This window comes from Vibrio sp. J502, assembly GCF_025397955.1.
Lineage (GTDB): Bacteria > Pseudomonadota > Gammaproteobacteria > Enterobacterales > Vibrionaceae > Vibrio > Vibrio anguillarum.
The window spans coordinates 922,747-980,417 of sequence record NZ_CP104555.1; the positions used below are offsets into that span (position 1 = coordinate 922,747).

Annotated in this window: 52 protein-coding genes and 2 pseudogenes (2 of these 54 only partly in view); 23 read left to right on the forward strand and 31 right to left on the reverse strand. The window is 44.6% G+C overall.

What is annotated here, in order from left to right:
* A protein-coding gene (dcuC, locus tag N5E84_RS20155; protein ID WP_019281627.1) for an anaerobic C4-dicarboxylate transporter DcuC crosses the window boundary here: on the forward strand, window positions 1-451 show its final stretch. Its footprint begins 917 nt before the window's first position; only the last 451 of its 1,368 coding nucleotides appear in the window; the start codon falls outside the window, past its left edge; it ends in the stop codon at window positions 449-451.
* 66 nt (window positions 452-517) lie between these two features.
* On the opposite strand, the gene N5E84_RS20160 is transcribed toward dcuC, so the two are convergent.
* Window positions 518-1,150, reverse strand: a complete 633-nt coding sequence (locus N5E84_RS20160; RefSeq protein ID WP_013868534.1) for a response regulator — start codon at window positions 1,148-1,150, stop codon at window positions 518-520.
* Window positions 1,137-2,861: a nitrate/nitrite two-component system sensor histidine kinase NarQ gene (narQ, locus tag N5E84_RS20165; RefSeq protein ID WP_019281628.1), complete on the reverse strand. Its 1,725-nt coding sequence runs from the start codon at window positions 2,859-2,861 to the stop codon at window positions 1,137-1,139. The genes N5E84_RS20160 and narQ overlap by 14 nt, the downstream gene beginning before the upstream one ends.
* Window positions 2,862-3,076: 215 nt before the next feature.
* On the opposite strand from narQ, the gene napF reads away from it, so the two are divergent.
* The 6 genes from napF (at window position 3,077) to N5E84_RS20195 (ending at window position 7,652) form a co-directional block, all read left to right on the forward strand.
* A complete protein-coding gene (napF, locus tag N5E84_RS20170; protein ID WP_017045373.1) occupies window positions 3,077-3,571 on the forward strand; it encodes a ferredoxin-type protein NapF in 495 nt (164 codons plus the stop codon).
* Between the two features lie 2 nt (window positions 3,572-3,573).
* Window positions 3,574-3,879, forward strand: a complete 306-nt coding sequence (locus N5E84_RS20175; RefSeq protein ID WP_013868531.1) for a chaperone NapD — start codon at window positions 3,574-3,576, stop codon at window positions 3,877-3,879.
* Window positions 3,876-6,365: a periplasmic nitrate reductase subunit alpha gene (gene napA, locus N5E84_RS20180; protein WP_019281629.1), complete on the forward strand. Its 2,490-nt coding sequence runs from the start codon at window positions 3,876-3,878 to the stop codon at window positions 6,363-6,365. The genes N5E84_RS20175 and napA overlap by 4 nt, the downstream gene beginning before the upstream one ends.
* 73 nt (window positions 6,366-6,438) lie before the next feature.
* Entirely contained in the window at window positions 6,439-6,894 is a 456-nt protein-coding gene (locus tag N5E84_RS20185) for a nitrate reductase cytochrome c-type subunit (RefSeq protein WP_013868529.1), read from the forward strand.
* Window positions 6,895-6,926: 32 nt separating this feature from the next.
* Window positions 6,927-7,505: a NapC/NirT family cytochrome c gene (locus N5E84_RS20190; protein WP_019281630.1), complete on the forward strand. Its 579-nt coding sequence runs from the start codon at window positions 6,927-6,929 to the stop codon at window positions 7,503-7,505.
* 12 nt (window positions 7,506-7,517) lie between these two features.
* Window positions 7,518-7,652: a TIGR02808 family protein gene (locus tag N5E84_RS20195; RefSeq protein ID WP_013868527.1), complete on the forward strand. Its 135-nt coding sequence runs from the start codon at window positions 7,518-7,520 to the stop codon at window positions 7,650-7,652.
* A gap of 101 nt (window positions 7,653-7,753) precedes the next feature.
* Here the strand turns inward: N5E84_RS20195 and secF are convergent, their stop codons facing one another.
* The 13 genes from secF to N5E84_RS20260 form a co-directional block, all read right to left on the reverse strand.
* Window positions 7,754-8,656 (reverse strand): protein translocase subunit SecF, encoded by a 903-nt coding sequence (secF, locus tag N5E84_RS20200; RefSeq protein ID WP_019281631.1) that lies wholly within the window; start codon window positions 8,654-8,656, stop codon window positions 7,754-7,756.
* Window positions 8,657-8,658: 2 nt separating this feature from the next.
* Window positions 8,659-10,497, reverse strand: a complete 1,839-nt coding sequence (gene secD, locus N5E84_RS20205; protein WP_019281632.1) for a protein translocase subunit SecD — start codon at window positions 10,495-10,497, stop codon at window positions 8,659-8,661.
* A gap of 97 nt (window positions 10,498-10,594) precedes the next feature.
* Complete coding sequence (locus N5E84_RS20210) at window positions 10,595-11,098, reverse strand: hypothetical protein (protein WP_019281633.1); 504 nt, start codon at window positions 11,096-11,098, stop codon at window positions 10,595-10,597.
* 92 nt (window positions 11,099-11,190) lie between these two features.
* Entirely contained in the window at window positions 11,191-11,868 is a 678-nt protein-coding gene (locus tag N5E84_RS20215) for an SH3 domain-containing protein (RefSeq protein ID WP_231494674.1), read from the reverse strand.
* Window positions 11,869-12,212: 344 nt separating this feature from the next.
* The gene (locus N5E84_RS20220; protein WP_019281635.1) at window positions 12,213-12,569 is read right to left on the reverse strand and encodes a PTS glucitol/sorbitol transporter subunit IIA; all 357 of its coding nucleotides are present in this window, start codon (window positions 12,567-12,569) and stop codon (window positions 12,213-12,215) included.
* 6 nt (window positions 12,570-12,575) lie between these two features.
* The gene (locus N5E84_RS20225) at window positions 12,576-13,547 is read right to left on the reverse strand and encodes a PTS glucitol/sorbitol transporter subunit IIB (protein WP_017045368.1); all 972 of its coding nucleotides are present in this window, start codon (window positions 13,545-13,547) and stop codon (window positions 12,576-12,578) included.
* The gene (locus tag N5E84_RS20230; RefSeq protein WP_017045367.1) at window positions 13,544-14,107 is read right to left on the reverse strand and encodes a PTS glucitol/sorbitol transporter subunit IIC; all 564 of its coding nucleotides are present in this window, start codon (window positions 14,105-14,107) and stop codon (window positions 13,544-13,546) included. The genes N5E84_RS20225 and N5E84_RS20230 overlap by 4 nt, the downstream gene beginning before the upstream one ends.
* A gap of 192 nt (window positions 14,108-14,299) precedes the next feature.
* Window positions 14,300-15,076, reverse strand: coding sequence for a DNA-binding transcriptional repressor (locus N5E84_RS20235; RefSeq protein ID WP_013868510.1), 777 nt, complete (start codon window positions 15,074-15,076; stop codon window positions 14,300-14,302).
* Window positions 15,077-15,158: 82 nt separating this feature from the next.
* Window positions 15,159-15,515: a transcriptional regulator GutM gene (locus N5E84_RS20240; protein ID WP_019281636.1), complete on the reverse strand. Its 357-nt coding sequence runs from the start codon at window positions 15,513-15,515 to the stop codon at window positions 15,159-15,161.
* Between the two features lie 95 nt (window positions 15,516-15,610).
* A complete protein-coding gene (srlD, locus tag N5E84_RS20245; protein WP_013868508.1) occupies window positions 15,611-16,390 on the reverse strand; it encodes a sorbitol-6-phosphate dehydrogenase in 780 nt (259 codons plus the stop codon).
* A 58-nt stretch (window positions 16,391-16,448) separates the two neighbouring features.
* Window positions 16,449-16,811 (reverse strand): PTS glucitol/sorbitol transporter subunit IIA, encoded by a 363-nt coding sequence (locus tag N5E84_RS20250; RefSeq protein ID WP_013868507.1) that lies wholly within the window; start codon window positions 16,809-16,811, stop codon window positions 16,449-16,451.
* Between the two features lie 10 nt (window positions 16,812-16,821).
* Window positions 16,822-17,814 carry a PTS glucitol/sorbitol transporter subunit IIB gene (locus tag N5E84_RS20255; protein ID WP_019281637.1) on the reverse strand — a complete coding sequence of 331 codons (993 nt, stop codon included), beginning with the start codon at window positions 17,812-17,814 and terminating at the stop codon, window positions 16,822-16,824.
* A 13-nt stretch (window positions 17,815-17,827) separates the two neighbouring features.
* Window positions 17,828-18,376 (reverse strand): PTS glucitol/sorbitol transporter subunit IIC, encoded by a 549-nt coding sequence (locus N5E84_RS20260; RefSeq protein WP_038148604.1) that lies wholly within the window; start codon window positions 18,374-18,376, stop codon window positions 17,828-17,830.
* A gap of 674 nt (window positions 18,377-19,050) precedes the next feature.
* Between N5E84_RS20260 and N5E84_RS20265 the strand changes: the two genes are divergently transcribed.
* On the forward strand, window positions 19,051-19,395 hold the full coding sequence (locus N5E84_RS20265; RefSeq protein ID WP_029388105.1) for a helix-turn-helix domain-containing protein: 345 nt from the start codon (window positions 19,051-19,053) through the stop codon (window positions 19,393-19,395).
* Here the strand turns inward: N5E84_RS20265 and N5E84_RS20270 are convergent.
* The 10 genes and pseudogenes from N5E84_RS20270 to N5E84_RS20315 all read right to left on the reverse strand — a co-directional run bounded on the left by N5E84_RS20270 (window position 19,396) and on the right by N5E84_RS20315 (window position 28,318).
* Window positions 19,396-20,129 (reverse strand): annotated as a pseudogene (locus N5E84_RS20270) (hypothetical protein). It abuts the gene before it with no gap.
* Entirely contained in the window at window positions 20,129-20,854 is a 726-nt protein-coding gene (locus tag N5E84_RS20275) for a hypothetical protein (RefSeq protein WP_019281640.1), read from the reverse strand. Before N5E84_RS20275 ends, N5E84_RS20270 begins: the two are co-directional and overlap by 1 nt.
* Window positions 20,851-21,576: a hypothetical protein gene (locus N5E84_RS20280; RefSeq protein ID WP_019281641.1), complete on the reverse strand. Its 726-nt coding sequence runs from the start codon at window positions 21,574-21,576 to the stop codon at window positions 20,851-20,853. The genes N5E84_RS20275 and N5E84_RS20280 overlap by 4 nt, the downstream gene beginning before the upstream one ends.
* Window positions 21,573-22,301, reverse strand: coding sequence for a hypothetical protein (locus tag N5E84_RS20285; RefSeq protein ID WP_019281642.1), 729 nt, complete (start codon window positions 22,299-22,301; stop codon window positions 21,573-21,575). The genes N5E84_RS20280 and N5E84_RS20285 overlap by 4 nt, the downstream gene beginning before the upstream one ends.
* The gene (locus N5E84_RS20290) at window positions 22,298-23,014 is read right to left on the reverse strand and encodes a hypothetical protein (protein WP_019281643.1); all 717 of its coding nucleotides are present in this window, start codon (window positions 23,012-23,014) and stop codon (window positions 22,298-22,300) included. The genes N5E84_RS20285 and N5E84_RS20290 overlap by 4 nt, the downstream gene beginning before the upstream one ends.
* Entirely contained in the window at window positions 23,014-23,715 is a 702-nt protein-coding gene (locus tag N5E84_RS20295) for a hypothetical protein (protein WP_019281644.1), read from the reverse strand. The genes N5E84_RS20290 and N5E84_RS20295 overlap by 1 nt, the downstream gene beginning before the upstream one ends.
* Before the next feature lie 37 nt (window positions 23,716-23,752).
* Window positions 23,753-24,784 (reverse strand): IS630-like element ISVa15 family transposase, encoded by a 1,032-nt coding sequence (locus tag N5E84_RS20300; RefSeq protein ID WP_026027704.1) that lies wholly within the window; start codon window positions 24,782-24,784, stop codon window positions 23,753-23,755.
* Between the two features lie 32 nt (window positions 24,785-24,816).
* Complete coding sequence (locus tag N5E84_RS20305) at window positions 24,817-25,545, reverse strand: hypothetical protein (RefSeq protein ID WP_095661357.1); 729 nt, start codon at window positions 25,543-25,545, stop codon at window positions 24,817-24,819.
* Window positions 25,542-27,473, reverse strand: a complete 1,932-nt coding sequence (locus tag N5E84_RS20310) for a lipase family protein (RefSeq protein WP_019283414.1) — start codon at window positions 27,471-27,473, stop codon at window positions 25,542-25,544. The genes N5E84_RS20305 and N5E84_RS20310 overlap by 4 nt, the downstream gene beginning before the upstream one ends.
* A 2-nt stretch (window positions 27,474-27,475) precedes the next feature.
* A complete protein-coding gene (locus tag N5E84_RS20315; RefSeq protein WP_019283413.1) occupies window positions 27,476-28,318 on the reverse strand; it encodes a DUF4123 domain-containing protein in 843 nt (280 codons plus the stop codon).
* A 509-nt stretch (window positions 28,319-28,827) separates the two neighbouring features.
* Here N5E84_RS20315 and ylqF point away from each other — a divergent pair.
* From ylqF to N5E84_RS20345, 6 genes are all read left to right on the forward strand, one after another.
* A complete protein-coding gene (gene ylqF, locus N5E84_RS20320; RefSeq protein WP_069212206.1) occupies window positions 28,828-29,772 on the forward strand; it encodes a ribosome biogenesis GTPase YlqF in 945 nt (314 codons plus the stop codon).
* Window positions 29,773-29,996: 224 nt separating this feature from the next.
* Entirely contained in the window at window positions 29,997-31,142 is a 1,146-nt protein-coding gene (locus tag N5E84_RS20325) for an efflux RND transporter periplasmic adaptor subunit (protein ID WP_019283412.1), read from the forward strand.
* Window positions 31,132-32,418 (forward strand): TolC family protein, encoded by a 1,287-nt coding sequence (locus tag N5E84_RS20330; RefSeq protein WP_069212207.1) that lies wholly within the window; start codon window positions 31,132-31,134, stop codon window positions 32,416-32,418. The genes N5E84_RS20325 and N5E84_RS20330 overlap by 11 nt, the downstream gene beginning before the upstream one ends.
* Entirely contained in the window at window positions 32,415-33,632 is a 1,218-nt protein-coding gene (locus tag N5E84_RS20335) for an ABC transporter permease (protein ID WP_069212208.1), read from the forward strand. Before N5E84_RS20330 ends, N5E84_RS20335 begins: the two co-directional genes overlap by 4 nt.
* A gap of 2 nt (window positions 33,633-33,634) precedes the next feature.
* Window positions 33,635-34,918, forward strand: a complete 1,284-nt coding sequence (locus N5E84_RS20340) for an ABC transporter permease (protein ID WP_017042914.1) — start codon at window positions 33,635-33,637, stop codon at window positions 34,916-34,918.
* Entirely contained in the window at window positions 34,911-35,630 is a 720-nt protein-coding gene (locus N5E84_RS20345) for an ABC transporter ATP-binding protein (RefSeq protein ID WP_069212209.1), read from the forward strand. The genes N5E84_RS20340 and N5E84_RS20345 overlap by 8 nt, the downstream gene beginning before the upstream one ends.
* Before the next feature lie 116 nt (window positions 35,631-35,746).
* Here N5E84_RS20345 and N5E84_RS20350 read toward each other — a convergent pair whose 3' ends face one another.
* Window positions 35,747-36,733 carry a CobW family GTP-binding protein gene (locus N5E84_RS20350; RefSeq protein ID WP_010320211.1) on the reverse strand — a complete coding sequence of 329 codons (987 nt, stop codon included), beginning with the start codon at window positions 36,731-36,733 and terminating at the stop codon, window positions 35,747-35,749.
* A gap of 493 nt (window positions 36,734-37,226) precedes the next feature.
* On the opposite strand from N5E84_RS20350, the gene clcA reads away from it, so the two are divergent.
* The 3 genes from clcA (at window position 37,227) to cqsA (ending at window position 41,128) form a co-directional block, all read left to right on the forward strand.
* Entirely contained in the window at window positions 37,227-38,624 is a 1,398-nt protein-coding gene (gene clcA / locus N5E84_RS20355) for a H(+)/Cl(-) exchange transporter ClcA (protein ID WP_013868492.1), read from the forward strand.
* Window positions 38,625-38,772: 148 nt separating this feature from the next.
* Window positions 38,773-39,747, forward strand: a complete 975-nt coding sequence (locus tag N5E84_RS20360) for a TDT family transporter (protein WP_019282130.1) — start codon at window positions 38,773-38,775, stop codon at window positions 39,745-39,747.
* Between the two features lie 199 nt (window positions 39,748-39,946).
* A complete protein-coding gene (gene cqsA / locus N5E84_RS20365) occupies window positions 39,947-41,128 on the forward strand; it encodes an alpha-hydroxyketone-type quorum-sensing autoinducer synthase (protein ID WP_017050024.1) in 1,182 nt (393 codons plus the stop codon).
* A gap of 86 nt (window positions 41,129-41,214) precedes the next feature.
* On the opposite strand, the gene N5E84_RS20370 is transcribed toward cqsA, so the two are convergent.
* From N5E84_RS20370 to cra, 4 genes are all read right to left on the reverse strand, one after another.
* Entirely contained in the window at window positions 41,215-43,266 is a 2,052-nt protein-coding gene (locus N5E84_RS20370) for a hybrid sensor histidine kinase/response regulator (RefSeq protein ID WP_013868489.1), read from the reverse strand.
* A 138-nt stretch (window positions 43,267-43,404) separates the two neighbouring features.
* Window positions 43,405-46,446 carry an AAA family ATPase gene (locus N5E84_RS20375; protein ID WP_069212071.1) on the reverse strand — a complete coding sequence of 1,014 codons (3,042 nt, stop codon included), beginning with the start codon at window positions 46,444-46,446 and terminating at the stop codon, window positions 43,405-43,407.
* Window positions 46,446-47,588, reverse strand: coding sequence for an exonuclease SbcCD subunit D (locus N5E84_RS20380; protein WP_029388470.1), 1,143 nt, complete (start codon window positions 47,586-47,588; stop codon window positions 46,446-46,448). The genes N5E84_RS20375 and N5E84_RS20380 overlap by 1 nt, the downstream gene beginning before the upstream one ends.
* Before the next feature lie 142 nt (window positions 47,589-47,730).
* On the reverse strand, window positions 47,731-48,861 hold the full coding sequence (cra, locus tag N5E84_RS20385) for a catabolite repressor/activator (RefSeq protein ID WP_175418685.1): 1,131 nt from the start codon (window positions 48,859-48,861) through the stop codon (window positions 47,731-47,733).
* A gap of 223 nt (window positions 48,862-49,084) precedes the next feature.
* On the opposite strand from cra, the gene fruB reads away from it, so the two are divergent.
* From fruB to N5E84_RS20415, 6 genes and pseudogenes are all read left to right on the forward strand, one after another.
* Window positions 49,085-50,227 carry a fused PTS fructose transporter subunit IIA/HPr protein gene (fruB, locus tag N5E84_RS20390; RefSeq protein WP_019283396.1) on the forward strand — a complete coding sequence of 381 codons (1,143 nt, stop codon included), beginning with the start codon at window positions 49,085-49,087 and terminating at the stop codon, window positions 50,225-50,227.
* 10 nt (window positions 50,228-50,237) lie between these two features.
* Window positions 50,238-51,191: a 1-phosphofructokinase gene (gene pfkB / locus N5E84_RS20395; RefSeq protein WP_019283397.1), complete on the forward strand. Its 954-nt coding sequence runs from the start codon at window positions 50,238-50,240 to the stop codon at window positions 51,189-51,191.
* Window positions 51,192-51,209: 18 nt separating this feature from the next.
* The gene (gene fruA / locus N5E84_RS20400; RefSeq protein ID WP_064626671.1) at window positions 51,210-52,952 is read left to right on the forward strand and encodes a PTS fructose transporter subunit IIBC; all 1,743 of its coding nucleotides are present in this window, start codon (window positions 51,210-51,212) and stop codon (window positions 52,950-52,952) included.
* Window positions 52,953-53,093: 141 nt separating this feature from the next.
* The gene (locus N5E84_RS20405; protein ID WP_231494673.1) at window positions 53,094-53,471 is read left to right on the forward strand and encodes a hypothetical protein; all 378 of its coding nucleotides are present in this window, start codon (window positions 53,094-53,096) and stop codon (window positions 53,469-53,471) included.
* 53 nt (window positions 53,472-53,524) lie between these two features.
* Window positions 53,525-54,208: a DedA family protein gene (locus N5E84_RS20410; protein ID WP_026028609.1), complete on the forward strand. Its 684-nt coding sequence runs from the start codon at window positions 53,525-53,527 to the stop codon at window positions 54,206-54,208.
* Between the two features lie 405 nt (window positions 54,209-54,613).
* Window positions 54,614-57,031 (forward strand): annotated as a pseudogene (locus N5E84_RS20415) (M16 family metallopeptidase); the annotation flags it as partial.
* Between the two features lie 75 nt (window positions 57,032-57,106).
* Here the strand turns inward: N5E84_RS20415 and N5E84_RS20420 are convergent.
* On the reverse strand, window positions 57,107-57,671 hold the 3' portion of the coding sequence (locus N5E84_RS20420; RefSeq protein WP_176212337.1) for a S1 family peptidase. 530 nt of this gene lie beyond the right edge of the window; only the last 565 of its 1,095 coding nucleotides appear in the window; its start codon lies off the right edge, out of view — the gene reads right to left on this strand; it ends in the stop codon at window positions 57,107-57,109.

Below are 57,671 nucleotides of genomic sequence, written 5' to 3' on the forward strand. Positions count from 1 at the left end.
GGCCGAAGCATTCAAAGGCGTGGTGATGTTGTTGGTTGCTGCGGGCGTATTCGCACAAGGTTTGATGTCGATTGGAGCGATTGATAACCTGCTTCATCTTGCAGAAACCGCAGGCGCAGGCGGCATAGCCTTGATGCTGATTTTGACAGGCCTTACCGTAGCAGCCGCTATTGCGACGGGTTCAGGCAACGCTCCGTTCTACGCCTTTGTTGAGTTAGCGCCATCGTTGGCGGCTAAATTGGGCGTGAACCCAGCCTTTCTCATTATCCCGATGCTGCAAGCTTCAAACCTTGGGCGCACCATTTCTCCAGTATCAGGCGTCGTTGTAGCAACAGCTGGTATGGGCCAAATCAGTCCATTTGAAGTGGTAAAACGCACTTCCGTTCCTGTCATCCTCGGCTTAATCACGGTCATTATTGGTACAGTAATCCTTGTACCGATGACAGCATAACGTTGACAAACAATCAGGGCGTTCAACAGGACGCCCTTTTTTCAAACCGCTATTTCCAAATAGGTGTTATTTACTCTCGCTATAGCGCTCCAAGTATAAAATCGTTGCTGCCGTGCGCGATGGGACGCGTAGCTTCTTCAGCAAACTCTTCATGTGCACCTTTACTGTCGACTCAGAAATGAACAGACGATCAGCAATTTGTTTATTCCGATACCCTTTCGCGACCTCTTTTAAAATCTGAGTTTCACGGTCGGTTAATGCCTCAAAAAGATCTTCATGCGTATGACGTTCGGCAAGGTACTGAGTAACAAACTCGCTGTACGCTTTTACACCCGTCGCGGCCTGTCTAAGCAGTTCCACCAGCTCATCTGGTTCTGTATCTTTAAGAAGGTAGCCATCAGCCCCCGCTTTCACCATAGCTTCAATATCGAGCGCACTGTCTGATACGGTTAAAATAACGATGGTGGCGGTTGATTCATCCGCACGAAGCGCTGTTAACGTATCGAGCCCTGACATGCCTTTCATATTCAAATCAAGCAGAATGAGATCCGGCTCGATGTCATGCGCCAAAGCAATGGCTTCACTGCCGTTACAAGCTTCAGCAACCACTTCAAAGTCATCTTCAAAACTCAATAGCTGGTTGATACCACGTCTCATCAAAGGATGGTCATCTACCAGCATTACTCTACATCTCGTCAAAATTTGTATCCTTTGAACGTTTATATTTCAATATAACTTCACACCCAGCATTGGGTGCGGAGGTTACTGACACTGCGCCATGCAGCCGCGCCGCTCTTTCTTGCATAATGCTTAATCCATAGTGATTGAGCCTAGCACGCTGTTGATCAAAGCCAACCCCATCGTCTTTGACCGTCACCATCACCTGATCATCTAATTCATCACAGTTGACTTGAATAACATTAGCTTGAGCGTGTTTGATAGCATTGATAGTCGCTTCTCGGATCAATTGCAGTAAATGCACTTGTTGATGCGCATCTAAATCAATCGATGACAAATTATTATTAAGCACTATCTCCGCCGTAGTTTGCTCGCCAAGTTCCTCTAGCATGCCCTTGAGCGCTTGACCAAAATTGCCTTCTTTAATCGTTAGCCTAAAGGTGGTTAATAGCTCTCTTAACTGGGTGTAAGCGCCCGACAAACCTTGATCAATATCTAAAATGATTTGCTCTTTTTTCTCTGCGGCGTGCGGGGTCTCTGCTCGGCCAATCACGCGTTTTAGTAATGATACTTGTATCTTCAGATACGAAAGCGATTGAGCCAACGAATCATGCAGTTCCCGAGCGATGGTGGCGCGTTCTTCCATCAAGATCAACTGTTCGGCTTGTTTCTGTGCTTGATTATAATAAATGGCACGCGACAATATTTGTACGAAGTTATCAATCAAGGCGCTATTTGGACAAGGCAAGCTGTATTGCAGATACAAGTAACCCAGTTGCATCCCATCTAAGCTCAGCAAAAGCGGAGAAAGGGAGAATCCATTGCTCTCACCTTCGGATAAGCGCGTACTTTTACCCGCGTCATCACCAATTTCTAACTGGGCAAATGTGACCCCTTCAATGGTAACCAAGTGTTGCAAAATCGCTTGGAAATTATCTTGGCTAATGCGCGATGCGGTTAACTCTTGCGAGCAGTCATACAACACTTGCAGTGCTTGGTTGGCATTTTGCAACTTATGGGTTTTCTCATTCACCGCTTGCTCCAAACCGAGGTACAGCTTACCAAGGTCGGTGGCCATTTTATTAAACGTGCGGGTTAAGATCCCCATTTCATTATGGCTGGTGACATTGAGCGATACATCAAATGAACGGTTTTGGATCTGCTCACTGGCGGTCACTAGCGAACGCAATGGCCCCACCACTTCCTTACGAATAAAATGCACCACAAACAATGAGATACACAACACACCACCCAACCCCATGCCGCCAAACCAAGCCAGTTGGATCAGCTTTTGTTCTGAGAAGTGCTGCAACTTAAAGACAAAACGGTCGATTTGGCTGACAAATTTCGCTACCTCATCAAGATAGCGGTCTTTGTTCTCGCTATTTAACAAGCTTTTCAGTTCGTGCCAACGAATGATCAACTGATAATAATCTTTGGTGATGTCGTTTGGCACAGGCCAACGCTGTAATGCTTTCATTGATGCTGAATAAAGCGAACGTTCAAAAAGATAAATGTGAGATGAATAATCCACCGAGTTACTTTGAATATCATGTGCCAATCGATAGCTTTGCATACGCATTGAACCAGCAACGTTCACCGCTTCCGCATCATTGAGTGAGGAAGCGAGTGTAAAAATGGCGTAGCCTGTGATGGCAACCGATAACAGTAAAATCGACACCATGGCTTTGGCAATGGTGCTGGTTACCGACTGTTTGGATCGTTTTCTCAAAACATCTCTCCGTGAACCTCTCCTTGCCTATTGTATCTGATTGGGCTCAGCTGTCGTTAAAGCCATTCAATATGTGATCACTCGCGCTTGAATTTATTGATCTAAAACAACATGACTAACCAATTACCTCCTTGGGGGTATTTATAGAAATAGGACAAAAACTACAATTTGTGTATGGATAAATGAAGATTTGTTAACAAATACAGGAATGCACTTTGGTTGATCTCTCGAAAAGGCGTTTTTTTTCTCGTAATCAGGTCGATGACACCATTGTCCGCTTGCCTTGGATTGCTCACCCCCTCTCCTTTTCAGATGAGTGCACTCGCTGCGGCCGCTGCCTAGACGCGTGCGAAACAAAGATCATCACTTTAGGTGATGGCGGCTTCCCAACCATAGATTTTCATATTGATGAGTGCACCTTTTGTTATCAGTGCGCGCAGAGCTGCCCAGAGCCAATTTTCGCACCGCGCTCAACACAACCGTGGCTGGCTAAAGCAAAGCTCGAAGAAAGCTGCTTGGCTAAACGCAATGTGGAGTGCCGTAGCTGCGCTGAGTCATGTGAAGTCAGCGCTATAACGTTCAATTTAGTGATCGGAAAAGTGGCGCAACCGAATGTCGATATTGATGCCTGTAACGGATGTGGCGCGTGCGTTTCCATCTGTCCAACCTCAGCCATCCGTGTGAGCAATATTAATAATAATGAGAGATAAACATGTCACTCAATGAAGTACATATTTCAAGTTTGATCGTTCACGTCGTACCTGAACATTTAGCAGCGCTCAAAGCGACAATCGAATCGTTTGAGAACGCCGAAGTGTATGGCCAAAGCAACGAAGGGAAAATGATCGTCGTTTTGGAAACGGAAAATCAAGGCTTCGTTACTGACACCATCGATGCGATTAATAATTTACCACATGTTCTCAGCACCGCTTTGGTTTATCACCAAATAGAAAGTGGGCTGGATGACACGGATACCAACACTGGAACACAACATTCCCACATTGAGGATGACGTATGAAAATGACAAGACGCGCGTTTGTGAAAGCAAACGCAGCCGCATCCGCAGCCGCTGTCGCCGGTATTACTCTACCCGCCAGCGCAACAAACTTGATTGCCAGCTCAGACCAAACAAAAATCACTTGGGATAAAGCGCCTTGTCGTTTCTGCGGTACGGGCTGTTCAGTATTAATCGGTACTCAAAACGGCAAAGTGGTTGCCACACAAGGTGACCCTGAAGCGCCTGTCAACAAAGGGTTGAACTGTATTAAAGGCTACTTCCTTTCAAAAATCATGTATGGCAAAGATCGCTTAACACAACCACTGCTGCGCATGAAAGATGGCCAATACCATAAAGAGGGAGAATTCACGCCAGTGTCGTGGGATCAGGCTTTCGATGTGATGGCTGAAAAGTGGAAACAAGCTCTAAAAGCGAAAGGGCCAACCAGTGTTGGCATGTTCGGTTCAGGCCAATGGACCGTGATGGAAGGTTACGCCGCCGTTAAACTAATGAAAGCGGGTTTCCGCTCTAATAACATTGATCCAAACGCTCGCCACTGTATGGCTTCAGCCGTTGTTGGATTTATGCGCACCTTTGGTATTGATGAACCAATGGGCTGCTATGATGATTTTGAACACGCTGATGCCTTTGTGCTTTGGGGTTCAAACATGGCCGAAATGCACCCGGTTCTTTGGACTCGTATTACCGATCGCCGTTTAAGTCACCCACACGTTAAAGTAAATGTCCTTTCGACTTATTATCATCGTTCGTTTGAGCTGGCCGACCACGGTTACATTTTCCACCCACAAAGTGACCTTGCCATCGCCAACTTCATCGCCAACTACATCATTCAAAACAATGCGGTGAACTGGGATTTCGTCAATAAACATACCCACTTCAAACAAGCGACTACGGATATTGGTTATGGCCTGCGTGACGAGCACCCACTGCAAGTTAAAGCGAAAAATGCCAACTCCGGTGATGTTACTGCGATTGATTTTGAAGCTTATAAAGCCTCGGTTGCACCTTATACGGTTGAAAAAGCCGCGCAAATGTCAGGCGTTGCCGAAGATAAACTGATCGCGCTTGCAAAACAGTACGCTGACCCTAACACCAAAGTGATGTCACTGTGGACTATGGGCATGAACCAACACACTCGCGGTGTTTGGATGCAAAGCTTGGTCTACAACCTGCACTTACTGACAGGCAAAATTGCCACACCTGGCAACAGTCCATTTTCATTAACAGGCCAACCATCCGCTTGCGGCACAGCACGTGAAGTCGGAACCTTTTCTCACCGCTTGCCTGCTGACATGGTGGTGGCAAACCCCAAACATCGCGCGATTGCTGAAAAAACATGGAAGCTTCCGCAAGGCACCATTCCTGAAAAACCGGGCTTTCACGCCGTACAGCAAGACCGAATGCTCAAAGATGGCAAACTCAACGCTTATTGGGTGCAGTGTAATAACAACATGCAAGCAGGCCCGAATATTAACGAAGAACGTTTACCGGGTTACCGCAACCCAGAAAACTTTATCGTCGTGTCTGACCCGTATCCAACAGCCACAGCGCAAGCGGCCGACTTAGTGCTCCCTACCGCAATGTGGGTGGAAAAAGAAGGCGCTTACGGCAATGCTGAACGCCGCACCCAAGCTTGGTATCAACAAGTTGGTACTGTGGGCGAAGCAAAATCAGACTCATGGCAAGTGATGGAGTTCTCTAAACGCTTCAAAATGGAAGAAGTGTGGCCAGAAGAATTGCTCGCCAAAGCGCCACAATATCGCGGTAAAACCCTGTTTGATGTGCTGTTCAGAAACGGACAGGTTGACCAATTCCCGCTTGAAGAAGCGCGTGAACTGAACGATGACGCACATCACTTCGGTTTCTATGTACAAAAAGGGTTATTTGAAGAGTACGCCAGCTTCGGACGCGATCACGGCCACGACTTAGCGCCTTATGACACATACCATAACGTTCGCGGCTTACGCTGGCCGGTTGTGGATGGCAAAGAAACGTTATGGCGCTTTAAAGAAGGCTCCGACCCTTATGCGAAAAAAGGATCTGATTGGGATTTCTACGGCAAACCGGATGGTAAAGCGTGGATCATCTCCGCTCCTTATGAAGCTCCGCCGGAATCACCTGATGCCGAATTTGATATGTGGCTGTGTACAGGCCGCGTGTTAGAACACTGGCACACCGGCACTATGACGCGGCGCGTGCCTGAACTTTATAAAGCCGTACCCGATGCGCTCTGTTACATCCACCCAGATGACGCCAAAGCGCGTGGGTTACGACGTGGTGATGAAGTATTGATTTCCAACAAACGCGGCGAAGTTCGTGTTCGTGTGGAAACGCGCGGCCGAAATCGTCCACCGCATGGTTTGGTCTTTGTCCCATTCTTTGATGCTCGCATTTTGATTAACAAGCTGATTTTAGATGCCACGGACCCACTGTCGAAGCAGACAGACTTCAAAAAATGTCCGGTAAAAATCACTAAAGTAGCGTAAGCCAGTTAATGAATGCATCGGCTGCCCTATGGGGGGCCGATCTCAGAATGAGCCATTAGGCGGAGAATTTAAGATGAAAAAACTACTGATCGCCCTTTTATCTTTTGGGGCTTTATTTGGCCAAACGGTACAGGCGGAACTGAATAACCCCGGCGGAAACGGTGGGCTGGAATCGCTGCGTGGCGCAACGCAACTTGAAGAGACTCGTCCTGCAGACGACTTTAAGAAGTACCCAAGAGATCAAGCGCTTGAAAGCGAATACGTCTATCAGCCACCTTTGATCCCGCATAACATTCGTGGCTACGAAGTGTCGCTAAACGCCAATAAGTGCCTTGCTTGTCACAGTTGGAAAAATGCCAAAGAGATGGGCGCAACCAAAATCAGCGTGACCCACTATGTTAACCGTGAAGATGCGGTGCTAGCTGACGTCTCACCGCGCCGTTACTTCTGTTTACAGTGCCATGTACCGCAAGCCATTGCGAAGCCTTTGGTGGAAAATGAGTTCAAATCCGTTGATTCACTTCGCTAATCGTAGCCAGATAATAACTTAAGAGGCTATTTATGAAATTATTAAAAGCGTTTTGGAAAAAGCTCACAAGCCCAAGTAAAGCGGCCGTTGGCATCGTATTGTTCATGGGGTTTGCAGGTGGTCTGCTATTTTGGGGCGCATTTAACACCGGTATGGAAGCAACAAACTCAGAAGAATTCTGCTCAGGCTGTCATGCACCGATTGTGGCTGAGATCCAAGAGACGATTCACTATTCTAACCGTTCCGGCGTACGTGCTATCTGCTCTGACTGCCATGTTCCTCATGAATGGACAGATAAGATTATCCGCAAAGTGCAAGCCTCCAAAGAGTTGTTTGCTCATGTGGTATTAGGCACCATTAGCACACCCGAAAAGTTTCAAGCACGTCGAGCACATCTCGCGGAGCGTGAGTGGTCACGATTGAAAAATAATGACTCATTAGAGTGCCGCAACTGCCATGAGTTCGAATACATGGATTTTTCAGAGCAAGGTCCACGCAGTGCCAAACAGCACTCTACCGCCCTTGCTAGTGGTGAAAAAACCTGTGTCGATTGCCATAAAGGTATTGCACATAAACTGCCAGACATGCAAGGCGTTGAAGGCTGGCAATAGGAGAATTAACCCATGAGTACATTAGAATCGGTGATTTGGCATATTCTTGGTTACAGCGCGATGCCTGTTATTATCTTCGGCGGCTTTGCGGTGGTTGCCGCCGTTTCACTTTGGTTGCTGTCACTGAGTAAAGATAAAGAACTCTAAATTACACTTCCTACCGTAATTTATAGTCAACTCCCAATAAAAATCCGCCTGTGTATAAGGCGGATTTTTTTACTTCACTTTAAATGACATGCGCAGAAATACTAAGGCGCAGAATCCACCACTACAGGCAAGTAATGTTTAGGCTCAAGTTTCAACCACTCTGGTAACACAGTCCCGATTGAGATTGAAGACCAAGTTCCAGAAATAATACCGATGAACATTGCAATGGCAAACCCTTCAAGCGGCTCCCCGCCCATAAACCATAATGCGGAAACGGTAAGTAATGTCGTACCCGAAGTTACCATAGTGCGTGAGAACGTCGCAATCACGGCTTGGTCGGTGATCTCTTTGGTTGGCGTGCTTTGCTTGGCCACGAGCAGTTCACGAATACGGTCGGCAATGATAATGGAGTCGTTCAATGAATAACCCAATACCGCCAACACCGCCGCAAACACAGTTAGGTTGAACTCCATCTGTGTCAGGGCAAAGAAACCGAGCACTAAAATAACGTCATGCAGCAAGGCTAACAACGAGCCGCTCGCTAAACGCCATTCAAAGCGGAAACACAAGTAACCTAAGATACACAGTAAGCAGATCATCAACGCTAAACTACCTTGCTCCACCAGATCTTGCCCCACTTGCGAGCCGACCATACTGTTGCTCACCACCGTCACATGCTCAGAGACGTCGCTGAGCAAAGTTGGAATGTTAGGCGTCTCTTGATCGCTTTCAGGAAGAGCGTAGCGGATAACCCAACGCCCTTCTTCACCTGCTTTGGTGATCATCGTTGAATCCCCTAATGTAGGTTTCAACGCTTGCAGTAACTCTTTGTTGGTGAGGGTTTTATCGACCGTGACTTCGGTGACCATCCCACCAGTAAAATCCAAACCCATGTTGAGGCCTTTCACACCAAACGCCACTAATGAGATCAGCATCAATGTCACAGAGAGTACGCTCGTGATGTAACGAATTGGACGAATATGGTTTTTCAAATAATCAATCATGTTTATACCCTTACATCACGACGAGCATCTCGTCCCCAAATGAGATTGATAACCGCACGCGAAGCAAACACACCGCTGAACATACTGGTCATAATGCCGAGCCCTAAGGTCAGGGCAAAGCCTTGGATTGGACCATTACCGATCGAATACAGAATCACAGCGGTGATCATAGTGGTGACGTTGGCGTCAAGAATGGTGCTAAAGGCGCTGCTAAACCCAGAATCAATCGCTTGGGCGAAATTACGTCCTTCTGCAATTTTGTCTTTGATACGTTCAAAAATTAGCACGTTGGTATCGACGGCCATGCCAACCGTCAAAACTAGACCTGCAATCCCCGGCAAGGTCAGCACAGCACCCGGCAATAAGGCAATCAGACCAATGAGACACACCATGTTAAACAGCAACGCCGCGTTCGCCACCCAACCTAAACGGCGATACCAAAGCGCCATAAAAGTCAGCGTTAATGCCATACCTAAGGCTAATGCGGCAAAACCATTTTGAATATTTTCTGCGCCCAATGAAGCGCCGATGGTACGCTCCTCTACGATAGTCACAGGCGCGGTTAATGAACCAGCGCGCAGCAATAAAGCCAGCTGCTGTGCTTCTTCCATCGAACCTGCACCAGTGATTCTAAATTGGCTACCCAGCTGCGATTGAATGGTCGCAACACTGATCACTTTTTCGCTACGCTCTGTTTCGCCACGAGCATTGGTGGTGTATTCACGGTACACGGTCGCCATCGGTTTACCGATATGCTTGGATGAAAAATCACTCATGATTTTGCCACCAGCGTGGTCAAGCGAGATGTTGACCTCAGACATTCCCACTTGGTCAATACCTGCGCGCGCATTAACAATGTGATCGCCGGTTAATACAGGGCGTTTAGTAAGTACAACATTGCGGCCATTTTCATCTTTTAGCACAATGTCTTGCGACGTAAACGCTTCACTGGGTGATTTCGCCTCATAAAAAGCCAGGCTCGCCGTCGCACCAATCACGTTTTTCGCTTGTGATGGGTCTTGCACGCCCGGTAATTCGATACGAATGCTGTGCTCGCCTTGGCGCTGAACCATGGCTTCAGTGATGCCCAGCTCTTCAATGCGATCACGCATAATCTTGAGGTTCTGTTGCAGCGTCGTTGATTGGAAATCGACTCGATTCTGTTTTGAAGGCTTGATCAGCAGTTGATCAGAAGAGCGTTGAATATCCCACCCTGAGTAAGTTTCTTTGAGGAATGCATTGATTTTATTGAGATCTTCCGCTGAATTGCTCATTACTTTGAAGCCATCAATACCTTCAGAGTTAACTTTCACGCTGCGAAGACGCTCGTCACGCAGCTTATCTTTCACGGTATCGATCATGCTGTCACGTTGCTCTTGGAACGCTTTATCCACGTCAACGTTCAGCAAAAATTGCACACCACCACGCAGGTCCAACCCTAGTTTAATCGGGTTAAAACCTAAATTTGTCAACCATGTTGGTGCAACCGAAACGTAAGAGAACGTAATACTGTCTTCTTTTTCAATCATGCCATCGAGTAATTCTCTGGCGTGCGTTTGCTGGACTTCATCAGCAAAGACTAAGGTCGTTTTCCCACCTTGCTGCTGTATGTTTTGTACCGCAATATCGTTTTTTTCGAGTAGATGAGTTAATTCCACGACTGAATTAAGCGTCTCATTTTTAGCGGAGACTTGCAGTTGAATCGACGGCTGTTCGCCGTACCAGGTGGGTATAGCGCTCAAGGCAAGCACAACCAAAGTGGCGGCCAATACGATATACTTCCACGCAGAATAGTGATTAATAAGACGTGCTGACGCCTTTTTATTTTGTGTTTTTTTCATACCAATCCTCTCAGCAAAGCTGAGTTGTTATTACTTTAAATAAACAAGTTAAATGAACAAGCGAGTGACTTTGTCACTTGATATAAAGTAAGAGGGATCAGTACTGGCTATTTAACGCCACATACATGGCATTCGTTTCTTTCCAACCAGAAATTCTGTGGTTAGAACTATAGGGGCGAGCTTGCCATGCCGCCAACTCAGCGACAGGAAAAAGATAAAGCCTAAAGGGAGCGACGGTGACGTCGTAATTGGGTGTGTTATCGACAAAAGTGGGGCCATCGTATTCAACGACTCGGGAAGTTACCCCCCAACGAGACGCGGTGACGATTGCAGCAGAAGTGTCTGAGTGAAGCGATTTTGATACGGGTGGAGCCGTTTGTTTATCTTGTTGATCAGAGATAGGTTGTTGAATAGCAATAGCTTGAGGCAATGTTTGCTGATGAACAATCGCCGTGAGCGAGGTTTTTTCACCATGTTGTAGGATAACTTTACGTTCAGCGTGGCTGTGCGTTTCACTCTCAATTAAATAGCCGAACGCTTGCGAAGGCAGAACCACCGCAAAAAGCGTAAACCAGACATATTTAATAAAGTGCCAATGCATGAAAAAATCATTCCTCTCAACTCAAGCAGGCATCATATTCCTGACAACCATAAGCCTCAAGTAAAAAGATCTAAATGCTCTTATCACTTTAGCTAATGAGAAGCGTAAAATATTTCTTTGCTTTGTATATCAAAGTAAATTTTGTTGGCTAACTTGCGGCCACCACAATACACAAAATAAACCTCACGTTCTTGATATTTGAGCGACTTTACCCAGCCACCAAGCTCTTCAAAATCTTCTGGTACGCAGGTTTCATTTTTCAGCAACTCATCGGTTTTCTGCACAAAAGCCGTTTCATAGAGTTTAAAATCATCCGAATTCGCAATGTACTGCGTGACCGTTTTACGGCGCTCCTCTGCTGTGATCAGCGGGGCTTGTTCCACTAAACCATCCAAAGGTATCCACTCCGCGACTTCAGGCCCGTTTTCCTCATAGACAAAATAATCGGTAATACGGCCAAAACCCGATTTACGTTCCAAGATTTTCACCTTATCACCACGGTATAGAACCCGCTCAACAAACGCTTGTGCATCGGGCTTTTCTCTTACTCCGAGCCTTGCTAAATCGACATATAAATCATTAACAAGCGGTTTTGGTGGCAAGGCCGTTTTAGGAGCCGTCTCAGTGGTTGGCACTTGCTCTTCATCGTTCGAACTCGACGAATCGGCCTGCAGTGCTTCTTGCTCAGGAAGATAATAAAGAAAGTAATAGCCAGCCCCCGAGCCCGCCAGCCCAAGCAGCAATAATAGAAACATCAGCATTTTTTTCATCTTGCTGCTCATTCCTTTCTTGTTGTGCGCAACCTTGTTCGGCGCGGCACGCTTTAATTGTTCGTTAATTATAGTTGAAATCTCCGAATGTCATTTTTACTCACTATTCGAACCAATAGCGATACTAACGACAGCCTAATCCTGAACTTGATGCTATGCGTCAATCTTCTGCAAAATCAGTCCCTTTTATTGGGTGAAGCTCCCACTATCATCATGAACCATATCATTATCAAGCTCATGAATCGTACCGATACGACAGCGCTTACCAGCTATTTGGCTCCTTTTAAAACAGGAGCCTTTTTTCTTAGATATGCCTAATCACAATCAAGCCACATTCCACCACTTTAACCAAACATCAACACATCACCATGTTGAAGCACTTCTAATTTAGGACCGAGTAAATGGATGGTACCCGGCAATTCTGGGATTCGCTGACCGTCAAATTTAAGTGTTACATGCCCAAGCTCCGCAAGATTTTGGTTCGCCACACTGCCGACTGCCGTCACAACAAAACCGAGATCCCCAATTAATAAAGTGGTGTTGTGGTCAATCAATCCATACAACGAAGATCCCGAGTGTATGAAGCAATATTCCTTCACCGCATCAGGGGCGCTCGGGCCGAATAAAATCACAATATCATCATGCAGTGAGTCTTTAGCATAATCGCCAGCGGACAAAATCGTCGTTTGATACTGAAGCATATGCCCTCACTGATAAATGAAGAATGAGATAAGCCAAGCAATCAGCACCGTTGGCGCACCTGTAAGAAAACGAGAGTAAAGTACCGAAGGCACACCGACCTGTACCGTTTCGGGCTTAGCGTCTGCAAGGCCAAGCCCTACAGGGATGAAATCACAAGCAGCTTGAGCATTTATGGCAAACAAAGCGGGTAATGCTAAGTGCGGTGGGATATTTCCCATACCGATCTGAGTCCCGATAAGTACACCGATCACTTGCGCAATCACCGCACCTGGTCCAAGAAAGGGTGACAGAAACGGAAATGAACAGATCAAGGCAATCGTCAGTAAACCGATCGGGTTCCCTGCTAATGGCTCCAAAGTATGAGCAATTAAATCACCTAACCCAGACGCGAGAATAACCCCAATCAACATTGAAACAAACGCCATAAAAGGCAGAATGGTTTTAAGTACGGTATCAATGGTTTCACGCCCAGCCTGATTAAAGGTCGCCATCACCGAGCCCATACCGATCCCCACTTTAGCCAGTAAGCTATCTGTTTGTTGGCTAAGCTTCTTCGTCGTGTCAATGGATTGGGGCTGAGATAGGATTGGCTCACAAAACGTAGTTTTGTGATCATCTACCAAGGAAAAACAACCACTGCGTATGCCAGATGCATAAATATCTTCCTGAATATATTGTGCCAAAGGGCCACTTTGGCCTGTAGCATGGATATTTAATGTCGGAATACCTTTTTTGGGATAAAGCCCACAACGCAATGTGCCACCACAGTCAATCACTACACAAGCGACTCGTTCATCGGGAACAAAATGTTCAAAGCCGTTAACCGCTTGCATGCCCGTCAACGCCACCATCTCATCAATAAAATGGGGACGAGTCCCTGCTGTGATGTAGATGATCTTCTTGTCAACCTCAACCGGAATGAATAGCGGGCCACCCCATCCACCCTGCCCTCGGTTTACTTTCAATACCGTCATCATTTTTCCTCAACCACGTTAAGATCGACTTTATCGCTGAATACTACACCTTGTTGTCTAGCCACAAACATAGTCGTCATATCGGTTACCCAACCGCGTAAAAAGTTGGTCACTAAGCCAACCAGCAAATAGGAAATAGCAAGAGGACCGAGCGATAAGCCCTGTTGAGTGATCCCAGCGGCAATGCCTAGATAAATAAACAATTCACTAGGATTTACATGAGGGAACATACCATTCATGGTGTGGCAACTGTAGGAGGCAGAGGCATAATAAGAAGGTTTGTACTTTTCAGGTAAGAAACGCCCTAGGCTGAGCACCATGGGATTACAAAAAACAAAGGTTCCTACTGTCGGCAAGAGCAAATAGCGAGATATAGGATTAGACGCACTTTTCTGAGCTAACACTTCTATACGCTGTTGGCCAATAAAACGGATCAACGCATTCATGGCAACTAATAAACAGATCAGCACTGGGAGTACTTGTGCCACCATTTCGCTAAACACTTCACCGCCTTTCTCAAACAGACCAATAAACCATTCCGCTCCCTCGATTATCCAATCCATACCTTCGGCTCTTAAATTATGTGGGGATAGTTGGAGTGTTTCCGTTATTGATATATTGAAAAAGAGGCAAAAGAGAAAAGCGTGAATTCAATCACCGATAACTTTTATTTTAAAAGTAAAAAATTGAAATCGGCGACAAAATAAAAAGAAAGCCAACTAGCCTCCTTTCATAAATGGGGTTTATGGAGTGACTTAGGAGCCAACGGTGATCACTTGGATACCTTTCTCTTCCAAATACGTCCGATCCTCTGCTGCGATAAGGTTATCTGTGACAACTATATCGATTTTATCTAGCGGAACCACCACGTTAGGGCTACGACGGCCAAACTTACTTGAATCGGTCACGACAATGATCTGATTGGCTGCTTGGCACATCGCCTGGCTGACTTGATACGCTTCGTTGTAGGTTGTTGTTCCCTGCGCAAGGTCAAAACCATCAGCACCAATAAAGAGTTTATCGAAAGAAAACTGTTTAAATGCTTGCTCTGCCAGCGTGCCATGGAAAGACGCTGATTTTCGACGATACGTTCCGCCCGGAACCAATACAGTATGTTCCGCATCCAAATTCGCTACTGCGTTTACGATGTGAATACTGTTCGTCATCAATGTCAGTGACATCACCTGTTCAAAATGCGGCACCATCTGCAGTGTGGTACTGCCACAGTCCAGAATGATCGAATCCCCGTCCTTGACCAGTTGTGAAGCGGCTTTAGCGATTAAGCATTTACGTTCAAGGTTCACCGTCTGCTTTTCATCCATCGAACGGTCTTCCAAAATGACGCTATTAGCGATACAAGCTTCAGCTGCTCCGTAACGGCGAATAACAAGCCCTTCTTCCTCTAACGAACGTAAATCACTGCGTATTGTAGCTCCGGATGTTTCAAAGGTATCCGCCAGATCGTTCACTGACGTTTTCCCATTAACACGCAGATAATCCAGCAACTGCGCTCTTCTGTTATCTAAATTCATAGCATCAACTTCATTATTAAACTGATAGCAGTTTATAACAGTTCCCTTTCAACTTAAAAGGAAAAGGGGGAACATTCTTTCATTACTGCCTAGAAATTGCGACGTTTAACGCTTCTTGAACATTAGAATCCAGTTGAAATATGAGTGATTCAGGGATAGGTAGTGATTGACCAATGAGTTGATCTAGTGTCTTTGGTCTAGCAAATACAGAAATACCCTTCATCACTTTGGCATCTACAACATGCTGATCTTCATCTTCAACCAACACCAGTACGGTACGCGGTTTCCATCGGCTTTGGGTGCGGCCTATCTTGACTTTCCCTTTATGAGTCATAGATTGAAGCATCCGATTAAAAGATCGAATCTGCAAATAACCTAAGACGATCTGTATCATCCAAGCTCCTGCAGCAAAATAAATAAGTACCGTTGTTGAGTCCATCTCATACCTCTTGTCAAAAAGGGGCAAGCATAACGCCTGCCCAATATAAGCTGCCCTTATTCTAGGAGCATAGGGCTTAATCCATGGGGGATGGATTAGAACATTACCTGACCACCCGTGATATTGATCGATTGACCAGTACAATAGGCGGCTTCATCGCTGGCGTAAAACTTCAGTACATTGAGAACATCCTGATATTCACATCCTGCCTTAAGTGGCACTTTATCGATATAAATCTGTTCAACCTCTGATTCCGGTACACCCAATTTTTTCGCATACTGAGGTAGCAGTGATTGGAACATAGGGCTTTTCAACAAGTTACCCAACATCAAAGAATGCACCGTGATTTTGTGTTCCGCTAAATCTAACGCAAGTGACTGAGTCAGGCCAACCCCACCAAATTTGGCCGCTGAGTAACCACTGTTATGCTTTGAACCCACTTTACCCGACTTTGAGTTGATCTGAATAATGCGCCCACCACGTTGTTCACGAATCATTACTTTTGATACTTCTCGTGCACAGAGGAAATACCCCGTTAGGTTTACGTCAATCGATAGCTGCCAAGCAGTCAATGGAAAACCGTCAATCTTGCCAGCCTGAGCCACACCAGCGCTGTAAACCAGCAGATCAATCCGTCCAAAAAATTCATCTATTTGCCTAACCATATTCACTACACTTTGCTCTTTGGTGGCATCTACCTCCACACCCAGTGCTGTAGCCTGACCGTATTCTTGATTAATTCTATTAGCCACCTTTTCAGCACTGCAACCATTTAAATCGGCGACCGCAACTCGGTAACCTTCATTAGCCAAACCTAAGCACAGAAATTCACCTAGAGTCTGACCACCACCAACCACTAACGCAACTTTACTCATAACTTACACCTTACTTAGAGGGTGCCCCATCGTAGGCATAGAGCACCCATACTGACTATTAATTTAAAAAGACAATTTCATCACCGCAGCGCACTTGCTGAGGTCGTTCACCATTGACATGAAGACAACCCGGATATTCAGCTTCAACTAAGGCATCAAACCGTATGGTAATGTGCCCAAGTTCTGCAAGGTTTTGATTGACCACCTCACCAACCGCTGTAATCGGATACTGATACCTTCCCAATTGCATCACACCACCGGGTTTGATATTCCCCTTGAGTGCGTCATGCGAGTGGATGAAGCAATACTCTGCCGCATCTTTTGGGGCAATATTACTGAAGATGATCATCATATCGTCTTCCAACGCACTATTGGCAAACTCACCAATGCTCTCGATCTTGACTTGATATAGTGGCGACATTGCTCACCCCCTATTGATAGATAAATAGAGACACAAACCAAGCCAGTAGAACGGTAGGTGCGCCCGTAAGGAAGCGTGAATACAGTACCGAAGGAACACCTATTTCAACGGTTCTCGGCTTAGCTTCTGCCATACCCAACCCAACCGGGATGAAATCACAAGCCGCTTGAGCATTGATGGCAAATAAAGCGGGCAACGCGAGATGTGGTGGTATATTACCAAGACCAATTTGGGTGCCGACTAAAACACCAATAACTTGAGCGATAACCGCACCGGGGCCAAGGAATGGAGAAAGCAGCGGGAACGAGCAGATCAACGCGAGCGTTACTAACCCTAGTGGATTTTGCGCCAAAGGCGTCAATACATGCGCGATCACATCGCCCAAACCAGAGGCAATGATCACCCCAATCAGCATGGAGACGAATGCCATAAACGGCAAAATCGTTTTCAAAATGGTATCAATGGCTTCACGCCCAGCTTGGTAGAAGGTCGCCATCACCGACCCCATCCCAATGCCGATCCGAGCCAACAAGCTGTCACTTTGCTGAGTTAGTTTTTTACTCGTATCGTATTTGTTTGTCGCCAGACTCTCGTTAGAGAGTTCATCTCTTAGTGGTGGTTGCATTGATCCACCCTCGCTACCTACTAGTTGAATGTCACACTCACGCACACCCGATACATAAATATCTTCAGTGATGAATTCAGCCAATGGTCCACTTTTACCCGTAGCGTGAATATTAACTGTCGGTATCCGTTTTTTGGGATACAAACCGCAGCGCAATGTTCCACCACAGTCGATGACCGCTACGCCAATGTCTTCATCGGGCACACTAGTTTTAAAACCATCAACCGCTTCATAACCGGTAAGCTCAACAATACGGTCGACAATTGCAGGGCGAGTACCACCCGTAATGTAAAACACCTTTTTATCGGCTTCGATCGGCAACTCCAATGGGCCACCCCAACCGCCACTACCTTTCTGTATACGTAATACTTTCGTCATTTTTATTGCCCCATTAACCTACGTGAACCTGACGCTCTAACTGAACACCCTGTTGACGTTCAACCATAGTTGTAGTGAAGTCAGTGACCCACCCACGGAAGAAATTAGTCACCATACCAACCAACAAATAACTAACCGCAAGAGGTCCAAGCGGCAGACCGAGCGTTGTCAGGCCACTAGCAATACCTAGATAGACAAACAACTCACCAGGGTTAATGTGCGGAAACAAACCATTCATCGAGTGACAGCTATATGAAGCCGCCGCGTAATAGGAAGGTTTATAACGTTCAGGTAAAAAACGACCGAGACTCAATGTCATCGGGTTACAGAAAATGAAGGTGCCGATAACTGGCAATATCAAATAGCGAGAGATCGGATTGCCAGCACTACTCTGTGCCAGTTTCTCCACTCGTTCTTGACCCACCAATCGGATAAGCGCATTCATCGCCACCAGCAGTGCAATTAGTAAGGGTAAAATACCGGTTACCATCCCCGTAAACACCTCTCCTCCTTTTTGAAATAGTCCGATAAACCATTCCGCTCCGTGAATTATCCATTCCATAATCAAACCTCATTGTTGTTATTGGCTTAGTGTCAAAGTACGTATTTATACTTCCACTTTACATTTCAAATTAAAAGAATTGGCTTTCATTTTAATGACGAAGATCACGAAATAATTTTCATAACGAAAACAATAGCAACGAAATAACAAGGGATGAAAACGAATTAACAACCAAGAGGCATCACCCATTCCTGAGCTACTTTAAACACTAAAAATCAATAACCTCAAAACCCAAGACAAACATAACTGAATGTATTTAATGCATATTAAATAAAACAAGCTTTTATTAGGCCGCATTCGACAGGTATTGTCTGACCGTAAAAAAGCCACGACTCATCAGTATCATGATTAAAATAACTACAGACAATCCTTAAAGCAGTTTAATCAGAGCCACGCACTAATTTTCAAACCAAAAGAAACAACAGGAATATTACAAACCTGATTTCAGTATAAAAACCCATAAAGCAGGCTGTAAGCGCTACTGAATCACGCTTTACATTTTTTGAGACGGTGGCTCGATAACAAACAGGAAGAACCCGAGAGCAGGAAAGAGTTTTGGTAGGGAAATTGATTAAAAATTTAAACTGGCCTTAACCTCTCATTGACACTACCTCAACTCGTTTTTGTCACTCTGCACACCACCAATAAAGGTGATAACAAAAAGAGGATGGACTATGGTGTTTAGCGAAGAGGATCGCCAAGCCTTATACAATGTATGGATGTCACAAAAGGCTAAAATGCATTTGACTCAGATGGAGATGGCTAGGCGACTTAACCTTACTCAACTTGAGTTCTCACATCTTTTACGAGGGGATAGCTCTTTATCGATGACGTTTATCAGTCAATTCTGTCGTCATCTACATATTGAGCCGCACAGGGTACTACCGAGTTTGAAACAGACCGCCACCAGCGAGGTAAAAGCGATCTGTTTAAAAAACCGAATAAGTGTTGATGGTGATATCCAGCATGTTTCTATAGAAGGTAATCAAGTGATCATTGAATACATTCATTATGCCTAATTATTGCGCTACAGCGACTTGTTCTTGCACTAACGGCTCAGCGCGGTAATTTTCACCGGCTAAAATATCGTAATGAATCACGGTGTCGTTATTGAATTTCGAGAAATCGTAGTAGGCGGTGTAAGCGTTAAATTCGACTAAATCTTTTTTATCTTTCATTTTCCCATTAGTATAAAAACTGCAAGCCAAGCCTGTAGACCATTCATCTAAGTCTTCGTAATATCTTGCTCTACAGTTTTTTGCTTCAATAGAAGAACCAAGCTCAATTGATCTATTATAATATTCATTGCCTGCTGGTGAAACTCGTAACTGGGCAAAACCAACAGTATCAAATTTGTTGTATGCTTGAATGGAAAAGTCTCTTAATTCCACGATACAGTTTTGTTCATTTTTATACGTTTGGTAAGGGATCCTAAATTCATAACGTGAATAATCTTTAGCAAAATTATGCGTAATTTTTTGGCTTATCTTTCCTCCTTTATGGGATTTTTGACCAAATAAATCGTAGGAATAGGCCTCACACTCATCTCCTGTCACCCAAAAATGAGTCCAAACTTCTAAATAAGCATCTATAGGCTTTTCCCTGATATAGTAATATAGGACTCATCAGGTTCATCACCCAAAATATTCGGTTGAGAAGTCTGGTAATAATCAGACCCAAGGAAAAATAATGCGATGGATAGTACAATAATTGATATTCTTTTTTTCCTATTAGTATTAGTGATAAATTTCACTATTGCGGCCCTTTCTCTTTATCTAACGGCTCAGAGCGGTAATTTTCACCGGCTAAAATATCGTAATGAATCACGGTATCGTTATTAAATTTCGAGAAATCGTAGTAGACGGTGTAGGCGTTTGATTCTGGTTCCTTGGTTTTAATTATATCATTTGCGAAATAAAAACAAGTCATAGCTCCTGACCATCTATCTTTGCTTGCCCATTGCCAAATCTTGGCATTACATTCCTTTGCTTGTACGATTGAATTAATATCAATCGCCTTATCATAGCTATTTGTTGGAGAATAAATTCGCAATTCAGCAAAACCATTTTCATCAAAATCGTTGTACACATGAATAGAAACATCTCTTAAGGCAACCGTACACTGATTACTATCTACTACGGATTTATAAGGTAAACGCAATTCATAGCGGCTCGGATCGTCTGAAAAATTATAGGTATATTTTTTATCAATTTTCCCTCCCTGATGCGCTTTACGGCCAAACATATCATAAGAATAGGTTTTACATTCATCACCGGTGACCCAATATGCAGCCCAAGCAACTACTTGAGCATCGGTTGGTTTTTTACCTGTGATCGTAATATAGGGTTCATCTAGTTCATCACCCCAAACATTCGGCTGAGTGCTTTGGTAGTAATCATAACCAAGGAAAACCAATACAATGAATAATACAATAATTGATATTCGTTTTTTCCTGTTGACATTAGCGATAAATTTCACTCTTGCGGCCCTATCTTTTTATCTAACGGCTCAGAGCGGTAATTTTCACCCGCTAAAATATCGTAATGAATCACGGTGTCGTTATTGAATTTCGAGAAATCATAATAAGCGCTGTAGGCGTTGAATTCTTGATCTTGACTTTTTTTCTTACCATTAATGTAGTAATAACAACCAAAACCATTTGTCCATTGATTGAACTTTTCATGGTAATATGGCTCACAATTTTTTGCTTCAATTGAGAATTTAAAATCAATTGGTCGATTATAATATTCTTTTCCTGCTTGATAAATTCGCAATTCGGCGAAACCCGCTGTACCAAATTTATTGTACGCTTGAACTATAATTCTCCCTAATTCCACATCACAATCTAATGAGTCGTGATATTTTTGATATGGAATTCTCAATTCATATCGATTGGGATCCGTAGAAAAGTCATGTGTGATATGCCATTTTACATTTGCCCCTTTTGACCATTTCACATTAGAAAAGCTGAACGTTCGTGCTTTACAAGAATCTCCACTTGCCCCCCATCTTGCCCAAGCATCGACTTTGGCATCCTTAGGTTTTTTACCTATAATCGTAATATAGGATTCATCAGGTTCATCGCCCCAAATATTCGGCTGAGTGCTTTGGTAGTAATCATAACCAAGGAAAACTAATACAATGAATAATACAATAATTGATATTCTTTTTTTCCTGTTGGCATTAGCGATAAATTTCACTCTTGCGGCCCTATCTTTTTATCTAACGGCTCAGAGCGGTAATTTTCACCCGCTAAAATATCGTAATGAATCACGGTGTCATTATTGAATTTCGAGAAATCATAGTAGACGGTGTAGGCGTTGAATTCGACTAAATCTCTTTTATCTCTGATTTTCCCATTAGTATAAAAACTGCAAGCCAAGCCTGTAGACAATTCATCTAAGTCTTCGTAATATCTTGCTCTACAGTCTCTTGCTTCAATCAAAGAGTTAAATGATAAAGATTTGTCGTCAGTTGAATTTGGACTATAAATTCTTAATTGAGCGAAACCAACAGTATCGAAATTGTTATATGCCTGAACTATAATATCCCCAAGAGTAACATCACAGTTTAATGCGTCATAATATTTTTGGTAGGGAATTCTCAATTCATATCGGTTGGGATCCGCAGAAAAATCATAGGTGATATGTAAATCTACATTTGCCCCTTTTGACCATTTCACATTAGAAAAACTGAACGTCCGCGCCTTACAGTTGCTTCCACTTGCTCCCCATCCAACCCAAGCATCGACTTTGGCATCCTTAGGTTTTTTACCTGTAATCGTAATATAGGATTCATCAGGTTCATCACCCCAAACATTCGGCTGAGTGCTTTGGTAGTAATCATAACCAAGGAAAATCAATACAATTAATAATACAATCATTGATATTCTTTTTTTCCTGTTGGTATTAGCGATAAATTTCACTCTTGCGGCCCTATCTTTTTATCTAACGGCTCAGAGCGGTAATTTTCACCGGCTAAAACATTAAATTTTATTATCGTATCATCAGAAAACTGAGAAAAATCGTAATAGAACTCATAAGGTCTAACATCTTTTAGTCTGGATTTATTACCAACAAAATACTCACAGTTAAACCATCCATCCCACATATCGTTTTTCCCTTGGTGGAATTCAGCATTACAATCTCGTGCTTCTATTATCATCGATGTAGAAATAGCCTTTTCATAAGGCAGCTCGCCCTGAGGATAAGCTCTAAATCCTGCAATCCCATCAAAGTTATTTAAGACATTTACCTGAAAATCTCTCAATTCAATATTGCAATCATTATTATCTACTACAGATTTAAAAGGTAAACGTAATTCATAACGGTTTGGATCGTCTGAAAAATTATAGGTATATTTTTTGTCAATTTTCCCTCCCTGATAAGCTTTACGGCCAAAAATATCATAGGAATAGGTTTTACATTCATCGCCCGTTACCCAAAATGTAGCCCATGCAACTATGTGGGCATCGGTTGGTTTTTTACCTGTGATCGTAATATAGGATTCATCAGGTTCATCGCCCCAAATATTCGGTTGAATGCTTTGGTAATAATCGTATCCAAGAAAAACTAATACAATGAATAATACAACAATTGATATTCGTTTTTTCCTGTTGGCATTAGCGATAAATATCACTATTGCGGCCCTTTCTCTTTATCTAACGGCTCAGAGCGGTAATTCTCACCGGCTAAAATATCGTAATGAATCACGGTGTCATTATTGAATTTCGAGAAATCGTAGTAGACGGTGTAGGCGTTGAATTCTTGATCTTGGCTTTTTTTCTTACCATCAATGTAGTAATAACAACCAAAACCATTTGTCCATCGATTGAACTTTTCAGAGTAATATGGCTCACAATTTTTTGCCTCGATAAAAGTACTAAATGATAAAGGCTTTTCGTTATTTTTATTAGTCTTATAAAGACGCAATTTAGCAAAACCAACTTGGTCAAAATCATTTTTTGCTTCGACTTCTATTTGGTGTAATTTCATATCACAACCAGAAGAGATAAAATTATGAAAAGGAAGCCTTAGCTCATAGCTATCATTACTTTCCGAAAAGTTATGTTCAAATAATATATCTGCTTTTCCACCTTTCCTTTTCTTACCATCCGAGGCACTCCAAGAAAATGATTTACATGTTTCACCACCGCCAAAAAATGTACCATAAGCGGTTATATGTGCATCTAACGATTTTTTCCCTCGAATCACAATATATTGATCTTCTGAAGAGGATCCAAACGGTGGCTGACGACTTTCATACCATTCAACTAGCGGATAAACCACGTAAAACATCAGTACAAAGAATAAAATTAGTGTAAGTATGATTTTAGTCATCACTTTCACTATTTCGGCCCTTGCTCTTTATACCGAATCAACTTGAAGATGCAGGCTTGAGAACCTGAAAATGATCATTAATTCGAGATGTCAAAGAGCCTGCGATCTCTGGAAGAGTCACAGAAAAAAATTGGTCTATTGCCGCCTTGAAGTCCCGTTTTCTTTTGAAGTAAACGTTGTTCCTCGACTTCTCATTCATTACTTTCCATAGCCGCTCTATTGGGTTGAGGTTTGGACTGTAAGGTGGAAGATAATGCAGTTTAATATTCAGGACAAACGCCGCATCTTTGACTAAGTCACTGCGGTGATATCCCGCACCATCTAATATGATATGAAGCTTATGGGCTAACGAATAACTCTCTCTTAACTTACAGAAAAAACGAACAATCGATTCACTGTTAATGCTCTCATAGTCGTGAACAATGGTTGCACCAATATCCGACAGGTTCAGTGCGCCAATAATGTTCAATCGGCTACGATTACCCGTTGTTTCAATCACTTTATCCTGACCAGTACGTATCCAGCCATGCGATATCTTTGTTGATAGTGTTGGGTGAACTGCATCGATAAAGACTATCGATTCATCCTCGCCACAGCTTGCCTTTAGCGCTTCATACGCCTCTATGAATGCTTGCTGTTTTGCTTCATCAAACTTGTGTGGTATGCCTTTCGGTTGCTTGTAGCTAAAACCATTATGGTGAAGCCATTTGTTCATACCAGAAACAGTATAATCAAGCCCAAACGTCTCTTTAACATAGGCGACAATTTGATGAGTATGAGAATAGGTTTTCTCAGTCAAATGCTCGATTAGGTGCATGGTTTGAATAGCAGAAAGCTTGCTTTGGCTTCCTCCATTCTCAGGCTTAAGTTTTTCAGAAAGTACGTAGTCACTGAGGTGACGTGCAACGGTCGATTCATGAATACGAAGAGCTTGTGAAATCATAGTCTGACTCCAGCCTTCAGAAGCCAGCAAAACAGCCTTAATACGGTCGCAAACTCGACTATCACGCTCAATGTCGTGCATCTGTTCGAGTTGCAGTTTCTGTTGAGGAGTCAGTGTGATTTTCATGGTTTGTAGCATGATCCTGATTCTATTGAAAATCAAGCATCTTCAATGATCACGGGTATATCTAACGGCTCAGAGCGGTAATTCTCACCGGCTAAAATATCGTAATGAATCACGGTGTCATTATTGAATTTCGAGAAATCATAATAAGCGCTGTAGGCGTTGAATTCTTGATCTTGACTTTTTCTCTTACCATCAATGTAGTAATAACAACCAAAACCATTTGTCCATTGATTGAACTTTTCAGAGTAATATGCGCCACAATCCTTTGCGACAATTGATAAATCAGGCTCAATTGCTCGATTATAATATTCTTTTCCTGCCTGTGAAACGCGCAACTGAGCAAAGCCAGCACTGCCAAATGAGTTATAAGCCTGAATAGAAAAATCTCTTAATTCCACTATACAATTTTGTGAATTTTTATACGTTTTAAAAGGGATCCTAAATTCATAGTTTGAATCATCTTTAGCAAAATCATGCGTAATTTTCTGGCTTATCTTTCCTCCTTTATGGGCTTTTTGACCAAATAAATCGTAGGAATAAGCCTCACACTCATCTCCTGTCACCCAAAAATGAGTCCAAACTTCTAAATAAGCATCTATAGGCTTTTTGCCTGATATAGTAATATAGGACTCATCAGGTTCATCGCCCCAAATATTCGGTTGAGAAGTCTGGTAATAATCATACCCAAGAAAAAACAATGCGATAAATAGTACAACAATTGATATTCGCTTTTTCATTGTGAGGTTATTCAATAACTTCATTGTAGCTGTTCCTTAATTTCATCAGGTAATGTTTTCTGCGCTATTAATAGTTTTGCTAAAGGTAAACGCTCAGGGTCAGAGACTATCTGCTTGAGCTCTCCTCTTATTTTATTGCGATTCTCTATTAGTTTATTTATAGAATTCATCTCATTCATCAAACGTCCGATGCTCAACGCTGGTGTAGCATTTCCTAAAGATTCAGCCCAAGTTTGTTTAACGGTGAGATAATTTCCCTGTAAAGTAGCAATTTCTTGGTCGAGAGCTGATATTGCTTGTTGGTAATGCACCATTAAACTTTCATTACTTAAAGAATACATTTGTTGCCACAAATTAGGGATATAATATTCCATTCCATGTTCTGCAATTGAAGCATCGGACAAGCTATTTACCAAAGTAACAGAATCATTGCTGGCTAATTTTGCCAGATCTAGCATAGTGATTTGTGTTTGCCTTGGCGTCAGTAAAATCTGGTCAGAATCATTATAAGTTAATAACTGCGATAAATGACCATGGTGGAGATAATTATCATCGTCGTTATCGGTGAGCATTTTCTTAATCAATGTTATACCACTACTAAATACATCCCATTTATCGAGTCCCTCTGTAAGATCGGTATTTGCCCATATCATGGGGATTTGAGCAACTAAATCGTGGTTATTAACATGACGATAATGCTGAATATCTTGGTAGCGAATAACAAAACTGCGCGTTCCCGTACGTGGCATTCCATATGTATATAAACGCAATACTGAAGGATGATAACGATCTTTAATCAGTGCACTTAGTAACAATGCACCAGCACCACCTAAACTATGACCACAGAGATAAAATCGTTTAGTAGAGTGATTTTTTAAAATATCATCAGCTAGTAGTGTATTTTTCCACAACGCCATCGAATATTGATAAAACCCTCGATGGACATACGTTCCACCAAACTCTTCGGGGGCGATTTGAGCGGCATCAAGGTCCGTTATAATAAGGTCTTTCATTCCTGGTGAATCGGTAGCACTTTCTACCTTATCCGCAATCACAGCCGCCATACCTGAAGCCGCTTTTATAATTTTAAATTTAGTGTTATTAACAGGTGGCTTCTTACTCTGGAAATAAGGCTCTGTACCTCTCACACCTATAATCGCCAATTCATCGTTAAAGATGATGTAACCTTCACTGCCGACATCATCCTCGGCATAATATTGAGCACTTAAAGCTCTGCTGTATGGTATTTCTTCTAGTAGCCATTTCGCCTGTAAATCCCCAGAATAAGCAGGTCTTTCTTTGCGCTTTAACTGAGAAATTACCGTACTAATCGCACCCTGATTATCTGTTGTCTTACCATCATCCCTACTAAAATCGTTAGTCGCATAAGCCAATTTGGACAACAACGCAAAGGTATAACTATTCACCAAACTAAATTCATCGGTATCAATAATCACTGGCATATAACTGCGCAGTGCTTTGATTTCAAAAACGTAACTTTGGTTGTGACTAAGGCTGAACCCTGCTTTTTCCGCAGAGGCATTGGTATCTATCCCTTTATGATGCTCTTGCAAAAACTCATCTTGAGGGGCTTCATCCCAAAAATCACCTATGGTAGTGCTGTGATACCGTTTCGGGCTTTGCTCAGCAGCATCACGCTCTGCCGATGCGCGGGTTTTCACTGGCGACTCTTGCCCTTCTTTACGGCTGGCGTACTTTTCGACTTCGCTTAACAAAGAGGCTTGGCTGACAGAAGCGCGCCATTCACCTGCGGCAATATTTGCAAATAATACTTTACCGGCGCTGGTGGTTTGCGTGTGTGTGTTGGAGGTAATTTTGTTCGTAATGGTGACGGCAAGGCCATCAATCGGTTCATCGTTTTCACTCATGAACTCCAGTTCCAACCAGTTTTTCTCTGGGTTGCACTGCACGCAATGGTTAAATGAATCCATGATTATCCCTCATGTTGTAATTGGCGACTTAAGGCATGCAGAGCGTATTTAATCTCTTCATTTTGATTGTCTTTGATCAGTTCTATCATGCTAGGCTGAGCCAAGTATTCGTTGCCCATAATCGCCGCGATGGCCGCGCTCATCACACGATACGTTAAGGTTTGCTCAGCAGCAGAGAGAAACGGTGTGAGCATGGAAGCGATATCACGCCCTTGCGTAAGATGCTGGTCCATTGCCTTGGGGAAATGCTGCCATAACCAAGATTCAAGGTTAGCTTTTAACAAAGGTAAGTTCTCTTGTTTATCAAGATGATGCGCTTTTATTACCCACCAAGAGCCTTGCTGAGCATTAAATGGCGCGTGCGAGGTGTTGTCAAACGTGACTAAGTGGCCTTGGCCACCATTATCTAATGCAGCCAATTGATTGATATTGCCCAAAAACTGGTTCACTTCTGATTGGTCCGTTCGTGCTAACATAGCAATAATGACCGACCTATCGTAAAAGCGAAACATCACTTCCTCGCCCTCTAATCCGGCAATTAATAAACTGCGAAGATGCTGCAAAACTTCATCACCCACGGCATGGCTTGACAGCCCAATACCCTGTTCAAGTAACGCTTCAGGGAGCGACAATATCGATTCAGAAACAGGGATTAACCATGGAGAGAGTGGCATCACCTCAGTAAACATTGCACCATAAAACAGAGGCACGGCTTCTTCAAATCCAAAGCCCCCATTTTGCTGTAAGGCCTGCTTGTGAAGCTTGCGATCAACTAACCAATAGCGATGATTTTGCTGCTGTTGAAACCAAGAGAGGATCATGACGGTTTCCCCTGCGTAGAGCATAATCTTACGGCTGGCATATGGGCTTGCTCTGCGTTTAATAACGCTTGGTAAGAAATGGTTCGAAGAGCGGCTGGCATGGTTTGGTCCTTTTTCGTGAATCGCATCGCATAATGTAATGCCTCACCAAGCAAAAGCAATGCCAGTGTTAAATTATTATATTTCAATGGGTTATCTTAGGTCTTTTGACTGCTTGAGCAATAAATTGCTCCGCTGGGCAAAAACTTGCTTAACCAAGCACGATCTGACCGAATTTTTGCTCGGCTCAGTACTCTCTCACCGACAAGAGATGTAACTGCACGAGCGTCGTCAATCCTAAGCCGCCCCACCTTTGAGAGAACATGTAAAGTTCACCACACAGCTTAGATTCCAGCCTCGCCAATTAAATGTTAACATCATCACATCTAAAACTGCGGTGGTTATCAGTAAACCTTGTTGATGATTCTCATAAACATCAATAAAAACTCACTTCCTCCACCAGCAGAATTTTTACATTAAAAGGCAGTTTTCAAATGGTTAACAACACAATTCAATGGTTTCCGGGGCACATGCATAAAGCACGTAAGGAGATCGAAGAGGTCATTCCGCAAGTTGATGTGATTATCGAAGTGTTGGACGCTCGTATCCCGTTTAGCAGCGAAAATCCACTTATCTCCCATTTGCGTGGTAATAAACCGTGTGTGAAGGTACTCAATAAACGTGACCTAGCAGACCCTGAAATGACGCAATTGTGGATCGACCATTTTGAGAAAGAACAAGGGGTGAAAGCAATGGCGGTCACCACGTCTAACCCTCAAGAAGTGCATAAAATCATGGAGCTTTGCCGTAAGTTGGCACCACATCGTGAAGAAGTGGGGAAAAATATTCGCACCATGATCATGGGCATCCCGAACGTCGGTAAATCAACCATCATCAACACCTTAGCCGGTCGCGCTGTGGCTCAAACAGGTAACCAACCCGCCGTTACTCGCCGCCAACAACGTATCAATTTGCAAAATGGCATTGTGCTGTCCGATACTCCGGGAATTTTATGGCCTAAAGTGGAAAACCCACACAGTGGTTTTCGTCTAGCCGCAACGGGGGCAGTAAAAGATACTGCCATGGAATATGAGGATGTAGCCTTTTATACTGTTGAATATTTAGCGCAAGCTTATCCTGAGCGTTTGCAAGAGCGTTATCAAATCGATGAGTTACCTCAATCTGATGTGGAATGGATGGAAGAAATTGGCCGCAAACGTGGTGCTCTGCGCCCCGGTGGCCGTATTGATCTGCACAAAGCGTCGGAGATCCTACTGCATGAATTGCGCCAAGGTATTCTCGGCCAAATTACTCTTGAACGCCCTGAAATGATCACCAAAGAGTTAGTGGAAGTGGAAGAACGAGCGACCAGAGAAGCCGAGGAAAAAGCAGCCAAAAAAGTAGAGCGTCGTAAACGTTATTTGCGTAATAAGCGCTAAATTCCTCTCGGATCCCTTCTACGCTACACCTCATTTCTACTATTACCATCAGGGCGGTCAATGATCGCCCTTTTCATCAGAACAGACAACTGCATGCTGTTTGCTATTTCTAGCTGACATTATCATGACAAATCAATACAGGTTTTTATGCGCTACTTCTATAGCATGAAGGAACCTTCTGATGACACTCAAGTCATACCACCATTATTTATTTTCTCCTTGATATGGAATTGTTCATGAAAAAGCGTTGGGCCATCGCGGTAATTAGCGCCGCCTTAATCAGCGGGGGCTATTACCTAACTACCAATAGCAATGAATCTCTCTCGGCTTTCCCCACTCTGACGGTCGAACAGGGAAATATTGCCAAACAGGCAATCGCTGTTGGCCAAATCGTGCCAGCTCACTCGGTATCTATAAAATCGCAAATTGAGGGGATTGTCGGTGAAATTTATCATCGGGTCGGTGAACAAGTTACCTTGGGCACGCCTTTGATCAAAGTGCGTCCAAATCCAACACCGCAAGCGTTAACCGACGCAACCACCGCTTTAATGCAAAGTGAGGCGAGCTTAGATTCCGCCAAACAGACGCTGGCAAACTTGCAGCAGTTAGTTGAACAAAAGATTGTGCCGGAAAACTACGGTGAGCTAATCCAAGCAAAATCAGAGCTGAAATCAAAACAAGCCGAAGTGCAACAAAAAAGGCAGAACCTTGAGCTGATCCGCAGCGGTGAAGCATCGGTTGGCGATTCGAAACTCACGTCCACACTCGTCGCCCCCATTGATGGCACCATTTTAAACCTAAAAGTGGAAGTAGGAGAGCCGATCATTTCCACTGCCTCAAGCCAAGCGGCGACTGAAATGATGTCGATTGCCGATATGAATGACATGATTTTCAAAGGCAGTGTCAGTGAACATGATGCAGCGCAACTCGCCGCAGGGATGGCCGTCAACTTAACGTTAGCACCGTATCCAGAAGCAGAAATCAGCGGCGTATTAAGCAAAGTTGCGGTTCAATCTGATAAGTTGAATAACCCTAGTGATACCAAAACGACTAGCTTTGATAATGGATTTGAAGTGGAGATTAACCAGATTCGCTTTCCTGACAATATGGTGATTCGCTCGGGCTTTTCTGCTACCGCACAGATCACATTAAAGAGCGTGGAAAACGTCATCACCATTCCAGAGCGCGCATTGCGATTTAGCGGTGACAAACCTGAAGTCTTGATCCCAGATCAGTCAGAACAAGGTTACCAAGTGCGCGCCGTAACCTTAGGTTTGTCCGATGGCATTAATGTGGAAGTGATTGCGGGTTTATCAGCGGACGATGTGATCATCGACAACAGTTTATTCGGAGGCAAAGATGACCACTAAGCGCCCTTTTCAACGTAATGCGCTAGCAGCCGCGCTAATGACGTTCTGTGGCGCGGTGACTTTTTCAGCTCACGCCATCACTATTGAACAAGCTTGGCAAGCCGCCAAAGCTTTTGACCCTACTTATTCACAAGCACAGATCCAATCTCAAATCAGTGAAACAGAGGTCCGAAGTACCAAAAGTGCCTTGCTGCCTTCTTTTAGCCTCAGCGCGGATACCTCATGGGATGACGATGGCAACAACACTAAAGGCTATGGTGCCACATTAAGCCAAACCATTTGGGATAGCGCTAATTGGGCACAGCTCGACCAATCTCAAGCAAGCTATGTGGCATCACAATTAAAAGTGAAGACTGCACATAATGAGCTGGCTGCAACATTACTGTATGCCTATCTCGATCTCGCCAGCGCGCAAGGCGATCGACAACTTGCTGAGCAAAAGTTCGTAGAAGGTGCAAAACTGCTGAAGATTACCGAGCAGCGTTACAAAGCAGGAAAAATTCAATCAACGGCATTGGAAGACATGCGTGCTAACCACGTCGATGAGCAAGCGGATATACTCAGTGCGCAAGCTGCTCTAGAAGAGAAAAAGTCAGCCCTTATCGCGCTCATCAATCGAGACCCACAGCACATTGACCAAATTAAAACGACCGACCTCATTGAACCGCCAATGCAAGTCAGCAGCGAAACTGAATGGTTAAAGCTTGCGCAGGATAACAGCCCTGAGTTATTGGCTGCCCAGCAGGAAGTCGCCGCTTCTGAATTTGGCCGAGATGCAGCCAAAGCCAAATATTATCCCACCTTATCTGGCAGTGTTTCTTACCAAGACAATGATCAGGGTCGAGATGGGGATCTCAGTGCAGGTTTAAGCTTAAAAATTCCGTTGGATTTGAATGGTTCCACGCGCGCCACGGTCGATCAGGCTGCGCTGCAAGTCTTAAGCGCCAAGCAAGTACTGCGCAAGGTAGATATCGAGATTAAACGCAAAATTCAAAGTGGCTTTAACCAAATCCATCTGGATTGGCGACAAGTGGAGATGGCTCAGTTACAAGTCCGCTCACGAGAGCAAGCTTTAAAAAGTAAACAAACCGTTTATGAGTCAGGAATGACTGAAGCTTCTGATTTGATTGACGCCCATAACGCTCTGTTTAACAGTAAAAACAGTCTACAACGGCGATTGTACCAATATTGGAAGCAGCGGATTGGCCTGCTGCAAGCTGCTGGGCAGTTAGATGATGACGTGATCGCTTCGCTCTCTCAGGCTCTGCACTCATGATCTCAAGCCTACAACAAGTCGTGCAAACGCTGCTTGCCCATCGGCTACGCAGCGCCCTCGCGGTCATTGCTATCGTTTGGGGTATTGTGTCGGTTTTAGTGCTCGTTGCCTTAGGTGAAGGATTTTATCGCGTCAATACACAATCTTTCGCGCTGTTAATGAGCGATACACAAATGGCTTTCCCCAGTCAAACCACCAAACCTTGGCAAGGCCTTGCGGCAAGACGAGCGATTACCCTTTCAGAGCCGGAAATGCGTGCTTTGGCACAGCACCCAAACATCAGCGCATTATCAGTTATCTACGGAAAATGGGATGCTAAAGTGACGAATGTAAAAGGCCGAATGCTTCCCGGTTACGTCAGCGGGATCGACTCTCAATTTTTAGTATTGCGCAACTTGCAACTGACCGCGGGGTCACGCGGCATTCACGCCAGCGATCAGAAAAACCATTCCCGAATTGCGGTGGTTGGTTGGCAGTTGGCACAAGTTGGTCAGCTATCTATTGGTGATACGATCAAAGTCAATACCATTCCCTTCTCGGTTGTCGGTATTACTCAGCAGCAAGAAGGGGGCATTTCTATAAACAATGAAAACAGCCAAGTGATGATCCCAAGCAGCGCTTTTACTGATCTTTGGCAAAGTGAGCCTGAATTTTTCCTTGTGCAGCCCGCCGCAGGGATACCAGCCGCGGTATTGCGCATGAACATCCTCTCTTTCTTCGCCAAACAGAAACATTTTGATCCGAGCGATACTGAGGCCATAAACCTACCTGACTTCAGCAGCGGCGCTCAATTTTTCAATGCCTTGTTTCGAGGTATACAACTATTTTTAGGGGCAAGTGGAGCGATGACGCTTGCGGTCGGCGCTTTGGGCGTCGCCAATATCATGTTCCTTTCTGTCACGGAAAGAACGCGGGAAATTGGTGTGCGTTTAGCCATTGGCGCAACACCGAAGATCATTTTGCGCCAGTTTATTTTAGAAGGTGGGTTGCTAGTGGTATTAGGTGCAGTGTTCGGAATGCTCCTCTCCTATCTGGTGGTACTATTACTGAATTACATCGGCTTACCTGATTGGCTCGGCGAACCAGCCATCACTGTGCCAGCTCTAGGCTGGTCACTGCTCGTCACCACGTTGTTTGCACTGCTGGCTGCTTATTTCCCAGCAAAGCGTGCCGCCAATCTCACCCCCGTCATCGCATTAAGTGCGAGGGCTTAATAATGATGTTACCTATCAGGCAAATTTATCAAGAGATGGCGGCCGAAAAACTACGCTTGCTACTCACTATTTTAGCGGTGGCTTGGGGCACACTTTGCATCGCTACCATGCTCGCAACAGGCGAAGGATTACGCCAAGGGCTGACACGCTCATCACAAAGTGGCAATGGCAATTTACTCTATGTGACCGGGGGTTATGCCAGCCAGACCGCCGGACGCTTTTTTGAAGGGAAAGCCCTCTCTTTGCAAGCGGATGATGTTGAGTTTGTTCGCGCACTGCCCTTTATCCAACGCGCTGAAGTCAGCGCACAATGGGATAAACGCGTCAGTAATCAAGACAATGGCACCTGGCAGCGCCCACTAGCGGTTAACCCAGAATATCAGTCCTTAACTGGTATTGAGATAGCCAAAGGAGGGCGATGGATCAACCCGCTCGATAATCAACAGCAGCGTAAAGTGGTTGTACTCGGTTATAACGCCGCAGTGCAATTGTTCAATTCTGAGGATGGTTGGAGTTGGCTGGAACCCCAGACGCTGAGCATAAACCCTGTAGGTCAATTGATAAAAATAGGTGATGAAAACTTTACCGTTATCGGCGTGATAGCGCAGACAAGTGCAGAGGTAGAACAAGGAACCCCTATTGACTACGCGGTATTTGTGCCTTTTCGCACTTGGCAACGTTTTAACCCCAACGCAGCGATTGCAGCGATCAATGTGCAGCTCAATGCCACGGTTGATCGCGAAAAAGCCGCGCAAGTGATTAAGCAAGTGATCGCCAGAAAGTACGGTGCCAGTGCTTCAGACACGCAGCTCTTGCAAGTCGAAGACATGCTATTGAGGCAAAAAAGCATGCGCCGTTTCTTATTCGGTCTACAAGGCTTTTTGGGCATTATTGGGCTCATTACCCTCGGCGTAGCAGGCATTGGTATTGCCAATGTCATGTACGCCACGGTAAAACGATCCACGCGAGACATCGGTGTACGAATGGCCGTCGGAGCTACGCCAACCACCATCAAACTCCATTATTTAGTGCAAGCCTTGCTCACGATGTCGCTTGGCGGTTTAGCTGGCTTAGGATCCACTTACGGGCTGATCACCTTATTAAGATACGCTCCCTTAGAAGGCAACATGCTGTTTGAGCAATTAGGGAAACCCTTACCTGAACTGTCGTTTTCGATTGTCTTTCTTGTGATCGCGGCGCTGGCGATTGTCGGTGTGATTGCCGCGTGGTTTCCCGCCAATCGCGCGGCTAGCATTACGCCATTAGAGGCATTACAAAGTGAATAAACAAAACTTACCGAACCTTGTTCAATTGACCAATATCAGCAAGCACTATCGCAGTGGTGAGGAGTTGGTCAAAGCGTTAGACGGTGTTTCGCTATCGATTCAAACAGGCGAATTTCTCTCTATTTTAGGGCCATCTGGATCGGGTAAATCAACCTTAATGAATATCCTCGGTTGCTTGGATGTTCCTACATCGGGTGAATATCAGTTGGACGACAAGGCGGTCGCCTCGCTCAGCAGCCATCAATTGGCTCATATTCGTAATCAAAAAATTGGCTTTGTTTTTCAAAGTTTCAACCTGCTCGAATACGCTAATGCTCTCGATAACGTCGCCCTCCCCTTAGTCTATCGCGGAGTAAAATTAAAAGAGCGCCGAGCACGTGCAGCAACACTATTAGAAAAAGTGGGGCTTGGCGATCGCATGCAGCATAAACCCAACCAGCTCTCGGGGGGGCAAAAACAGCGGGTGGCGATTGCGCGCGCGTTGGTCAATGATCCGCAAATTATCTTAGCCGACGAACCGACAGGTGCGTTAGATTCAAAATCAGGAGCTGAAATTGAAGCCCTGTTCAATGAGCTTCATCAAGAAGGACGAACGCTTATTGTCGTCACTCACGACCTAGCGTTAGCGAAGCGAACTCACAGAATAGTGAATATCAAAGATGGGCAGATTTTATCTGATGAACGCGTTCATCACGCAACAAGGCAGCCATAGATAGCTCAACGCATTGTAAGAAGTTATAAAGTGAACGAGAAAGACGAAGCCGTTCCAGTTCGCCTTTCTTAGTTCATTTTTTCTTTGTTCTTTCTTTGTTGGTTTTTCTTTGGATCCTATTGAGAGATACCCGCCAATTTCAGCAATACCGCTTCGAGTTGATCCCATGGCATGAGCTGTGAGTCAATCACTTCTAAGCGTGATTCAAACCCTTCTAAGCTCATCTCATTCACTGAAACGACTCCTTGGTTGATGTTGAAGGCGTAGCATCCTTTATCGGTATTGACGACCGCCTTAACACGCTCAGCGGTCAGGGCACTCAGCATAGAAAAGAGCTCATCAAAATCAAAATGGTATTCAGCGCCGATTAACCAACCACAACTGAAATAACCTTGGCCCCGATTTTCTTTGCGCACAAACGCTTTACCCGGCTGTAAGGCAAACTGTGGTTCTAACGAAGCATGATGATGGTGATGCGCTTCAATATGAGTAGAAGCTGCGCCGTGAAGACGTTCAATATCTAATAATTCTAAAGGCAACTCACCTTGCTTAACTAACTTGCTAAAAATCTTCGCGGGTGATTGATCAGTCACCCAGTCATTAAATGCATCCACATCAGCACTAGTGCATTGATCCACTTTGTTGCCAATCACTACATCACCACTGGCCAATTGGTCATTAAAATTTTGGTTGGATGTGTATTTTTCATTACGCAAGTTGCGCGGATCCACTAAAGTGATCGTGGCTTTTAAATCGACATACGGTGCATATTGATCAGAGGTTAAAGTCGCCACCACTTGCTTAGGGTGTCCAAGCCCTGTTGGCTCAATTAATAGACGATCGGGCTTTTGCCTAAGTAAGGCGTTAATTCCAACAGACATAGGAACACCCGCAGTGCAGCACATACAGCCGCCCGGTACTTCTTTGATCAGCGCGCCTTGGTCAGACATCATCGCCCCATCAATACCAATTTCTCCAAACTCATTGACCAACACCGCCCACTTTTCATCAGCAGGTTTATTCTTCAATAAATTCAAAATGGCCGTCGTTTTTCCTACACCAAGAAAACCGGTAATAATGTTAGTTGGTACTTTTTTTGTCATGTCAGCACTCCTTTTGCGGCAGTATATACCGAAATAAGAAGCCAGTGCATGGTTTGCCAGTTAGACAGGCAACAATGAGCCGAGGTACATAAACGACAAAAGGCGCACTACGGTGAGCGCGCCTTTCCCCTCGTAACTCAATCGTGAGTTCGCGAATCGGGAGGACTATAGATGCAACCCGATCATAAACGAGGACATAGAATTGAAATATTGCTGATTCCATCCAAATTGTAGGTAAGGCTTGAATTCCTCCCTGTACGATATCTGAATCTGCCTTACGCTTTAACTATGGTTCATTTGGCTGGCTTAGCAAGGTTCAATCTCTGTTTTTTTAACTCATTTTAAACTCAGATCTCGTTTTTAGTAGAGAATCTCTCCATCTTCCAGATATGGAAATCAACATTGCAGCTTTGACGCTATAGTTAATCACTTTGGCGCGTATAATTCTGTAACAAAATATGTTCACATTTTACCAATCGAGGCCCTTTTTTACATGACCAAAAGAGAGAGATTGAAACAGTCACTGCTTGCAAAAGTTCCAAAAGATACGATTAACCAATTTCTCTCTAAGGACAAAACACCACTCTCAATACTTTTTCTTTCACTCATTGTCGGTATTCTTGCTGGGATTGTTGGTACTTACTTTGAGGCCGCTGTGCACCTGGTTTCGGAAACACGCACCGAGTGGTTGAAAAGTGAGATTGGTAATATCTTACCCTTGTGGTTGGCCGCTTTTCTTATCAGTGCAGCGTTGGCGTTTATCGGTTATTTCCTTGTGCACCGGTTTGCGCCCGAAGCCGCCGGTTCTGGCATTCCTGAAATTGAAGGCGCGATGGATGGTATGCGTCCCGTTCGTTGGTGGCGAGTACTGCCAGTGAAGTTTTTTGGCGGTATGGGTGCCTTAGGTTCTGGTATGGTTTTGGGACGTGAAGGGCCCACGGTTCAAATGGGGGGAGCCATTGGCCGAATGGTGTCGGATATTTTCCGCATCAAAAATGATGATACCCGCCACTCACTCTTAGCGTCTGGCGCAGCTGGAGGCTTAGCTGCCGCATTTAATGCGCCGCTGGCGGGCATCATGTTTGTGATAGAGGAGATGCGCCCGCAGTTTCGCTATACCCTCATTTCAGTACGTGCCGTCATTGTCTCTGCGGTGGCGGCAAATATCGTCTTTCGAGTGATTAATGGCCAACATGCTGTGATCCAGATGCCGCAATATCAAGCACCAGAGCTGGCTTCACTGTGGCTGTTTCTGCTGCTTGGGGGACTGTTTGGTATTTTCGGTGTGCTATTCAACCGTTTAATCACACTATCACAAGATATTTTTGCCAGAATTCATCGCAATGATCGTAAGCGATATTTACTCACGGGTTCACTATTGGGAGGCTGTTTTGGCTTAACTTTATTGTATATTCCTGAATTGACTGGGGGTGGCATCTCACTGATCCCTAATATCACCAATGGTGACTATGGTGCCGCTATCTTGCTGCTTTTGTTCATTGGTCGTATTTTTACCACCTTGATCTGCTTTGGTTCTGGTGCTCCGGGCGGGATTTTTGCGCCAATGCTGGCATTAGGCACGCTGTTTGGCTACGCCTTTGGCCTGATTGCGCAAGAACTGTTACCACAATTAGCGATTGACCCAGGAATGTTCGCCATTGCAGGCATGGGTGCACTGTTTGCCGCAACGGTTCGCGCACCCATTACAGGTATTTTACTAGTTATTGAAATGACCAATAATTATTATTTAATTTTACCGCTGATTATTACTAGCCTTGGCGCGGTTATTTTCGCTCAATTACTTGGTGGCCAACCCATTTATAGTCAGTTGCTCCATCGCACCTTGAAAAATGCCAAGCTGCAACAACAAGATCTTCCACCAAAAGAGTAATCGTGAGACTAATGAATATTGACTCCGCTGCAAATTGTTATGTCTAAGTAACAAATTAGAAAGTGAGATGTTGCACCACAACTCGATAAACTTGATAATGCGCTCGTTTGCTGGCTGCTAGAAATACATTATTCATTTTCTAGAGCAAATGATGACATGGAGTTTATCGTTGAACTGGAAAAGGTTAATTCAAGTACAAAGCACACCGCCCTCTCAAGCGGCGCTAGCATTAGGTGTGATCAGCCTCGGGCATGCGTGGGCGCTTTATATTCCCTCGGTCGGTCTCATTATTCGCCCCTATTTGGCACTGCTCGGTGCATTATTACTGCTGCCTGTCTTGCTAAAATACCTCACCAGCTTCAAGACATTCATGGGGGACATTCGCCACCCTCTTTCCGGTAGCTTGATGGCTCCAATGAGCATGACTTTACTGATCTTAAGTGATTATCTCGCTTTAATTTCACCGCTCATTGCTTATCCTATTTGGTTTACCGCGCTCTTGCTGCACTTCACCATGATGCTGCTTTTCTTCAGTTTTCAGGCCATGAACTTTAAAATCAGCCATATTGTACCAAGCTGGTTTCTTTATCCGGTTGGGTTAATCAGTAGCTCGCTCGCTGGCACGCAATTTGGCCACACTGTCTTTTCAGAAACACTCGTCTCTGTCTGTATCGCTATCTATTTTTTTATGCTGCCGTTAGTGTTATATCGTTTGGTGTTTGCTGGAATGTTACCTAAACGCGCACGCCCAACACTCGCGATTATGGCTGCACCTATTAACCTCACCCTCGCGACGTATTTGGTCAACTTCCCTCATCCTGATCCAATATTAACAGGCGCACTGGCTGGCATTGCCATCACCATGACACTGCTTATTTACCTTTGCTATATCCGTCTGCTCAGGCTCAAGTTTCAACCGTCTATTGCTGCTGTGACCTTCCCTTCTGTCATCAGTGCTATCGCCATGCATCGTTTAACCACCTTCTTTGAAGGACAGTACCCGCAATGGCACTGGTTACATCAATTTGGGTTATTTGAATTGACTATTGCTACTTTCTTAGTCGTTTGGGTTTCTATTGGTTATATAAAAATGTATTGGCCTGAATTATTTGCTAATAAATAAAAACCTAATATTTATCTTTAATTAAAAATTAATTAGGGCTGGATAAGCCTAGGCAATGACGAACAATATAAAAGACACTATACCTTAATTTGCAATAGCAGCCAAAATAATAAAAACTCACTCGTGACAATTTTAAATTAATATTCAATATATCCTTTGTCAGCTGGCATTTAATTAAAAACATATAAAGGATATAACCATGAATTCACGTAAGTGGAAACACGAACTACCGGCTTCTATACAATCTAGAATTGACTATTTTATCAATGACTTGATTAATGCAAATGCTAACGGAAAACATCTAGTCCTAGGGAAAAGGCCAACAAAAAACGACATAGTGTTACAAAGTAATGATTATTTAAGCTTGGCTGATCATCCATTAATTAAAGCACGGCTGAAAAATGCCATCGATAAAACACATGATAGTGTTTTTATGTCCGCTATTTTTCTACAAGATGAAGAGTCTAAACCTTCATTAGAAACGAAATTTGCAGAATTTGTAGGCTTTGATAGTTGCCTTCTTTCTCAATCAGGATGGAATGCTAATACAGCCTTGTTGCAAGCCGTGTGCGGGCCACAAAGTAACGTCTACATTGACTTTTTTGCTCACATGTCAATGTGGGAAGGTGCTCGCTATGCTAATGCCAATATTCACCCATTCATGCACAATAATTGTGATCATTTACAAAAACTGATCGCTCGACACGGCCCAGGGCTCATCGTGGTTGATTCGATTTACAGCACTATCGGTACGATTGCACCACTCACCGATTTGGTCACTATCGCCAAAGAGTATGGATGCGCCATTTTAGTTGATGAGTCGCATTCACTTGGCACACATGGCGAAAAAGGTGCAGGACTTGTCAGTGAATTAGGGTTAACAGCAGAGGTTGACTTTATTACAGCTAGCCTTGCAAAAACATTCGCGTATCGCGCTGGCGCTATTTGGGCGAATAATAATGTGAATCACTGTATCCCTTTTGTGGGTTATCCCGCTATTTTTAGTTCAACTATTTTGCCTTATGAAGTCGAAGCGTTAGAAGCGACATTGGACATTATCAAATCAGCCGATTCTAAAAGAACTCAGTTGCACCGCAATGCACACACACTGCGTCGTGGACTAAATAGTATAGGGCTAAGCGTACGAAGTGAGTCCCAAATCATAGCGCTAGAAACCGGAGATGAACGAAATACAGAAAAAGTTCGCGATTATTTAGAAGAGAATCAAATATTTGGTGCTGTTTTTTGCAGGCCTGCCACTTCAAAGAATAAAAACATTATTCGGCTTTCGTTAAATAGTAATGTCACTGACTCACAAATTGATACCATATTAACTGTGTGTGAAAGGGCCCAAAATGATAGCAGTCTCTATTTCAAGTAAGTCACGCATCGACATACTAAACCAATGGTACAATCTCAAATAAGAAGGATAAGGTAAGGAATAACCCTAGGGTTTACCTAGGGTTATTAAATCCAGTGACTTAATTTTTTTAACAATAGCGTTTTATCCGCTGGTTTTAAAACGTAATCATTCATTCCTGATGTACGGATTTTTTCTATCGTTGAAGGGCTATTGTCACCCGTGTGCCCAATAATAGGCACTTTACTGTAAGAAGCGGTGGATGAACGGATAGATAAAGTGGCCGAAATACCATCCATAATCGGCATTTCAATATCCATTAACACCAAGTCAATTGAGTTATTGGCCAACATTTGTAATGCTAATTCCCCATCGCTCGCTTGCAGTACTTCATACCCTTGCTTTTCTAGCAACAGAGCGGTGAAGCTACGTAAGGAGTGGTTATCATCGACCAACAAAATTCGTTTTTCATAATCATATTGTTTTAACGGGATAACATTTTTATCGGCAATAAGCTCTTCCGTTTCAAAGAGTAGTTCATCAATAATCGCCGATCCATCCAATAACAATTTGTGCTTTTCAATTGGGTAAATGGTTAAATGACGCTCCATCGTCAGCGCGTAACGCTGATTTTGGTCATATAAATAGCAAACTTTTGCTTGTGTAAAATGCAGTTTAGGTTCCAGTTTGGTTAAGTAATCCGGCGTTTCATCCAACGTTTGCAGATCCACAAAGATCAGATCAAACTCAAATTCAAACTCTTCTCGACGCAAAGCACTCTCTGGCTCTAAGACATTAAGCTGGAAACCAAGATAGAACGATTTCTCACTGAGATAACGATTCACTATGCTCGTTTTGCCAATATAAAGCAGAGATTTCGCCTTCATTAGATCGAGTTTAATATTAGCAACGGCTTGCGAATCATACTCGGGAAACGTTAAGGTAAACTCCGTCCACTCTCCAAGTTCAGAACGGCAGATAATATCCCCTCCAAAAGCATGCATTACTTTACGGCAAAAGGGTAACCCCAGACCATAGCTGCCATTTTTACCGAAAGTATAAAAGTCTTTAAAAATATCGTCCAACAAATGAGGTTCAATACCAACACCATTGTCTTTCACTGTAATTTGGTGGCAATTCTCACTTGATTTCAAGGTGATATGGATATTAAACATATCGTTATTTTGATAGTAGAACGCATTCTTGAGTAGATTATAGAGCACGTATTTTAACAGTGTACTGCTGCCTAAAAAATCAAAGTCATCCACCACCTTAAGAGTCACTGCCTGCCTGTCTTCTGGTCTTTTATAAGAAAAACTGCGCAGTGCCTCTTCTATAACAGGCTTTACAGCATGCTTTTTAAAGGTCGATGTTGAGACCCTATTTTGATCAATCGAAGTTAACAGCAAATCAATGGTCTCATTACCGGAGCGAATGACTTCATCAGCATCTCTTAATAGCCCAGCAATCAGCTCTAAATCTTTAGACGGTAGCGTATAAGATTCTGATTTGGATGCCGTAGGATTGGGCAATACTGAACCCATTACTTCAATTGACGCTTTTAACGCACTTAATGGATTTCTCATTTCATGCGCAATCCCTGCGCCAAAAGACTTGGCAATTGATACCTTCGCTTCATGTTCAATTTGGTTACGAAAATAGAACAGGTTGCCAAAAATGTAAGTAAATAGAAAAATCGGTACGTACGGCCATTCCACCATCACTCGCAGTTCCGCGTCCATTACGCCATAAGTCACAAAGTAAGCACATGCTAATGCAATGGCGGCTTGAATTAGCATAACTTTTGTTTCGTGGACTAAGAGGATATGGAGGAAAATAGACGCCATGAACGACATCGCCCAGATCGTTGACCAATCGTTCATCAGCATCATGTAGCCAAAAAAGAATGGCAAACAAAATCCTATTGAAAACAAGTAATAATAAGGTAAGTAGTGCTGTAAATGTTTCGGCGTTGAATTGCGAAAAATAATCCCCGCAAATAAAATGGCGCAAATCGCCCGTAACTCCATACTTTCATAAGGTTGTGGAAAGAGATAAGTCCACACGTAATAATAGAGGGGAAAACCAATGAACCCCATCCATCCCACAAGGGTGAGGTTCGGCTCAGCGTACTGGTATATTTTTTTTACTACGTCCATGCAACCTTACCAAACTGATATATTCATTTTTATAATCATCATTATGCATAACCTGGTCTTTTTAAACGTCGAAGTGAGTCACACTCGCCACGCTATGCTTATTAATAACTAGCACAAGATAACCTACATTCCCATTCATTATGCAACAAGTCTTATTGAACTGCCGTTGTTTCTCGCCACATCGACATCAATGCGTAAGGCTATTTGCTCTTTCAGCTCGCTCACGTGAGAAATGATGCCGATCGTTCGGCCTCCTTGTTGTAAGTCGACAAGGGTTTGAATCGCCAAGTCCAATGACTCAGGATCTAAACTGCCAAAACCTTCATCGATGAACAGTGTATCCAGTTTAATACCGCCGCTGTATGATTGCACCACATCCGATAACCCCAGCGCTAATGACAACGCCGCCATAAAAGATTCACCACCTGACAAGGTCGCCACATCTCGCCATTTTCCGGTGTAGCCATCTTCGACCATCAGATCAAGCCCTGAACCCACATTACCTTTGGCGCGATCTTCTTTACGCTTGAGCAGATAACGCCCCTTACTCATGATCTGCAGCCTCATTGAGGCTTGGATCAGCACATCATCTAACAACACGCCAAGAACAAAGCGGTGTAAACTCACTTTAGCGCCTGTTTTGCCGTTGGCGATATCACTCAAAGTCCCAAATACTTGATACTCTTGCTCTAAGGCTTCATTTTTTATATGTAAAATAGCGATTTTTTCTTTCACACTGGTTAAGGCATCCATTTTAGACCGTAACCTGCTCCATTGATCCAGTGCGCTTTGCTGTAACATGGCTACAGCCTCGACCGCGCTTGCATACTCAGCAAGATTGGGCTCACTTTTTTCACTCAGCTCACTGGCTAATGTTTGAAGCTGGGCGTTTAACGTCGTACTTCTTTCGTCAAATTGTTTGATCTGCTTTTCAAGCTGCTCGATCTGCTGTGAAGATAAACGTGCCTGTAAATAGTGCTCAGTATCGTCGAACTGGCTCTCAATCAGCGCACTGTGCCACTGCTGCTGTGACTGCGTAAACGCATTTTGCCAATGTATCTGGTGTTCGACCGCCGCCGCCAACGCCGCTTTCGCACCAGAAAAATCGGCGTTCGCTTGATTGAAGCGCGCTTTGGTTTCCGCATCTAAACGGTTGAGATTAGCCAATTGCAGCTCTAACTGGGTTAAAGATTGGTGCAAATGCAAACTGTCTTGATACGACTCCGGGATCCCTTGGCTTAAGGCAGAAACTTCAGTCTGCTCTTTGGCAACCGTCAGGGTGGCTTGTTCGACTTTATGCTGCTGCGTTTCAGCATTTTGCTTAGCTTGTGCTAACTGCAATTCTAATTTTGCCAATTGTTGAGCTAATTGCTCTGGATTGAGCGATTCAAGATGAGCAATGGAATGTTCAAGATCGCTTTGAGCTTGCTGCAGTTGTACTAAACTTTGCGTATTTCCAGATAATGACTCCCTCAAACTTGCCATCTCTTGCTCAAGCCGTGCGTATTGGGTCGCTCGTTGCTGTTGCTGTTTTAGCGTTTCTTGCTCTGTGGCCAGTTTGTTTTGCTGTATCGCTCTTGCCTGCTGCACTTGCGCCTTAGTCACCGTTTCTCCAGCATAACGCGCCAACTTAGGATGCTCGCAACTGCCACACACTGGGCACTCATCACCTTGATCCAAGGTTCGAGCCAGCTCGGCGGCTTGGTTGGTGTGCCAAATCAGCTCTAATTTATCGGCTTGCTGTTTCGCCTCCAACGTTGCGTGCTGTGCCAAATCAAACTGCTGCTGACTATAGCTCAGTGCGGCTTGTTCTGTGGCTAAACGCTGTTCAAGTTGCTGCAGCTTTGATAAGCGATCAATCTGCTGTTTGATGGTTTCAAGCTCTAAGCGCTGTCCTTTTAACTCAGCTAACTGTTGGTTGACTCTTTCGCACTCTTGACGCTTAAGCATAATTTGCTGCTCAAACTGCTCAACAGCGGCGTGCAAGTTGTGGCGATTTTGCGTCGCGAGCTCCACTTCACGTAAGGCTTGTTGCAGCGCTTTTTGATGATACTCCCGTTCAACAAGCTTCGTTTTGATTAGGTTTAAGTCATAAATTTGTTGCATCAGATTCGGCACTATTTTGACTTTTTCTGCCGCGTCTTCTTGAGCCGCTTTGGCTTGTTGCCACTGCTGTTGTGACTGTGTAAGCGATTGTTCTTTTTCGACTTTTGCTTGGTTGGCCGCTTCTAACTGACGTTGTGACGATTGTAATTCGTAATAGGGTGAATCTAAGCGCGTAGCTTGCAAGGCTTGCTGCCTTTGAGCTTTTACCGCATCAATGACGGACGATTGTGCATCGTGATCGGCTTTAAGTTGCTCGAGTTGACGCTGCTCTTGAAATTGTTTAGCAAGGGTTTGCGCCGCTTTTTGCTCGCTACTCGCTGCATCAAACCTTTGCTGGGCATCTAGGTACGCTGCGTGAGCGGCCGTCAATTGCGGTGACAGCTCAGCAATGCACGCTTCAAGGTGTGACTCGCTAGTCGCATTCACGACGTCCAATGCGCCTTTAATTTGGTGATCAAATTCTTCTTTCGCTTTGCGGATCCCCGCCGCTTTCTCAAACAGCGCTCGTTCAATTTGGCTATAAATGTGAGTTTGAAACAACTGACCAAAGATTTGCTCCCGCTCTTTGGAGTTGGCAGTCAGTAATTCACGAAATTTCCCTTGGGGGATGACCATCACTTGGCGAAACTGTTTTACATCTAAACCGATCAATTCCACCATGGCTTTACCGACGGGATTGGGTTTGTTAGCAAGCAATTTCATTTCGCCATCGACCCATTCAAACAAGCTCGCGGCATGGGATTTTTTTGTTGAGCCTTCACCGCGTTTTTTCGGCACTTCTTGGTCGGGCGAGCGATCAACTTGGTAGATTCGCCCGCCAAGCTCAAACTGGTAGCTGATTTCGGTGAGCGTGTGCGGGTCCGCGTAGTCGCAGCGCATTTGATCACCAGTACGCTCACTGCCTGTCGTTTCACCATACAAAGCGTAGCAAATGGCATCGAGCAGTGAACTTTTGCCCGCTCCGGTTGGACCATTAATCAAAAATAGCGGTGAGGCTCCCAAGGCGGTAAAATCCACCACTTCTTTATGAGCAAAGGGGCCAAATGCTTGCAGAGTCAATTTTATTGGACGCATTAGACTTGGGCTCCCGGCTTTAGGGCTTGAATGACGTCGATCACCGCTTGCTCTTGCGCTGCGGTTAACGCTTCTTGCTTAGCTTCTAAGAAAAAATCGCGGAACATATCCACCTCACCGCGTGCCAAACGTGCACGCCCCATTGCTTGATCAACTCCCACCAACATGCCCGGTTTTTCTAAATGCAGTACGTTGGGGTAGGATTGACGCAGTTTTTCCATCGGGTCCAGTATCGCGTGTTTGTCGGTAAGACGAACCAACAGATAATCGTGGTTGTGTGGGTCTGTTTTGCCTTGCTCTATGATCTCCAGCAACTCACCTTCAATAATACGCATGCTATGAGGAGCAGTCAGTGGCACATGCGTGGCGCTGGCAAAACCTTGTTCATCAAATTCAACCAAGGTCGCTCCTTTCTTGTGGTGCTGCTCTGAAAAGCTGTATTTCATTAGAGAGCCAGAGTAACGGATATACTCTTCCCCCTTTTTCTGCGGTTGGTGCAGATGGCCGAGCGCAACATAATCAAAAGGTACAAAGTGTTGATGACTGACACGATCAGAGCCGCCAATGGACAAAGGACGTTCAGAGTCAGATTCGATAGCGCCATCAACAAAGCAGTGGCCAATCATAACGTGACGTTGTGACGGATTCCACTGCGATATAATCTTCTCAATAAGGTATTGATGGGCTTCATCATGGCTGGTTACGGACTCTCCAAAGTGGTGGCGAACGACTTCAGGGTCGTTATAAGGCATACCATAAAATGCCACTTCACCAGCAGTGGCTGATTTTAGCACCACAGGCTGCATCATCTGTTCAAAATTGCTAATAATGTGCAAGCCCGAGTGTTGCATCTGCTTGGCCGCAAAGCCTAAACGCTTCGCCCCGTCGTGGTTACCGGGGATCATAATTAAGGGGATGGAAAGCTCGTTGCACACCCGGTTGACTATATCATCCATCAATTCAATGGCTGCAGTCGGTGGAACTGAACGATCGTAGATATCTCCGGCGACGATTAAAGCATCCACCCGATTGCACTGCAGATACTCAATCAATTGATTGAGTACTGCGCGCTGATCATCCAATAAAGAAACGTTGTGAAATTGTCGACCGAGATGCCAGTCAGAGGTGTGAAGAAACTTCATTCCAACCCTAAAAATATCGAAAATCAAAGTGCTTCATAATACGCGATTAACCAAGAAAAGCGACGTAAGATCGAGAAAAACAGAGCTTAGGTTACGTGAATTTTCTTGATGACTTTATAAAAATTAAGCTAAAAAGTGACCATCAATAGATACGAACTTTCAGTTTACGAGGCACCAATTCGATCCCAGCTTGATAACGTTTTGCCGAAGCGTTGAGTGCCAACGCGAGTGCGCTGTCGGCAATCAATTCAAACTGCTGCGGCAACGAGTTGATTTTAATCGGCAAGAAATCAAGTAGACGGTTGTCACCAAATGTCGATAACTTAACCTGATTCATTAAACTTGGGTTTTCAAACAATACATCTAAAATCCCTTCAAGCAGAGTGTAGGAAGTCGCGACGATCGCATCTGGCATACTGTTATTGGCGATCCATTCATTCACCACTCGTTTACCCTCTTCACGGTTAAAGTGCGCGCCATAACCGATGATACTGTGCACATTTTTCGCTCTCAGCGCTGATTCAAACCCCAACTGGCGTTCTTGCGAAATATTAAGCTCTGGTAATGCACCGACCAAACCAACGGTTTTGATCTCCGGCGTTAATAAAGAATGCGTCAATTCAAACGCGGCGTTGAAATCTTCACTGATCACACAAGCGAAAAATTCATCATCTAACGGGCGGTCAATCGCAATAACCGGAGTGCCTGAATGTTGCAACTTGAGATAAAACTCACTGGCGTTAGGAATCGCGCTGGCGACAAATAGCGCATCGATGCGGCGTGAGACTAAGGCATCCACCACCGACATTTCGGTATGCGGATCATCGTCCGAACAGGCGATGAGAATTTGGTAACCCGCTTGGCGAGAGTTCTGTTCTAACAATTTAGCAAGACGCGCGTAACTGGTGTTCTCAAGATCAGGGATGATGAGCCCAAAAGAGCGGCTATTTCCTGCTCGCAAAGCAGAAGCGGCGTGATCGGGACGGTAATTATGAGCATCCACCACGGCCATCACTTTCTGCTGGGTTTTTTCACTAATGCGGTACTTCTGCGCTTTGCCATTGATTACATAACTGGCGGTGGTTTTAGAGACTCCCGCTAACTTCGCTATCTCATCTAGTGTCATATCAACCACTCTTGTTCTGTGCGTCGGATCATAGAACTCATTTTTTGATCCTTGATGAAGTTGAATTATACGCTGAATCGATTCAGTATAAAAGCTGAAAGGATTCAGCAAAATTACAAAATGATAACTAAGGCTGCATTTGACCATCACTTTATCGATGTAAAGATGACCAAATGTGAGTGTTATAAAAAATGAGCAGTGCGAGTAAGTTGAATAGTGCCATTTTTCGTCAAAAATAGGTTTGCTGAATTTTTTTGGGAAAAAAGCTGAAACGATTCAGCTTGAATAAATAATATTAATAAACTATCGCTTAGGTGAAATCTATACTTCAAAGTGATAACGAATTAAGCCGTAAGGCAAAGAGGCCAAAATGCTGCAACTCAATTCCAACAATATTACTTTGGGCCAATCTCCCACGAACAAGCAAGAGGCGATTCGAGCTATCGCAGCGGATCTAACCAACAAAGGGTTCGTCGAAGCAGGTTATGTCGATGGCATGCTTAACCGTGAAGCTCAGAATTCGACCTTTCTTGGTAATGGTATCGCGATCCCACACGGTACAACCGATACACGTCAACTGGTTAAGCAAACGGGTGTTGCCGTTCATCACTTCCCTAACGGCGTTGACTGGGGTAACAACACAACCGTTTATGTCGCGATTGGTATTGCAGCGAAATCCGATGAACATTTGGGCATTCTGAAGCAACTGACGCAAGTGTTGTCCGCCGATGGCGTTGAAGAGAAACTGAAACAAGCGTCCAGTGCCAATGATGTGATTGCACTCCTCAATGGTGAAGTGCAATTTGAGCCTGATTTTGATGCTTCGTTGATCCAACTGCTTTTCCCTGCCAGTGATATGGTACAGATGAGCGCCGTCGCTGGCGGTTTGCTACGCAATACCGGCTGTGCCGACAATGAATTTGTTGCCGAACTGGTCACGAAAGAGCCAACCCACTTAGGCAAGGGATTGTGGTTAATCAGCAGTGACAAAGCGGTCAAACGCACGGGCATTTCGTTTGTGTCAACCGCCAATGCGTGTGAATACAATCAACTCAACGTCAAAGCCTTGATCGCGATTGCCGCTTGTAATAATGCTCACCAAAACATTCTGGATAAGCTCACGCAGCTTGTGCTTCAGCAACAGCAAGAAACCTTGCTCAATGCGAATGCTGCCCAATTATTGGCTTTCTTCAGCAATGACAATGAGCAAGCTCCGGCAAAAGATGAGAGCGCAGCAAGCAAGGTTGCGGTATTCAAAATCAAAAATGCACATGGTCTGCACGCTCGTCCAGGAGCGATGTTGGTGGCCGAAGCGAAGAAATTTGAAGCCAATATCAAAGTGTCTAACTTAGATGGCGACGGAAAAACAGCCAACGCGAAAAGCCTGATGAAAGTCATTGCGCTGGGCGTAAAACATGGTCACCAGCTTCAGTTTTCAGCTGAGGGGGCAGACGCCGAGCAAGCATTAGAATCGATCGGTAAAGCGATTGCTTCTGGTCTAGGTGAAGGGTGAGGATTAAGCCATGACAAATAAAGTCGTCACTATCACGCTAAACCCAGCGCTTGATTTAACAGGTAGCTTGGATGTGCTGAATGTTGGCTCAGTGAGCCTAGTCAAACAAGGTTCACTTCACGCCGCAGGTAAAGGGGTTAATGTTGCGAAAGTACTGAGCGATCTCGGTGCAAAGGTGACTGTGACCGGCTTTCTTGGCCGTGATAACCAAGCGTTGTTCTGTCAGCTATTTGATCAGATGGCCGCAATTGATGAGTTTGTTCGTGTTGATGGTGCAACCCGTATTAACGTGAAATTGGTGGAGCAATCGGGTGAAGTGAGCGACATCAATTTCCCCGGAGTTGAAGTGACGCCGCTTGCCATTGAGCAGTTCGAACGCACTCTCGAGAGATTAGCCGCTGATCACGACTATTTTGTGCTCGCTGGTAGCTTGCCACAGGGCATCTCCCCAGCATTATGTGCTTCGTGGATCGAAAAACTGCACTCGATGGGTAAAAAAGTACTGTTTGATAGCAGCCGTGATGATCTCAAAGCGGGCCTTGACGCTAAGCCTTGGTTGATTAAACCAAACGATGAAGAGCTTTCTCAATTTGTGGGGCGTGAACTACACACTCCTGAGCAATGCCAAGCGGCCGCCGCGCAACTGGCCGAAAAAGGCATCGAAAATATCGTGGTGTCGATGGGAGCAAATGGCGTGATGTGGTTGAACCAACATCAATGGCTGCATGCAAAACCACCACGTATGCAGGTCGTTAGCACTGTTGGCGCAGGCGATACTTTAGTCGCTGGCCTTTGCTGGGGACACATGCAGCAGATGGAAAAAACAGAACTGCTTACTTTTGCCACTGCCCTCTCTGCGTTAGCTGTTACGCAAGTCGGCGTGGGTATGTCAAACCGAAAACAACTAGAAACCCTACAACAACAAATCCAATTACAACCCGTTAGCTTAAGCGCTAACTCATAAGGACAGAAGGTCGTAACTATGAAGATTGCTATTATTACCGCATGCCCCAGTGGCGTTGCAAACAGCATCATTGCTGCCGGGCTGCTTGAACAAGCGGCAAAATCGCTCAATTGGACCGCTGTGGTTGAATGCCATTCCAGCATCATTCAAGGCCATACGCTCTCTAGCAGTGAAATCGACAACGCAGATGTGGTGGTTATTGCTCGTAATACACCAATAGATACCACCCGCTTTATCGGCAAAAAAGTGTACCAAAGTGACATTTCAGCCTGCACGTCTGATCCCGTTGCTTTTTTGAACAGCGCGATAAGTGCAGCGACTATCCTAACTGAGCAAGAGGCAAAAACGGTATCTGCGCCAGTCGTAACGCAAGCCGCTAAAAAAATCGTGGCGATTACCGCTTGTCCAACGGGTGTTGCACACACCTTTATGGCGGCAGAAGCGCTAGAAAACCATGCAAAACGCCTTGGCCATCAAATCAAAGTAGAGACACGTGGTTCTGTGGGCGCGAAAAACCAACTCACGGCGCAAGAGATTGCTGATGCGGATTTGGTGATCATTGCGGCCGATATCGAAGTACCACTCGATCGTTTCAACGGCAAAAAACTGTACAAAACCAGTACAGGTCTTGCACTGAAAAAAACCGAGCAAGAGATCACCAACGCGTTTAACCAAGCGTCTATTTATACGCAATCGTCAGCGTCTAATAACAATCAAACCGAAGAGAAAAAAGGGGTGTACAAGCACCTGATGACTGGGGTATCTCACATGCTTCCTGTCGTAGTCGCGGGTGGTTTGATCATCGCACTCTCTTTTGTGTTTGGTATTGAAGCGTTTAAAGAGCAAGGCACATTGGCGGCAGCGCTGATGACCATTGGTGGCGGTTCAGCCTTTGCATTAATGATCCCTGTCATGGCGGGTTTTATTGCGTTCTCGATTGCTGACCGTCCGGGGCTTGCTCCTGGTTTGATTGGCGGGATGTTGGCAAGCTCTACCGGAGCCGGTTTTCTTGGCGGTATTGTGGCCGGTTTCATTGCAGGTTACGCCGCTAAATTCATTGCAGATAAAGTCTCCTTACCTCAATCGATGGAAGCGCTAAAACCGATCCTCATCATTCCATTTGTGGCGAGTCTCTTTACTGGCTTGGTGATGATTTACATCGTTGGTGGCCCTGTATCGAGCATCATGGCTGCAATGACTGAGTTCTTAAACAACATGGGCTCAGCCAACGCCGTACTTCTGGGTGTAATCCTAGGCGCGATGATGTGCTTTGACTTAGGCGGGCCGATTAATAAAGCAGCGTATACCTTTGGTGTTGGTCTACTTGCTTCGCAAACTTACGCACCAATGGCCGCTATTATGGCTGCGGGTATGGTGCCAGCGTTAGGTATGGGCCTTGCGACTTTCCTTGCCAGAGACAAATTTGAAGCCGGTGAACGTGAAGCGGGTAAAGCCTCATTTGTACTAGGTTTATGCTTTATCTCTGAAGGGGCAATTCCATTTGCAGCGAAAGATCCAATGCGCGTTATCCCAGCTTGTATGGCTGGCGGCGCGTTAACGGGTGCACTGTCTATGCTGTTTGGCGCGAAATTAATGGCTCCGCACGGCGGCTTATTTGTCCTACTGATCCCAAATGCGATTACACCAGTACTGATGTACCTAATCGCGATTGCGGCTGGTACGGCGGTGACTGGCTTTGGTTACGCCTTCCTTAAAAACCGCGCAAAAGCGAGCGAGAGCTCAACCGCGGCAGCAATATAATTTGCATCATTAATATCTAACCATCATGAGTGAGCAGCAGCGCTGCTCACTTTTTCACGCTTTTCCAGGGCTAAAATTCCTTTACACGCACCGCTGACACGCCGCATACTCACCCTCAGTTTAAGTAGCCTCGCGATAGTTATGATCCAGTCATTGATGTTTGCCTTCTTGTTTAGCTTATTGAGCCTGTTCTCCTCGCTCAACCTCAATGCTACACAAAGCTTTTCGGCGAGTGAGTCTACGACAATCCAGCATGTTCGTTTTTCCAGTCATCTATTTCTTGTTGATCGTGATGCAGCGATATTAACCACAAGGCATGAAACGCCACGAGTCAGTGGGCTTCGGTTAATCTCAGATGACGACGAAAAGACGAGCGCAGAAACTACCCTACTTTCTTACATTCTCAGTACCACTGCGTTTGTCGTCATTTGTTCTCTGTATATAGGTCAATCAACTCACGTTTTTGTGCGTAAAGCACTGCAATTTTCCAACCTGTATTCACGCTTCGCCCACGCTTAACACCTTTTTCAATCGGACCAATTATTACTATTTACTGATTGAGGAAGCTTGTCATGAATACTTTTTTGTCTATTTTCTCTGCCTTATGGCATCAAGATCTGTTTGCGCTACAACAGGTCGATCTGTCGTTACTTTACCTCTGCATTGGGTTACTTATCTTCGTTGAAAGTGCATTTATTCCAGCAGCGCCACTGCCTTGCGATAGTGTGATTGTACTGTGTGGTAGCCTTGCGGCCGTTGGGGTACTCAACCTGTATGCCATTATTGGCGTGCTGGTTTTTGCTGGTTGGCTGGGCAGTGCGATCGCCTTTTATCAAGGCCACCAACTTAAAGAGTGGCGATTAGTCTCAACTTGGCTCAACAAAGTCTCAGAAAAACAGTGGCGCACTACCGATAACTTGATCCAAAGGTATGGGCTACTGGCCATGTTCATGGGGCGCTTTCTGCCGGTAGTTCGTTCTTTGCTGCCTATGGTAATGGGGCTGCGTAATGCAGTAACACCAACACGCTTCCTGCTCGTCTCACCACTGAGCGCGCTGGCGTGGATTCTGTTTTTGGTCGGCTCAGGCTTAGGTATTTCTCTTTTGCCCGATAAGCTTGCCAAAATAGCCAATCATGCGTTGATATTAGCACCACTGATGACACTGTTGATCGCTATCTCAACGGTACTGGTGGGTTGGTTAATGCGTAAACGTTCACTGCAAAAAGCCCCTCGTATCAGTGAAGAAAGCCAGTAGATCACCGAACTAATCTCTCAGCAGTGTGAAGCTAATGCTTCCACTGTTGAAGAAATTAGCCAGCCTCTCTGTTTTATGGTGTTAGCTGACGTGTTAGAGATATCCAATACAAAGGTGGGTAAACTATTCAAAACCTAACACTACCGTTACACAATGTAATTAATAACATTCATTGTTACGAAAAAATTGAAACTTCTTTCTCAAAACCTGAGTTGACAGTCACATTCCCCAAAATAATTCAAACCTCATGACGTATATTGCCACCAAATACATGTCGAGGTTGTTATGAAAATATATCGTCTACTATTCGTTAGTTGCTTATTTCTGTTGGGATGTGCTTCAAATCAAGCATTCACTCCGATCAAAGAAGATCCCTATTGGGCGAGCGCCGAGCTGGCCAATGGCATGAAATACCACATTTATCCCAATCAAAAAGAACCCGTTTCCATCCGCTTGATTGTTCACGCAGCCGCATTTCAAGAAAACAATCAGCAACAGGGCTACGCTCATTTTCTTGAGCATATGGCTTTTAATGGCAGCGCTCATTATGCCGGAAATGATGCGATCAAAACCTTTGAGCAATCAGGTGTCAGTTTTGGCCCTGACATCAATGCTTATACTGCTTATCAAGAAACGGTTTACAAACTGGATTTACCCGATAACCAAGCGGTAGAGCCAGCTCTGGTCTGGTTTAGAGATATTGCCGATGGTATAGAGCTTACTCCCACATCGGTTGAAAATGAAAAACGCGTGATCATGGGTGAGTTTCGTTTCTCACGCAAAGAGGAGAAGAGCTACGCTCAAAACGTTTATGAGCACATGACTGCTAATACCTTATATGCGCAACATGATCCCTTGGGCACCAAAGAGAGCGTGAACCAAGCGACAGCCGAAGGGATTGCTGATTTTTACCGCACTTGGTATCAGCCACAGCTCACCGAAATCGTTATCGCTGGCAATATCACATTAGAGCAAGCCACGGCATTGATAGAAAAACATTTCGCGAGCTGGGAAAAAGGCAGCACGCCAATGCCGACTAGAAATCACAGCATTACGGCCAATAATACAGATTTTGTGGGTTACATTGGTGCCAATGACTCACCGAACATTAGCCTATTCATCGACCGTGGCGAGCAAAAAATAGCCAGCCGTGAACAACAAGCCCAGTGGTGGCTCGATGATATCGCCCAGCAACTGATACAACAGCGGTTATCCAGCAATTTTAGTGATGTCAACCTTCCGGCACTTTGGATTTATTCCCAAACTATCCCGTTTGAAACCCAGCGCTATTCGTTTGCAGAGGTCGGGTTTCCAGTGGACTCAAGAGAAGCATCGCAAAATCTCTTCTTCTCCACACTTGCTGCATTGCGTGATCATGGTGTGAGTGAGCAAGAGTTTCAGGCGATTTTCCGTCAGTATCAAGAGATGTTAGCGAACTTCGATAACGATTGGCAAAAAGCCACCGCGATAGATTTAGTCGAAGAAAAAACGCTGGCGCGCACGTTAGATCAACCGATCCAGTCACATTTAGACCGACGTTCGACGTTAACCGAATTTATCTCGACCACCAACAGTGCCATGCTCGATAAACACCTTCGCAAATTATTGTCTAGCGACTACCAGATCAATATTGGGTTGGATAAAAGTGAAGACAAAGAATCCGTCGTCGCGACACTGCCAACACTCAAAACCCTGTTTGCCCAAAAAGGGCAGCCACCGCTATTGCAAGAGGTCAATCAAGCTTTTGTAACACCTACGCAAATAGGTGCCATTTTGTCAGAATCTCAACTTCAAGAGTCGATGGATATCACCACTTGGACGCTAAGTAACGGTGTTGAAGTGTGGTATCGCAGAGACACTAACGCAGGGGAAAAAGTGTATGCCTCTTTGGCAAGCCTTGGTGGTAAAGCAAGCTTAGAGCCCGATTTGCGTAAAGCTTCTGAAGTGCTTATTCCGAGTGCCATACGCGGTGGAATTGGTAACTTTAGCGGCTCTCAGTTGGATAATCACCTGAGAAGACACGGCATCATATTGAATCCCTACATCGACTTTACGTCGCATGGTATCAGCCTTGAATCATCTAAAGATGAGTTAGCCGAAGCGTTTGCGGCCCTTTATACGGCGATGACAGCCATCAACATCGACGACAGCCATCTGCAGTTAACAAAACAAGAGTTTAAGCAAAATCGTGATACTTTTCTTCGCTCACCCATTGGCCAGATGGCGCTCGCCATTAATCGCAATAGCTATCTGCCGGACACCACTCATTGGTTATACGAAGGATCGGACATCAATACGGTGAGTGTTGAGCAACTGATGCAAACCCATGATGATCTCTTTAAGAAAAATAGAGGCTTTAAACTCTTTATTACCGCAGACATTAAACCTGCCGAACTGAAACCGCTATTGCGTACCTATGTAGCGTCATTAACCTTCAGCTCTGCACCTGAGGTCGATTATCGCATTGATTATCGCGCAGACTTTCAGCCTCGAATCGACATGGCGATCAACGATGAAAAAAGCAGTGCCTATCTTACCAGAGTGATCAGTAACGACCCGGAACACAAATCGGCTACTACTATCTTCATGGATGATATGTTGTGGCGTGTGGCAAACCGCCGCATGGTGAGTCAGGTGCGTGAACAGCTAGGGTTGGATTACGCTCCCAATGCTTTTTCGGTTTCAGCCGATAGTGAACCACATAACGATTGGCTATTTAGCGTGGATATTTCATCCAATGATGTCGATACCGCAGAGCAAGCCATTGATAAGCTGATTGACGGTTTATCCGTCGAAATAACGGAAGAGGAAACGCTCACCGCAGCAAAACAGTTGATTGCCGATCTCAAACCACTCAAAGACGACCCCAAGCAGATGAATTGGTTTATTCAACGTTATTCACTGCACGGGTACGGCATCGATGCGTTGTTTAACATAGAGCAAACGGCAAACCGAATCACCGCACAAGAGATGACGTTGAGAGCCAAGCAAATTTTTAATCACCACAACAGACGAACCAAAATTATTATGCGCCCGAAAGCGAAATAACAGCAGTAGAGTCAACCCTAGGATACTCAAACTGCCACCGCTCTCCTCTTGAGGGGCAACAGTTTGAGTATCAATCAGAACACGTACCCCATTTTGAGTGGCAACATAATATTTAGGCGCCTCTGCCCCTGTAAGAACGCGCTGAATCCAGCTCTGATAATCATAAAGCTCCGTAAATACCGAGGTGATCGGTTGGTTAGTATCGCCACATAGTGAAGGCCCAAAGCTGGTTAAACCAATTTGAATGTATTGCGAGCCATTAAACCAATAGACAGGCCCACCGGAATCGCCAGAACAGGTGGAGTTTTTATATGCACCGCTTACCGCACCATCAAAACAGATCTGCTTTGAGGTCAGTGCCGAGCCATAAAAAGCGCTACAGACGGCATTACTAACAAAAGTGAGGGTCGTTTCT

Excerpts from the sequence above, each read along its gene's own strand:
- N5E84_RS20315 (WP_019283413.1), bottom strand. The coding sequence starts at position 28,318 with ATGCTCTACGCAGGGGAAACCGTCATGATCCTCTCTTGGTTTCAACAG.
- N5E84_RS20240 (WP_019281636.1), bottom strand. The coding sequence starts at position 15,515 with ATGGACTCAACAACGGTACTTATTTATTTTGCTGCAGGAGCTTGGATG.
- ylqF (WP_069212206.1), top strand. The coding sequence starts at position 28,828 with ATGGTTAACAACACAATTCAATGGTTTCCGGGGCACATGCATAAAGCA.
- N5E84_RS20235 (WP_013868510.1), bottom strand. The coding sequence starts at position 15,076 with ATGAATTTAGATAACAGAAGAGCGCAGTTGCTGGATTATCTGCGTGTT.
- srlD (WP_013868508.1), bottom strand. The coding sequence starts at position 16,390 with ATGAGTAAAGTTGCGTTAGTGGTTGGTGGTGGTCAGACTCTAGGTGAA.
- N5E84_RS20210 (WP_019281633.1), bottom strand. The coding sequence starts at position 11,098 with ATGCATTGGCACTTTATTAAATATGTCTGGTTTACGCTTTTTGCGGTG.
- N5E84_RS20340 (WP_017042914.1), top strand. The coding sequence starts at position 33,635 with ATGATGTTACCTATCAGGCAAATTTATCAAGAGATGGCGGCCGAAAAA.
- N5E84_RS20380 (WP_029388470.1), bottom strand. The coding sequence starts at position 47,588 with ATGAAGTTTCTTCACACCTCTGACTGGCATCTCGGTCGACAATTTCAC.
- N5E84_RS20195 (WP_013868527.1), top strand. The coding sequence starts at position 7,518 with ATGAGTACATTAGAATCGGTGATTTGGCATATTCTTGGTTACAGCGCG.
- fruB (WP_019283396.1), top strand. The coding sequence starts at position 49,085 with ATGCTGCAACTCAATTCCAACAATATTACTTTGGGCCAATCTCCCACG.
- N5E84_RS20295 (WP_019281644.1), bottom strand. The coding sequence starts at position 23,715 with ATGACTAAAATCATACTTACACTAATTTTATTCTTTGTACTGATGTTT.
- cqsA (WP_017050024.1), top strand. The coding sequence starts at position 39,947 with ATGAATTCACGTAAGTGGAAACACGAACTACCGGCTTCTATACAATCT.
- N5E84_RS20360 (WP_019282130.1), top strand. The coding sequence starts at position 38,773 with ATGATGACATGGAGTTTATCGTTGAACTGGAAAAGGTTAATTCAAGTA.
- fruA (WP_064626671.1), top strand. The coding sequence starts at position 51,210 with ATGAAGATTGCTATTATTACCGCATGCCCCAGTGGCGTTGCAAACAGC.
- N5E84_RS20405 (WP_231494673.1), top strand. The coding sequence starts at position 53,094 with ATGATCCAGTCATTGATGTTTGCCTTCTTGTTTAGCTTATTGAGCCTG.
- N5E84_RS20260 (WP_038148604.1), bottom strand. The coding sequence starts at position 18,376 with ATGGAATGGATAATTCACGGAGCGGAATGGTTTATCGGACTATTTCAA.
- N5E84_RS20375 (WP_069212071.1), bottom strand. The coding sequence starts at position 46,446 with ATGCGTCCAATAAAATTGACTCTGCAAGCATTTGGCCCCTTTGCTCAT.
- N5E84_RS20215 (WP_231494674.1), bottom strand. The coding sequence starts at position 11,868 with ATGAAAAAAATGCTGATGTTTCTATTATTGCTGCTTGGGCTGGCGGGC.
- N5E84_RS20175 (WP_013868531.1), top strand. The coding sequence starts at position 3,574 with ATGTCACTCAATGAAGTACATATTTCAAGTTTGATCGTTCACGTCGTA.
- napA (WP_019281629.1), top strand. The coding sequence starts at position 3,876 with ATGAAAATGACAAGACGCGCGTTTGTGAAAGCAAACGCAGCCGCATCC.
- N5E84_RS20220 (WP_019281635.1), bottom strand. The coding sequence starts at position 12,569 with ATGCTTCAGTATCAAACGACGATTTTGTCCGCTGGCGATTATGCTAAA.
- N5E84_RS20350 (WP_010320211.1), bottom strand. The coding sequence starts at position 36,733 with ATGACAAAAAAAGTACCAACTAACATTATTACCGGTTTTCTTGGTGTA.
- N5E84_RS20230 (WP_017045367.1), bottom strand. The coding sequence starts at position 14,107 with ATGGATTGGATAATCGAGGGAGCGGAATGGTTTATTGGTCTGTTTGAG.
- N5E84_RS20300 (WP_026027704.1), bottom strand. The coding sequence starts at position 24,784 with ATGAAAATCACACTGACTCCTCAACAGAAACTGCAACTCGAACAGATG.
- N5E84_RS20265 (WP_029388105.1), top strand. The coding sequence starts at position 19,051 with ATGGTGTTTAGCGAAGAGGATCGCCAAGCCTTATACAATGTATGGATG.
- N5E84_RS20305 (WP_095661357.1), bottom strand. The coding sequence starts at position 25,545 with ATGAAGTTATTGAATAACCTCACAATGAAAAAGCGAATATCAATTGTT.
- N5E84_RS20310 (WP_019283414.1), bottom strand. The coding sequence starts at position 27,473 with ATGGATTCATTTAACCATTGCGTGCAGTGCAACCCAGAGAAAAACTGG.
- N5E84_RS20325 (WP_019283412.1), top strand. The coding sequence starts at position 29,997 with ATGGAATTGTTCATGAAAAAGCGTTGGGCCATCGCGGTAATTAGCGCC.
- N5E84_RS20255 (WP_019281637.1), bottom strand. The coding sequence starts at position 17,814 with ATGACGAAAGTATTACGTATACAGAAAGGTAGTGGCGGTTGGGGTGGC.
- clcA (WP_013868492.1), top strand. The coding sequence starts at position 37,227 with ATGACCAAAAGAGAGAGATTGAAACAGTCACTGCTTGCAAAAGTTCCA.
- cra (WP_175418685.1), bottom strand. The coding sequence starts at position 48,861 with ATGGTCAAATGCAGCCTTAGTTATCATTTTGTAATTTTGCTGAATCCT.
- N5E84_RS20335 (WP_069212208.1), top strand. The coding sequence starts at position 32,415 with ATGATCTCAAGCCTACAACAAGTCGTGCAAACGCTGCTTGCCCATCGG.
- N5E84_RS20330 (WP_069212207.1), top strand. The coding sequence starts at position 31,132 with ATGACCACTAAGCGCCCTTTTCAACGTAATGCGCTAGCAGCCGCGCTA.
- N5E84_RS20370 (WP_013868489.1), bottom strand. The coding sequence starts at position 43,266 with ATGGACGTAGTAAAAAAAATATACCAGTACGCTGAGCCGAACCTCACC.
- N5E84_RS20250 (WP_013868507.1), bottom strand. The coding sequence starts at position 16,811 with ATGTCGCCACTATATCAAGTCAAGATCGAGAGCATTGGTGAGTTTGCC.
- N5E84_RS20225 (WP_017045368.1), bottom strand. The coding sequence starts at position 13,547 with ATGATGACGGTATTGAAAGTAAACCGAGGGCAGGGTGGATGGGGTGGC.
- N5E84_RS20190 (WP_019281630.1), top strand. The coding sequence starts at position 6,927 with ATGAAATTATTAAAAGCGTTTTGGAAAAAGCTCACAAGCCCAAGTAAA.
- secD (WP_019281632.1), bottom strand. The coding sequence starts at position 10,497 with ATGAAAAAAACACAAAATAAAAAGGCGTCAGCACGTCTTATTAATCAC.
- N5E84_RS20410 (WP_026028609.1), top strand. The coding sequence starts at position 53,525 with ATGAATACTTTTTTGTCTATTTTCTCTGCCTTATGGCATCAAGATCTG.
- secF (WP_019281631.1), bottom strand. The coding sequence starts at position 8,656 with ATGATTGATTATTTGAAAAACCATATTCGTCCAATTCGTTACATCACG.
- pfkB (WP_019283397.1), top strand. The coding sequence starts at position 50,238 with ATGACAAATAAAGTCGTCACTATCACGCTAAACCCAGCGCTTGATTTA.
- N5E84_RS20185 (WP_013868529.1), top strand. The coding sequence starts at position 6,439 with ATGAAAAAACTACTGATCGCCCTTTTATCTTTTGGGGCTTTATTTGGC.